General features: G+C 67.0%; 54 protein-coding genes, 1 tRNA gene and 1 pseudogene (2 of these 56 only partly in view). 29 read left to right on the top strand and 27 right to left on the bottom strand.

Annotated elements, in window-relative coordinates:
* Positions 1–846: the 3' portion of an adenosylmethionine--8-amino-7-oxononanoate transaminase gene (locus N0B51_RS10005; RefSeq protein WP_311201838.1), read on the top strand. It extends 510 nt beyond the left edge of the window; 846 of the gene's 1,356 nt are visible here — the last part of the coding sequence; the start codon falls outside the window, past its left edge; it ends in the stop codon at positions 844–846.
* On the opposite strand, the gene N0B51_RS14885 is transcribed toward N0B51_RS10005, so the two are convergent.
* A complete protein-coding gene (locus N0B51_RS14885) occupies positions 793–942 on the bottom strand; it encodes a transposase (protein WP_375545949.1) in 150 nt (49 codons plus the stop codon). The genes N0B51_RS10005 and N0B51_RS14885 overlap by 54 nt on opposite strands.
* Positions 943–1,194: 252 nt before the next feature.
* On the opposite strand from N0B51_RS14885, the pseudogene N0B51_RS09995 reads away from it, so the two are divergent.
* Positions 1,195–1,368: pseudogene (locus N0B51_RS09995) on the top strand (chromosome segregation ATPase); the annotation flags it as partial.
* A 41-nt stretch (positions 1,369–1,409) separates the two neighbouring features.
* Here the strand turns inward: N0B51_RS09995 and N0B51_RS09990 are convergent.
* From N0B51_RS09990 to N0B51_RS09965, 6 genes are read right to left on the bottom strand one after another with little or no spacing between them, the layout of a single operon-like run.
* Positions 1,410–2,261 carry an HpcH/HpaI aldolase/citrate lyase family protein gene (locus tag N0B51_RS09990; protein WP_259962184.1) on the bottom strand — a complete coding sequence of 284 codons (852 nt, stop codon included), beginning with the start codon at positions 2,259–2,261 and terminating at the stop codon, positions 1,410–1,412.
* Entirely contained in the window at positions 2,258–2,710 is a 453-nt protein-coding gene (locus tag N0B51_RS09985) for a MaoC family dehydratase (protein ID WP_259962183.1), read from the bottom strand. The genes N0B51_RS09990 and N0B51_RS09985 overlap by 4 nt, the downstream gene beginning before the upstream one ends.
* On the bottom strand, positions 2,710–4,617 hold the full coding sequence (locus tag N0B51_RS09980; protein WP_259962182.1) for an acetyl/propionyl/methylcrotonyl-CoA carboxylase subunit alpha: 1,908 nt from the start codon (positions 4,615–4,617) through the stop codon (positions 2,710–2,712). The genes N0B51_RS09985 and N0B51_RS09980 overlap by 1 nt, the downstream gene beginning before the upstream one ends.
* On the bottom strand, positions 4,614–4,760 hold the full coding sequence (locus N0B51_RS09975; protein WP_259962181.1) for a hypothetical protein: 147 nt from the start codon (positions 4,758–4,760) through the stop codon (positions 4,614–4,616). Before N0B51_RS09975 ends, N0B51_RS09980 begins: the two co-directional genes overlap by 4 nt.
* A 4-nt stretch (positions 4,761–4,764) precedes the next feature.
* The gene (locus N0B51_RS09970; RefSeq protein ID WP_259962180.1) at positions 4,765–6,366 is read right to left on the bottom strand and encodes a carboxyl transferase domain-containing protein; all 1,602 of its coding nucleotides are present in this window, start codon (positions 6,364–6,366) and stop codon (positions 4,765–4,767) included.
* Positions 6,363–7,541: an isovaleryl-CoA dehydrogenase gene (locus tag N0B51_RS09965; protein ID WP_259962179.1), complete on the bottom strand. Its 1,179-nt coding sequence runs from the start codon at positions 7,539–7,541 to the stop codon at positions 6,363–6,365. Before N0B51_RS09965 ends, N0B51_RS09970 begins: the two co-directional genes overlap by 4 nt.
* A gap of 90 nt (positions 7,542–7,631) precedes the next feature.
* Here N0B51_RS09965 and N0B51_RS09960 point away from each other — a divergent pair, with 90 nt between their 5' ends.
* The 4 genes from N0B51_RS09960 to N0B51_RS09945 all read left to right on the top strand — a co-directional run bounded on the left by N0B51_RS09960 (position 7,632) and on the right by N0B51_RS09945 (position 10,369).
* The gene (locus N0B51_RS09960; protein WP_259962178.1) at positions 7,632–8,510 is read left to right on the top strand and encodes a LysR family transcriptional regulator; all 879 of its coding nucleotides are present in this window, start codon (positions 7,632–7,634) and stop codon (positions 8,508–8,510) included.
* A gap of 424 nt (positions 8,511–8,934) precedes the next feature.
* Positions 8,935–9,114 carry a hypothetical protein gene (locus tag N0B51_RS09955; protein ID WP_259962177.1) on the top strand — a complete coding sequence of 60 codons (180 nt, stop codon included), beginning with the start codon at positions 8,935–8,937 and terminating at the stop codon, positions 9,112–9,114.
* Between the two features lie 83 nt (positions 9,115–9,197).
* Positions 9,198–9,350, top strand: a complete 153-nt coding sequence (locus N0B51_RS09950; protein ID WP_259962176.1) for a hypothetical protein — start codon at positions 9,198–9,200, stop codon at positions 9,348–9,350.
* Positions 9,351–9,976: 626 nt separating this feature from the next.
* On the top strand, positions 9,977–10,369 hold the full coding sequence (locus tag N0B51_RS09945) for a single-stranded DNA-binding protein (protein WP_066768330.1): 393 nt from the start codon (positions 9,977–9,979) through the stop codon (positions 10,367–10,369).
* A gap of 115 nt (positions 10,370–10,484) precedes the next feature.
* On the opposite strand, the gene N0B51_RS09940 is transcribed toward N0B51_RS09945, so the two are convergent.
* Complete coding sequence (locus N0B51_RS09940; protein WP_259962174.1) at positions 10,485–10,715, bottom strand: DUF6437 family protein; 231 nt, start codon at positions 10,713–10,715, stop codon at positions 10,485–10,487.
* 353 nt (positions 10,716–11,068) lie between these two features.
* Between N0B51_RS09940 and N0B51_RS09935 the strand changes: the two genes are divergently transcribed.
* From N0B51_RS09935 to mobF, 4 genes are all read left to right on the top strand, one after another.
* Complete coding sequence (locus tag N0B51_RS09935; RefSeq protein ID WP_259962173.1) at positions 11,069–11,524, top strand: hypothetical protein; 456 nt, start codon at positions 11,069–11,071, stop codon at positions 11,522–11,524.
* A 252-nt stretch (positions 11,525–11,776) separates the two neighbouring features.
* Entirely contained in the window at positions 11,777–12,067 is a 291-nt protein-coding gene (locus tag N0B51_RS09930) for a hypothetical protein (protein ID WP_259962172.1), read from the top strand.
* Positions 12,057–12,809: a hypothetical protein gene (locus tag N0B51_RS09925; protein ID WP_259962171.1), complete on the top strand. Its 753-nt coding sequence runs from the start codon at positions 12,057–12,059 to the stop codon at positions 12,807–12,809. The genes N0B51_RS09930 and N0B51_RS09925 overlap by 11 nt, the downstream gene beginning before the upstream one ends.
* Positions 12,810–15,653 carry a MobF family relaxase gene (gene mobF, locus N0B51_RS09920; RefSeq protein WP_259962170.1) on the top strand — a complete coding sequence of 948 codons (2,844 nt, stop codon included), beginning with the start codon at positions 12,810–12,812 and terminating at the stop codon, positions 15,651–15,653. It begins immediately after the preceding gene.
* Positions 15,654–15,674: 21 nt separating this feature from the next.
* Here the strand turns inward: mobF and N0B51_RS09915 are convergent, their stop codons facing one another.
* Together N0B51_RS09915 and N0B51_RS09910 are read right to left on the bottom strand one after the other, a co-directional pair.
* Positions 15,675–16,961, bottom strand: coding sequence for a tyrosine-type recombinase/integrase (locus tag N0B51_RS09915; protein ID WP_259962169.1), 1,287 nt, complete (start codon positions 16,959–16,961; stop codon positions 15,675–15,677).
* Positions 16,962–17,119: 158 nt separating this feature from the next.
* Positions 17,120–17,210: transfer RNA gene (locus tag N0B51_RS09910), tRNA-Ser, on the bottom strand.
* 187 nt (positions 17,211–17,397) lie between these two features.
* On the opposite strand from N0B51_RS09910, the gene N0B51_RS09905 reads away from it, so the two are divergent.
* The 3 genes from N0B51_RS09905 to N0B51_RS09895 all read left to right on the top strand — a co-directional run bounded on the left by N0B51_RS09905 (position 17,398) and on the right by N0B51_RS09895 (position 20,032).
* Positions 17,398–18,198 carry a DUF1134 domain-containing protein gene (locus tag N0B51_RS09905; protein ID WP_259962168.1) on the top strand — a complete coding sequence of 267 codons (801 nt, stop codon included), beginning with the start codon at positions 17,398–17,400 and terminating at the stop codon, positions 18,196–18,198.
* Between the two features lie 87 nt (positions 18,199–18,285).
* Entirely contained in the window at positions 18,286–19,464 is a 1,179-nt protein-coding gene (locus N0B51_RS09900; RefSeq protein WP_259962167.1) for an amino acid aminotransferase, read from the top strand.
* 16 nt (positions 19,465–19,480) lie between these two features.
* Positions 19,481–20,032, top strand: coding sequence for a GNAT family N-acetyltransferase (locus N0B51_RS09895; protein ID WP_259962242.1), 552 nt, complete (start codon positions 19,481–19,483; stop codon positions 20,030–20,032).
* A 36-nt stretch (positions 20,033–20,068) separates the two neighbouring features.
* Here N0B51_RS09895 and proB read toward each other — a convergent pair whose 3' ends face one another.
* A complete protein-coding gene (proB, locus tag N0B51_RS09890) occupies positions 20,069–21,232 on the bottom strand; it encodes a glutamate 5-kinase (RefSeq protein ID WP_259962166.1) in 1,164 nt (387 codons plus the stop codon).
* 355 nt (positions 21,233–21,587) lie between these two features.
* On the opposite strand from proB, the gene N0B51_RS09885 reads away from it, so the two are divergent.
* The gene (locus N0B51_RS09885) at positions 21,588–22,874 is read left to right on the top strand and encodes a glutamate-5-semialdehyde dehydrogenase (RefSeq protein WP_259962164.1); all 1,287 of its coding nucleotides are present in this window, start codon (positions 21,588–21,590) and stop codon (positions 22,872–22,874) included.
* A 115-nt stretch (positions 22,875–22,989) separates the two neighbouring features.
* Here the strand turns inward: N0B51_RS09885 and N0B51_RS09880 are convergent, their stop codons facing one another.
* The 4 genes from N0B51_RS09880 to secB form a co-directional block, all read right to left on the bottom strand.
* Positions 22,990–23,703, bottom strand: a complete 714-nt coding sequence (locus N0B51_RS09880) for a DUF4136 domain-containing protein (protein ID WP_259962163.1) — start codon at positions 23,701–23,703, stop codon at positions 22,990–22,992.
* A 151-nt stretch (positions 23,704–23,854) separates the two neighbouring features.
* On the bottom strand, positions 23,855–24,856 hold the full coding sequence (gene trpS / locus N0B51_RS09875) for a tryptophan--tRNA ligase (protein WP_259962162.1): 1,002 nt from the start codon (positions 24,854–24,856) through the stop codon (positions 23,855–23,857).
* A gap of 192 nt (positions 24,857–25,048) precedes the next feature.
* Positions 25,049–26,656 (bottom strand): murein biosynthesis integral membrane protein MurJ, encoded by a 1,608-nt coding sequence (gene murJ / locus N0B51_RS09870; RefSeq protein ID WP_259962161.1) that lies wholly within the window; start codon positions 26,654–26,656, stop codon positions 25,049–25,051.
* Positions 26,657–26,698: 42 nt separating this feature from the next.
* Complete coding sequence (secB, locus tag N0B51_RS09865) at positions 26,699–27,238, bottom strand: protein-export chaperone SecB (protein ID WP_259962160.1); 540 nt, start codon at positions 27,236–27,238, stop codon at positions 26,699–26,701.
* Between the two features lie 227 nt (positions 27,239–27,465).
* Between secB and N0B51_RS09860 the strand changes: the two genes are divergently transcribed.
* The 3 genes from N0B51_RS09860 to N0B51_RS09850 all read left to right on the top strand — a co-directional run bounded on the left by N0B51_RS09860 (position 27,466) and on the right by N0B51_RS09850 (position 29,971).
* Entirely contained in the window at positions 27,466–28,116 is a 651-nt protein-coding gene (locus N0B51_RS09860; RefSeq protein ID WP_259962241.1) for a Tim44/TimA family putative adaptor protein, read from the top strand.
* Positions 28,117–28,202: 86 nt separating this feature from the next.
* Positions 28,203–29,396, top strand: a complete 1,194-nt coding sequence (gene mltA / locus N0B51_RS09855; protein ID WP_259962159.1) for a murein transglycosylase A — start codon at positions 28,203–28,205, stop codon at positions 29,394–29,396.
* Positions 29,393–29,971, top strand: coding sequence for a Smr/MutS family protein (locus N0B51_RS09850; RefSeq protein WP_259962158.1), 579 nt, complete (start codon positions 29,393–29,395; stop codon positions 29,969–29,971). The genes mltA and N0B51_RS09850 overlap by 4 nt, the downstream gene beginning before the upstream one ends.
* Positions 29,972–29,998: 27 nt before the next feature.
* Here the strand turns inward: N0B51_RS09850 and N0B51_RS09845 are convergent, their stop codons facing one another.
* Positions 29,999–30,766 (bottom strand): transglutaminase-like cysteine peptidase, encoded by a 768-nt coding sequence (locus N0B51_RS09845; RefSeq protein ID WP_259962157.1) that lies wholly within the window; start codon positions 30,764–30,766, stop codon positions 29,999–30,001.
* A 200-nt stretch (positions 30,767–30,966) separates the two neighbouring features.
* Complete coding sequence (gene katG / locus N0B51_RS09840) at positions 30,967–33,180, bottom strand: catalase/peroxidase HPI (RefSeq protein ID WP_259962156.1); 2,214 nt, start codon at positions 33,178–33,180, stop codon at positions 30,967–30,969.
* Between the two features lie 269 nt (positions 33,181–33,449).
* Here katG and N0B51_RS09835 point away from each other — a divergent pair, with 269 nt between their 5' ends.
* From N0B51_RS09835 to N0B51_RS09825, 3 genes are all read left to right on the top strand, one after another.
* Positions 33,450–33,953 carry a RidA family protein gene (locus tag N0B51_RS09835; RefSeq protein ID WP_259962155.1) on the top strand — a complete coding sequence of 168 codons (504 nt, stop codon included), beginning with the start codon at positions 33,450–33,452 and terminating at the stop codon, positions 33,951–33,953.
* Positions 33,950–35,497, top strand: a complete 1,548-nt coding sequence (locus tag N0B51_RS09830; RefSeq protein ID WP_311201837.1) for an NAD(P)/FAD-dependent oxidoreductase — start codon at positions 33,950–33,952, stop codon at positions 35,495–35,497. The genes N0B51_RS09835 and N0B51_RS09830 overlap by 4 nt, the downstream gene beginning before the upstream one ends.
* A gap of 269 nt (positions 35,498–35,766) precedes the next feature.
* Entirely contained in the window at positions 35,767–36,075 is a 309-nt protein-coding gene (locus tag N0B51_RS09825; protein WP_259962154.1) for a hypothetical protein, read from the top strand.
* A gap of 77 nt (positions 36,076–36,152) precedes the next feature.
* On the opposite strand, the gene aroC is transcribed toward N0B51_RS09825, so the two are convergent.
* Positions 36,153–37,235 carry a chorismate synthase gene (aroC, locus tag N0B51_RS09820; protein ID WP_259962153.1) on the bottom strand — a complete coding sequence of 361 codons (1,083 nt, stop codon included), beginning with the start codon at positions 37,233–37,235 and terminating at the stop codon, positions 36,153–36,155.
* An 80-nt stretch (positions 37,236–37,315) separates the two neighbouring features.
* Between aroC and ruvA the strand changes: the two genes are divergently transcribed.
* The 3 genes from ruvA to ruvB all read left to right on the top strand — a co-directional run bounded on the left by ruvA (position 37,316) and on the right by ruvB (position 39,491).
* Positions 37,316–37,912 (top strand): Holliday junction branch migration protein RuvA, encoded by a 597-nt coding sequence (gene ruvA / locus N0B51_RS09815; protein WP_259962152.1) that lies wholly within the window; start codon positions 37,316–37,318, stop codon positions 37,910–37,912.
* Positions 37,913–38,031: 119 nt separating this feature from the next.
* Positions 38,032–38,457 (top strand): DsrE family protein, encoded by a 426-nt coding sequence (locus N0B51_RS09810; RefSeq protein WP_259962151.1) that lies wholly within the window; start codon positions 38,032–38,034, stop codon positions 38,455–38,457.
* Positions 38,457–39,491, top strand: a complete 1,035-nt coding sequence (gene ruvB / locus N0B51_RS09805; RefSeq protein ID WP_259962150.1) for a Holliday junction branch migration DNA helicase RuvB — start codon at positions 38,457–38,459, stop codon at positions 39,489–39,491. Before N0B51_RS09810 ends, ruvB begins: the two co-directional genes overlap by 1 nt.
* A 597-nt stretch (positions 39,492–40,088) precedes the next feature.
* On the opposite strand, the gene N0B51_RS09800 is transcribed toward ruvB, so the two are convergent.
* The 4 genes from N0B51_RS09800 to N0B51_RS09785 all read right to left on the bottom strand — a co-directional run bounded on the left by N0B51_RS09800 (position 40,089) and on the right by N0B51_RS09785 (position 45,249).
* Entirely contained in the window at positions 40,089–41,030 is a 942-nt protein-coding gene (locus N0B51_RS09800) for a hypothetical protein (RefSeq protein ID WP_259962149.1), read from the bottom strand.
* Between the two features lie 78 nt (positions 41,031–41,108).
* On the bottom strand, positions 41,109–41,537 hold the full coding sequence (locus N0B51_RS09795; protein WP_259962148.1) for a rhodanese-like domain-containing protein: 429 nt from the start codon (positions 41,535–41,537) through the stop codon (positions 41,109–41,111).
* Positions 41,534–44,206, bottom strand: a complete 2,673-nt coding sequence (acnA, locus tag N0B51_RS09790; protein WP_259962147.1) for an aconitate hydratase AcnA — start codon at positions 44,204–44,206, stop codon at positions 41,534–41,536. Before acnA ends, N0B51_RS09795 begins: the two co-directional genes overlap by 4 nt.
* A 110-nt stretch (positions 44,207–44,316) precedes the next feature.
* A complete protein-coding gene (locus N0B51_RS09785) occupies positions 44,317–45,249 on the bottom strand; it encodes a DMT family transporter (protein WP_259962146.1) in 933 nt (310 codons plus the stop codon).
* Positions 45,250–45,360: 111 nt separating this feature from the next.
* On the opposite strand from N0B51_RS09785, the gene N0B51_RS09780 reads away from it, so the two are divergent.
* Positions 45,361–46,776, top strand: a complete 1,416-nt coding sequence (locus tag N0B51_RS09780; RefSeq protein ID WP_511262102.1) for a L,D-transpeptidase family protein — start codon at positions 45,361–45,363, stop codon at positions 46,774–46,776.
* A 7-nt stretch (positions 46,777–46,783) separates the two neighbouring features.
* Here N0B51_RS09780 and N0B51_RS09775 read toward each other — a convergent pair whose 3' ends face one another.
* The 3 genes from N0B51_RS09775 to ispG are packed head-to-tail and all read right to left on the bottom strand — an operon-like array spanning position 46,784 to position 49,161.
* A complete protein-coding gene (locus tag N0B51_RS09775) occupies positions 46,784–47,497 on the bottom strand; it encodes a murein L,D-transpeptidase catalytic domain-containing protein (protein ID WP_259962145.1) in 714 nt (237 codons plus the stop codon).
* Positions 47,494–48,015 carry a thioredoxin family protein gene (locus N0B51_RS09770; protein ID WP_259962144.1) on the bottom strand — a complete coding sequence of 174 codons (522 nt, stop codon included), beginning with the start codon at positions 48,013–48,015 and terminating at the stop codon, positions 47,494–47,496. Before N0B51_RS09770 ends, N0B51_RS09775 begins: the two co-directional genes overlap by 4 nt.
* On the bottom strand, positions 48,016–49,161 hold the full coding sequence (gene ispG / locus N0B51_RS09765) for a flavodoxin-dependent (E)-4-hydroxy-3-methylbut-2-enyl-diphosphate synthase (RefSeq protein WP_259962143.1): 1,146 nt from the start codon (positions 49,159–49,161) through the stop codon (positions 48,016–48,018).
* A 71-nt stretch (positions 49,162–49,232) separates the two neighbouring features.
* Here ispG and N0B51_RS09760 point away from each other — a divergent pair, with 71 nt between their 5' ends.
* Positions 49,233–50,246 carry a zinc transporter ZntB gene (locus N0B51_RS09760; RefSeq protein WP_259962142.1) on the top strand — a complete coding sequence of 338 codons (1,014 nt, stop codon included), beginning with the start codon at positions 49,233–49,235 and terminating at the stop codon, positions 50,244–50,246.
* 143 nt (positions 50,247–50,389) lie between these two features.
* On the top strand, positions 50,390–51,148 hold the full coding sequence (locus tag N0B51_RS09755) for a hypothetical protein (protein ID WP_259962141.1): 759 nt from the start codon (positions 50,390–50,392) through the stop codon (positions 51,146–51,148).
* On the opposite strand, the gene N0B51_RS09750 is transcribed toward N0B51_RS09755, so the two are convergent.
* A complete protein-coding gene (locus N0B51_RS09750) occupies positions 51,145–51,663 on the bottom strand; it encodes a GNAT family N-acetyltransferase (RefSeq protein WP_259962140.1) in 519 nt (172 codons plus the stop codon). The two genes, N0B51_RS09755 and N0B51_RS09750, sit on opposite strands and share 4 nt — an antisense overlap.
* 40 nt (positions 51,664–51,703) lie before the next feature.
* Positions 51,704–52,897, bottom strand: coding sequence for a mechanosensitive ion channel (locus N0B51_RS09745; protein WP_259962139.1), 1,194 nt, complete (start codon positions 52,895–52,897; stop codon positions 51,704–51,706).
* 136 nt (positions 52,898–53,033) lie between these two features.
* Between N0B51_RS09745 and N0B51_RS09740 the strand changes: the two genes are divergently transcribed.
* The 3 genes in view from N0B51_RS09740 to N0B51_RS09730 are tightly spaced (at most 34 nt apart) and all read left to right on the top strand, a layout consistent with a single transcriptional unit that may run on beyond the window.
* Positions 53,034–53,573 carry a phosphatase PAP2 family protein gene (locus tag N0B51_RS09740; RefSeq protein ID WP_259962138.1) on the top strand — a complete coding sequence of 180 codons (540 nt, stop codon included), beginning with the start codon at positions 53,034–53,036 and terminating at the stop codon, positions 53,571–53,573.
* Positions 53,574–53,591: 18 nt separating this feature from the next.
* Positions 53,592–54,635, top strand: coding sequence for an isoaspartyl peptidase/L-asparaginase family protein (locus N0B51_RS09735; protein WP_259962137.1), 1,044 nt, complete (start codon positions 53,592–53,594; stop codon positions 54,633–54,635).
* Positions 54,636–54,669: 34 nt separating this feature from the next.
* Positions 54,670–55,656, top strand: partial view of an acyltransferase family protein gene (locus N0B51_RS09730; RefSeq protein ID WP_259962136.1) — the 5' portion only. The gene runs 141 nt beyond the window's last position; 987 of the gene's 1,128 nt are visible here — the first part of the coding sequence; it begins with the start codon at positions 54,670–54,672; the stop codon falls past the right edge of the window.

Genomic DNA, 55,656 nt, shown 5'->3' with positions numbered 1-55,656 from the left:
AAGGGCGCGGAGCAGGCCTGCTACGACGCGCTGGACAGCGCCTGCGCGAACGGGGCGGCGGCTTTCATTGTCGAGCCGCTGGTGCTCGGCGCGGGCGGGATGCTGATGTATTCGCCGGAGGTGCTGGCCGAAATGCGCGCCATCTGCGCGCGTCACGGCACGCTGTTCATTGCCGACGAGGTCATGACCGGCTGGGGCCGCACCGGCACGCTGCTGGCCTGCGAACAGGCGGGCGTCGTGCCCGACATCCTATGTCTGTCGAAGGGGCTGACCGGCGGGGCGATCCCGCTGGCCGTCACGATGGCGAGCGAACCGATCTGGGAAGCGCATTACAGCACCGACCGCGCCAAGATGTTCTTCCATTCATCCAGCTACACCGCCAACCCCATCGCCTGCGCGGCGGCGGCGGCGAACCTTGCGATCTGGCGCGACGGGCCGGTGCGCGATCAGGTGGCGACGCTGGCGGAGCGGCAGGCACAGCACCTTGCCGCTCTGGCTGCCCAGCACGAGATCGAGAACGTGCGCCAGTGCGGCACGATCGCGGCTTTCGATGTTCCGGGTGCGCAGGGCTATCTGGCCGACGTTCAGCCGCGCCTCTTGAAGTTCTTCCGCGAGAACGACCTGCTGCTGCGCCCGCTGGGCAACACCGTTTACGTGATGCCGCCCTACTGCATTTCAGAGGCGCAGCTCGCCCGCGTTTACGAAGTCATCGCCTCTGCGCTGTGCTCGCTGCGCGAACCGGCGCACGACAGGGCCTTAGCGTCACGAGGCCGTGCGCGCCGGCAAGGTGGTCTACTTCATCTCACTCGCCGATCTGATCGCCCAGCTTGCCAAGGCCGAACGTGAAGGCACGCTCATCCATGATAGCCGGTCCCGGATCATGAACTCCATGCGAGCATCGGAGAGGTTGTGCTGCGCCTGGACCACAAGAACCTTGAACATCGAGACCGGATCGAACCGTGGCCTACCGCCCTACGCCCCATCGCTGTATCCTAGCCCCTTTACCAGTAGGGTGCGGAAAAGCTCAAAATCCACGGCCTCGCCTAATACCTCAAGCGGATTGCCAACCCGGCTCAGCCGCTCCAAATGCTCCGATAGCGAAAACAGGGTCGATGGACGCATCAGCGATATCTCCTCGCGGATGCTGAATCACATCAGCATGCAAAATGCGAGCGGTTATTGCGGGCGTCCAGCTTGGGCGAGCGTGCCGGGTTCCAGCGCAACGAGCGCATACTGTCATTGGGTCCGCGCTACGTCGTGGCCTTTCCGGGCAATTGTATTCTCTAGAGGCTCGTCATCGAGGCCAAAGCACGGCGCATCACCGTTGTCGACCGGCGCGGCCCGCTGGGAACTAGGCCGCACCAGTAATTTTATGAGCCCACCACGCGCACGGCGCGGTGACGACAATGTCAGCTTTCAGAGATTGGGAGAGGTACTCTACTGAGTAGGATGCGGGCCTGTTTCAGATGCGGAAGGTCGATCATCTCGCCGTTCAGTTGAGCCACGCCACGTGTAGGATTGCTGTTAAATAGTTCAACAATTTCGCGCGCGCGTTTGAGTTCCACTTCGGTTGGCGTAAAGGCCTCATTGATCACAGCGACCTGCAATGGATGGATTGCCATCATGCCGGTAAAACCGTCCCGCCGTCCGCGCGCGGCATAGGCGGCAAGGCCTTCGACGTTCCTGATGTCGGGATAGACGGTCTCGATCGCGGCGACGCCTGCGGCATGCGCGCCGAAGAGGGTGAGGTTGCGGGCCATCTCGTACGGCTGGGTATAGCTTCCGTCATCATTGCGGGACGAAGCTGCGCCGATGGCGGCGGGCAGGTCTTCGGCGCCCCAAGTCAGGCCCATCAGAGGAGTCGTCACCTCGCGATAGGTGCCAAGCTCGAAGATCGCGATCGGGGTTTCGGTGACGATCGGCAGGATCGGGATCGCCTCACCCTGCATGAGTTCGACGAGCCGGTTAACGCTTTTGGCACCCTCGGCCTTGGGCAACATCACCCCGGCGGGCGGGTGCGGCAGGACGGCGGCAAGATCGCGTGCGGTTTCTTGCCCATCCAGCGGATTGACGCGGACGATCACCGGCAGGTCGACGTGCGATTTGAGGAATTCCGCCACGCACTCGCGGCCCTTGGACTTGTTTGTCGGCGTCACCGAATCTTCAAGGTCGAGGATGATCGCATCGGCGCCGCTGGCAGCTGCCTTAGCAAAGCGTTCAGGCCGGTCGGCAGGAACGAAGAGCAAGCTGCGCAGCCTCATGCGTCGGAACCCTTGATCAGCGCCATGCGAAGGCACTCGCAAGCCACCTCGTCACGCTGATTGAGCAGGCGATGCCGGAATGTCACAATACCCGAACCCGGACGTGACTTGCTTTCCCGCTTCTCCACGACTTCAGTCTGCGCACGCAGCGTATCGCCGATGAATGTCGGCTTGGGGTGGAGCAGCTTGTCATAACCAAGATTTGCCACCAGCGTGCCGAGCGTCGTGTCGCTCACGCTCAGTCCCACCATCAGCGCGAAGGTAAAAGTGCCGTTCACCAAGATCTGGCCGAATTCGCTTTCGCGGGCGGCCTCGGCATCGATATGGAGCGGTTGGGGATTGTGGGTCATGGTTGAGAACAGCAGATTGTCTGTCTCGGTCACCGTGCGGCAAATGTCGTGCACGATGGTGTCGCCCACCTGCCACTCATCGAAGAACTTGCCCGCCATCAGTCGTTCCCCGCCTCGACGCGCGCCAGAAGGGCCTCGACCTCGACCTGGCTGCCGACTTCGGCGGACAGTTCGGCCACCGTCCCGTCGAACGGCGCGGTCAGGGCATGCTCCATTTTCATGGCCTCCAGCACCATGAGGCGCTGGCCTTCCTTCACCTCGTCACCCTTGGCGACGTCGAGCGCGAGAACCTTGCCCGGCATCGGCGCGAGGATGTCGCCATCGTGCGCGGAACCATGGCCCGATCCGCGCATCACGGTGTCGAAACCGTATCCCATGCCATCGGCGAAGACGACGACATGATCGCCGTCGGCATAGCCGGTGACCAGCGTATCGTCGGTGGAAAAGAAGTCGGGCGTCACTTCGCCGACGGCCGTGCTGTCCGCCTCTGCCGCTGCCATGTCGACCACGCGCCCTTCCCCGCGATGGGAAAGCCATACGGTGCGGTGCACCGGCGCGTTCAGGCGGAAACCGGCAAGCTCTCCATCTGCATCGCCATAGGCAATGCGCGCCGCCACGTTCCAGACCATGTCGTCGGCAACACCGTCCGGCACCAGTTCGTCGCCGTGGCGCTCGATGAAGCCGGTGTCCAGCACGCCGTCACGGAAGTCTTCTGCGTCCAGCGCGCGGACAAGGAAGCCCGCGTTGGTGCGCACCGGCCAGACCTCTGTATCGGCAAGCGAGGCGACGAGATCGTCGATCGCGCTGTCGCGGTCTTCCGCATGGCAGACGACCTTGGCGATCATCGGGTCATAGAAGGGCGAGACCTGTCCGCCTTCCTCGACACCGGTTTCGATGCGGGTGGCAAGGCCGAACGACAGGTGATCGAGCCGCCCCGTGCTGGGCAGAAAGCCGCTGGCGGGGTCCTCTGCATAAAGGCGTGCCTCGATCGCGTGGCCATTGATCGACAGCTCGTCCTGACCCTTGGGGATGATCTCACCGCCGGCAACGCGGATCTGCCATTCGACCAGATCGACGCCGGTGATTTCCTCGGTCACGGGATGTTCGACCTGAAGGCGCGTGTTCATTTCCATGAACCACGTGCGGTCGGCGCGCAGACTCTCGCTGGCGTCGGCAATGAACTCGATCGTGCCTGCGCCTTCGTAATTCACGGCCTGCGCGGCCTTGACCGCTGCGGCGCAAATCGCCTCACGAGTTTCGGCGTCCATGCCGGGTGCTGGTGCTTCCTCGATCACTTTCTGGTGGCGGCGCTGCAGCGAACAGTCGCGTTCAAACAGGTGCACGACGTTGCCGTGGCTGTCGCCGAAGACCTGCACCTCGATATGGCGGGGCGATAGGATGAACTTCTCGATCAGGACGACATCGTTGCCGAAACTGGCCCGCGCCTCGCGGCGGCAGGATTCGAGGGACGCCATGAAGTCGCCCTCGGCATCAACCTTGCGCATCCCCTTGCCGCCGCCACCGGCAACGGCCTTGATCAGCACGGGATAGCCGATCGCGTCCGCCTCGGACTTCAGCCGCTCGTCCGACTGGTCGTCGCCCATGTAGCCTGGCGTGACCGGCACGCCCGCCTCGGCCATCAGTGCCTTGGCCGCGTCCTTCAGGCCCATGGCATTGATGCTGGCAGGCTTGGGCCCCACCCAGACGAGCCCTGCGTCGAGCACGGCCTGCGCGAAGGAGGCGTTCTCTGACAGGAAGCCGTAGCCGGGGTGAATCGCCTCTGCGCCGGTTTCCTTGGCGGCGGCGATGATGCGGTCACCGATCAGATAGCTTTCGGCAGCAGGCGACGGGCCGATATGCACCGCCTCGTCCGCCATGCGAACGTGGAGCGATTTTGCATCGGCATCGGAATAGACCGCAACCGTGCGGATACCCATTGCGCGCGCGGTGCGGATGACGCGGCAGGCGATCTCGCCGCGATTGGCGATGAGGATTGATTTGATCATGAATTCGCTATCCAGAAAACGACTGCGACGATGGCGACGACAAGGATCATCTTCCCGGCAAAGGCCCAGATCATCCAGCGCGGCATGCCCGCATTGGCAGGACGCTGGCTGGTAGGGTTCGGGGCGGATTGATCCTCGCTCATCGCGTTACATCCTGAATACGCCGAAGGGCGCACGGTCGGGGATCGGGGCTTCGAGTGCGGCGGCAAAGGCAAGGCCCAGCACGTCGCGGGTCTGCGCCGGGTCGATCACGCCGTCGTCCCACATGCGCGCGGTGGCGTAGTAGGGGTTGCCCTCGTCCTCGTACTTCTGGCGGATCGGGGCCTTGAACTCTTCGGCTTCCTCCGCGCTCCACTTTTCGGCGTCGCGGTGGACGGTGGCGAGCACGCTGGCCGCCTGTTCGCCGCCCATGACCGAGATGCGGCTGTTGGGCCACGAAAACAGGAAACGCGGCTGATAGGCGCGGCCCGCCATGCCGTAGTTGCCCGCCCCGAAGCTGCCGCCGATCAGCACCGTGATCTTCGGCACTTGCGCCGTGGCGACCGCGGTCACCAGCTTCGCGCCGTGCTTGGCAATGCCCTCGGCCTCGTATTTGCCGCCGACCATGAAGCCTGAAATGTTCTGCAGGAACAGCAGCGGAATGCGGCGCTGGCACGCCAGTTCGATGAAGTGCGCGCCCTTTTGCGCGCTTTCGGAAAACAGCACGCCGTTGTTGGCAAGGATCGCGACCGGCATCCCGTGGATGTGGGCAAAGCCGGTGACGAGCGTATTGCCGTAGAGCGGCTTGAACTCGTGAAATTCGCTGGCGTCGACAATGCGCGCGATGACTTCGTGAACGTCATAGGGCGCGCGCACGTCGTCGGGGATGATCGCGTAAAGCTCGTCCGCGTCGTAATTGGGCGGAACGGCAGCCTGAAGGTCGAGCTTCGCGCCTTCATTGCGGCCTAGGTGGCTCACGATATCGCGCACGATAGCCAGCGCGTGTTCGTCGTTTTCGGCCAGGTGATCGGCCACGCCCGACTTGCGCGTATGCAGGTCGCCGCCACCAAGGTCCTCAGCTGATATTTCCTCGCCCGTCGCGGCTTTCACCAGCGGCGGCCCTGCAAGGAAGATCGTGCCCTGTTCGCGCACGATCACGGTTTCATCGCTCATCGCCGGAACATAAGCGCCGCCCGCGGTGCAGCTGCCCATGACGCAGGCGATCTGGGGAATGCCCATCCCGCTCATCCGCGCCTGATTATAGAAGATGCGGCCGAAGTGGTCGCGGTCGGGGAAGACTTCCGCCTGATAGGGCAGGTTCGCGCCGCCGCTGTCGACGAGGTAGATGCACGGCAGGCGGTTTTCTTCCGCGATCTCCTGCGCACGCAGATGCTTCTTCACTGTCATCGGGTAGTACGATCCGCCCTTCACGGTGGGATCGTTGGCGATGATCATGCACTGGCGGCCCGACACGACGCCGATGCCTGCGATCATGCTCGCCCCGTGAACGTCGCCGCCATACATGCCGTTGGCGGCAAGCTGGCCGACCTCGAGGAACGGCGCGCCGGGATCGAGCAGACGTTCGACACGATCGCGCGCCAGCAGCTTGCCGCGCGCGACATGGCGTTCGCGATGGCGTTCGGCACCACCGAGCGAGGCCTCTGCCACCTTGGCGCGCAGTTCATCGGCCAGCGCTTGGTTGTGGCGGCTGCGGGCCTGCGCCTCGGGCGAGGACAGGTCCAGCTTCGTCGTCAGAACCGGCGCGCTCATCCCTTCATCAACTCCCGTCCGATCAGCATGCGCCTGATCTCGTTCGTGCCCGCCCCGATGTCGAGCAGCTTGGCATCGCGCAGGAAACGCTCAACCGGCCAGTCGGTGGTATAGCCCGCGCCGCCCAGCGCCTGCACTGCCTCGCCAGCGGCACGAAAAGCGTTCTCGCTGGCCAGAAGTATCGCTCCGGCGGCGTCGAAGCGCGTCGTCTGGCCCGCATCGCAGGCCTTTGCGACGGCATAGGAATAGGCCCGCGCCGATTGCAGCCCGACATACATGTCGGCGATCTTCGCCTGCATCAGCTGGAATTCGCCGATCGGACGGCCGAACTGCTTGCGTTCGCGGACGTATGGAATGACGACGTCGAGACAGGCCTGAATGATGCCGAGCTGCACACCGGAAAGCACGACACGCTCGTAATCGAGGCCGCTCATCAGGACTTTCACGCCCTCGCCGACACCGGCCATCACGTTTTCGTCCGGCACGAAGCAGTCGTCGAAGACCAGCTCTGCCGTGGGCGATCCGCGCATGCCCATCTTCTCGATCTTCTGACCGATGGAGAAACCTTCGAAGTCCTTCTCGATCAGGAAGGTCGTGATGACGCCCCCCCTCTTTCCTTCAGGCCCCGCATCGGGGTCGGTCTTGCCGTAAACGACCAGCGTGTCGGCATAAGGCGCGTTGGTGATCCAGAACTTGGTGCCATTGAGCACCCAGCCGCCATCGGCCTTGTCGGCGCGCATTTTCATCGACACGACATCGCTGCCCGCGCCCGCCTCGCTCATCGCGAGCGAGCCGACGTGTTCGCCGCTGACCAGCTTGGGCAGGTACTTCGCCTTCTGCGCGTCGCTGCCCCAGCGGTGGATCTGGTTGACGCACAGGTTCGAGTGCGCGCCATAGGAAAGGCCGAGCGAGGCGCTGGCGCGGCTCACTTCCTCGACCGCGATCAGGTGGTCGAGATAGCCGAGATCGAGCCCGCCGAACTCTTCCGACACGGTCACGCCGTGCAGGCCAAGCTCACCCATCTGCTGCCACAGCTCGGCGCGCGGAAACCAGTCGTCGCGGTCGATGCGGTCGGCTAGCGGCATGATCTGTTCGTCGGCGAAACGCGCGACGGTGTCACGGATCATCGTGGCGCTTTCGCCCAGTGCGAAATCAAAATCGGGGGTCGCGCGCATGTCTATCCTCTCCAAATCATCTCAGTCATACGAGGACAAAGTCGGCCTAGACAAATTGAAATGAGGTTCGCCATGTCATAGACACCGCCTATGATCGAGCGTTACCTGATCCGCTATTTCATCGCCGTCGTAGATAGAGGTAGCTTTTCCCGCGCTGCCGCAATGGCGCATGTGTCACAGCCAACCCTGTCTGCGGGAATAGCAAAGCTGGAACGGCTGCTCGGGACTCCACTTTTCAAACGAGACAATCGTCGAGTTGAACTCACCGCTGCAGGTGCCCGGTTTGTCGAACATGCCCGTGCTATCGAACGTGCCTTCACCGGTGCTGAAACAGTGGGAAGTGGCGAGGCGGCGGCGCAATTGCTCCGCATCGGGATTGCATCAACGCTGCCCCCCGTCATGGTCGGGGCTGCGGTGGCGACAGCGCGCAAGGCTGACACCAATACCCGGATCGAGATACTTGATGGCCGGATGCGTGACCTGTTACAACGGCTGGATCGCGGCAGGCTTGATGCGGTTATCGGGCCCGTGCCGGCCTCGCGCGAGATGGTGCGGGAAATTGGGCGCGAAGACTATGCGATGGCCTTTGCTGCTAGTCATCCGCTTGCCCGGCGCAGTGCTGTTGCCCCAGCCGAACTGGTCAACGAAACGATGCTGGTGCGTCGGCAGTGTGAAGCTTTACCCGAAACCAGCCGCTTCTTTACGACGCACGGTGTACGACCCTTCATGGCGTCCCGTACTGATGATGACGAGCGCGCCTTGGCGTTGGTTGCGTCGGGACTGGCAATAACTCTTGTGCCGCGGTGTTATGCTCGAAAAGGCATTATTTTGCTTCGTCTGGAACGATTCGACGTGGAACGGACCATCGGCCTCGTCAGTGACCCAGATGCAATGGTTCGGATAGGCACCTCAACGGTTTTGGCGGCGTTGTGCGATAGTTTCCAAGAGGCACTTCTACCTCCAACATAAACCGTCACTTTCTGGTGTTCTGATAGCAGATACCTCTCCCAACACCGGGGCGACTATCTCCGCAACATGCAGCCATCCCAGCAGTCCCACCGACCGGATGGGAGCTGAACTATAACCACATGGATCTCGAAGTGCTCCATTCCAACTGCAACGAGGTTCTCGATGCCGACATCGAAAGCCTCGATGCGATCTGACAGAATCTGCAGCGGCGCGTCGGTCGCCGTTCTGTCCGGGCCCGTTGAATTTAAACTTCAGCGCCGCAGCAGGCAGGTCGGAGCGGTACGCAGAGCGGGGATTAAGGATGTCGCTGGCATTGCTTGATATCGGTGGAGTCATTCCGCTCCCTCACTCGGCCTCGCCATCGGCGAGGCCTTTTCTTTGCCGCGACCGGCACTAGCTAGGCGGCGAGGAGAGGAAACCCGACATGCCGCTTCGGATCACCATGCATCGCAACAACAAGGAACCGATCGATTGCGTCTGCCTCGGCGATCTGGCCGAGGCGATCGCGGTCGCACGCGAGGCCAGGGAAGCCGAGGGCTGCATCGCCGTGCAGGTCTGGAGTGCCGACGGACAATTGCTTCACGAAGACGGCAAACTCGACTAAATCTTTGCACAGCCGCGCCGCGAGCGGTTGTGACGATGCCCCGGCATCGTTAGCCCGGATCGACGCATCAGGGGGTCAAGACCATGTCGAACTATTCCACGCATCAGGGCAAACCGGACCGGTGGTCGCACCCGGTGCAGAATCTCGACCCGTCGCTGCGACGCGCGCGATACGGGCGGCTGCAGCCGCTGGAAATCCCGTCGCTGTTCGAGCGCATTTTCCGTCGCCGGAGCTGACCCGGCGTCCAGTACGAGGCGCTGCCGGGATGGGCGACGGCGTGACCGTCGACGCCGGTAAGCAGTTGCGCGATTGGCGGACCTTTGCAAGATAATGCGGGCCATCTTCTGCCGATCCCTGCCTTGCCTGATTAATCGCAGACTGACCCGATCGAGGACCATGTCGGCGCGAATGTGCGGCCTAGCTGAAGGTGCATCTGCGTTTCATCCAGGTCCCGCGCTTGTCCCTGATCGCCGCTGCGTCCCGTAGGGCGAGTAGCCGAAGGGATGGTCTATCCGCCATGCATTTGCTGGCATGATGGCGAGCAGATGACGCACGTCGATCCACGAACAGGGCCAGTGGCAATCCTCCTGCCAGCACCGAATTCCATTCCGGCTTTGTCGCGAACATTCCTGAACCAGGTCAGCTGATCCCTGCAACCCGCAGCCCCGCCGGCCGTGTTGGCAGCGTCTCCCCCGCGCGATTGCGGTGCAATCTGCGGGGCGCTGCCTGCCCGCACCACCCGGCGTCTGCGGGTTCCCCTTGGGTCGGTGACCCTGCGGTGCAGATCTCCCATGCCCTGCTTCTGACCGGAGTTCGCAAGCCGGAAATGGTTTCCGGTTTGGGAGCAGAAGGAAATCTACCCATGACCAATATCGCAATCCTCGTCGGCCGTATCGCCCGCGATCCCGAAACCCGCACCACGCAAGGGGGAACCACCGTCACTACGATCTCGCTGGTCACCGACCGTCCGGCCCGCGACAAGGAAGGCAAGACCTACAAGGACGAGAACGGCTACACTGCCAAGGACAGCGAGTTCCACCGCGTCACCTGCTTCAACGGCCTCGGCCAGAACGTCGCGAAGTACTGCAGCAAGGGCCAGCTCGTCAGCCTCGAAGGTCGCATCCACTACACGCAGTGGAACGACCAGGACGGCAACAAGCGTTACGGCTGCGAGATCCTCGCCGACAAGGTCGACTTCCTGTCGCGCCCGAACCGCTCGGACAACCAGGATGCCCCGCCGATCGACGAGGACTGATCGGCACGGTACAACGACAAGGCCCCGCTGGCATGCGCCACCGGGGCCTTTTTCTTGCTTGTCCTGCTGATAAGGCAGGGCAGGCGAAGCGCAGATTGCAGCCTGCCTTACAGCATTACGACGATGTCCTGAGACGTTCGAGCGCGGCATCGAGACCCATGGCCGATGCCTGTTTGACGAGCCGCTTGAGCTTGCCGGCTTCGAGCGTTTCGGCGCCGCATTCGAGCAACATCGCTCCCAATTCCTGCGCTGCCTTCTGGCGCAATTCCGCTTCCCTGGCATTGAGCTCGGCGCGTTGTTCGCGGAGGCGAGTGAGCGCATCGCGCGCATTTCTGGACCTTGCCATTGTCGTTTCATCCTCTGGCTGAAGGTCCCCTCGCGGAGCATTCTGCCACAGGACAAATGTTCTGCAAAGGTTCTTGTTTGCGGTGAAGCGAGGGCATGTACTTCACCGAGAGGGGGGAGGTCTCTCTCGCAGTCCCTGTCATGGTGATGGCGGCTTGAGGGCCCGCGTCAAGGACGGACGGTTAGGTCACGTGGTAGAAATCTGTCCTGATTGTAACCAGCGTTGAGCAGGGAACAGGCCGGCCGCCGCGCTAACCCATAAAGCTGGCGGTGGTCGGACTGTTCCCGGGGCACGGCGCTTGCGATGTGACGCAAGCGCGACCGCAGGTCGCGCCCGGTCACGGGAGAGCAGACATGGTCACCATCGTGCGCGCGGTCGAAGGCTGCCCGAATATCCCGCCGAACTTTCCGATCCTGCTGACGAACAGCATGAAAATCATCGAGCCGGCCTTCGAGTACCTCATGGAAGTTGCCACCCTGCATGGCCGCACCCGCAGTCGGGAGACGCTGCGTACTTATGGCGAGCATCTCTACGACTGGTTCGACAGCCTCGAGCAATCCGGTATCGCCTGGCATGACGTGTGCGCCCAGACCATTGCCGCTAGGCAACGCGCTCAGGATCACGCTGGTCATTATCCCCACTCCTGTCCTGCATCAGGAACCGGCGCGAATCATACGCCGATCGATCGCCAGGAGCCATTCCTATCGGCCCCGGAAACCGAGCATCGTAGGGCCGCAGGCGCACCCACGGGAAGTAACGGCAAGTCCCTCCATCCGGATTACGCTCCTATCACTGAAACTCGCCGGTGAAGCTGGGAACAGAGAGCACACCCTACCCCTCACCGGGAGTCGATCTTTGGCGTAAGATATTGATCTGCAATACCTTTGTCCGCACGCCCCGAAATCCCGCAAAACTGACCATTGGTCACCGCGCTGACCACATGTGACCAACTGCTCCAACCCTCTGACAGCAAACGTATTTCCGCGCTTGAATTTGCAGCTTGTTCTATCTATGTTCTAAATCAAGGAGGCGGATCGTAAAGGGGCGTGGAGAATGCCCGAATGTCGCGACGCCATCACCTTGCCTGCTATGTAACGCAGGATATCTTCGACCAGTTCTGTGCATTGGCGACAAGCCGCCACATGACGGTGACGGGCCTGCTGCGCAAACTTGTCGTCGACGAACTCGACGCCGCTGCGCTGCTCGGTCCGGGCGATCTGGAGCGCAATGTCATGTTCACGGCAAGGGCGGTGGGCGCGCTGCTCGAACGCCATGATCCCAAACTCTATGCGCAGGTAATCGCAGCCTGGCGCAGCGACCTTTCCGGCGAGGACCGCGGCGATGTGGGATGACGCGCGCTCCACCTTTGACGAGCCGTTCTACCTCACCCGCTGGGTCGGTCCGAAGCTGGCCGTCGCTATCGTTTTTGCAGTCCTTTACCTGTCGATCCGGTACCAGCTGGAGGTCCATTCCAGCGTCACCACCAACACCTTCGGCCTGGCCCATGCCAAGGCGAATTTGTTCCTGTTTCTGGGCGCGAGCGGGGACGCACAGTGGTACTTCTCCGGTGGCGGCGAAAGCTTCGTTGTGCGGCAGGACGTGGTCGCCACGACGAACCCTTTCGTGGCGGCATGGGCCCATATGCTGGACCGGATCGTGCGCGGCACATGGATCGCGGCAGGTCTGTTATTTGCACCGCCAGCGCTCTGGCATTCGTTGCCGGTTCTGGAGGAGGCTTTGGCCCGGATCAGGGTGCAACGTGCTCGGCGGCGTGAACGGAGTACGCTGCTAGAAGACGTACCGGTTGAGCCCCCGGTACGGACCAAACCACGGCGGCGGCCCAAGTCCAAGGCGGTGCGTGGCGATCAGCTTTCCTTGCCCTTTGCCGAACCTGACGGGGGGCGGCCCCAGACGCCGAGCGATGCGATCGATCCGGTGCCAACACGCATTGTTCGACGGACGGAACAAGCACCAACGCGCCCACCCGATCCGGCCTCTGAACTGCCACCCGCCTTGCCGCCGCCGGTGACCTCCGAGGAACCCCGGTTCGTTCCCGGTCAGGCCCGCCGCAAGTCAAAGCGTGAGGACAAATAATTGCTCTCGGTCGCATCGGTTCGCTCGGCAGGTGGGGCAGCTTCGTACTTCGCTGCCGACAACTACTACACCCGCGAACAGGGCCAGGGCGAATGGTTCGGAAAGGGCGCCGAGGCATTGGGCCTGACGGGCAGGATCGATGCAAAGCAGTTCGAGGCCGTGCTGCGCGGCGAACTCCCGGACGGTTCGCGCGTGGGGCGCGAAGGCATCCACCGTGCCGGGATCGACCTCACATTTTCGATGCCCAAGAGCTGGTCGCTGATTGCGCTTGTGGGTGGAGACCGGCGGATTATCCAGGCCTATGGCGAGGCGGTGAAGGCAACGTTGACATGGGCGGAAAGGAACGCGGCACAGGCGCGGGTCGATGACGGGAAAGGGCAAAGACAAGTGTCGACAGACAACCTTGTCGTCGGCCTGTTCGAGCACGACACGAGCCGCGCGCAGGAGCCGCAAAGCCACTTCCATGCCGTCATCGCCAACATGACCCGGTTGCCGGGTGGCGAATGGCGGGCCCTGCGCAACGACAAGCTCTGGACCTACAATACGCTATTGAACTCGATGACCATGGCGCACTTCCGCCGCAGCGTCGAAGCGATGGGCTACAGGATCGGCGACCGTTCGAAACACGGCAACTTCGAAGCAGCCGGTATCGCGCGCAACATGGTGATGGCATTCAGCACCCGCCGTCAGCAGATTCTAGCCAAGGTCAGCGAGATGGCATCGCGTTCGCCGCAAGCTCTACAGGCTGCCACGCTGATGACCCGCGAGGACAAGGCGCCGATCGAGGATCGCGGCGCGCTCTATGCGGGATGGAAGGAGTCCGCCACCGAGATCGGGCTTGACCTGGCCGCCATCCGCGCCGAGGCCGATCACAGGTTCCAATTCGAACCGAGCATAACCCAGCGCATGGGCGAAGTGTGGAGCACGATTGCAGACAAGGCGCGGGATATTGCCGATCGCTTTGCCAGTGCAGTCGGCCTGCAAGCCACCGATCCCTATCTGCCGCAGAGGTTCCCCAGGCAGACACCGGGGGATATTGCCGCTGCCCATGCGGTGGCGTCTGCCATCCGGCACCTCGAACAACGCGAGGCAGGCTTTGCCGTCACGGACATCGCCAAGGCCGCGCTGGACTTCGGCCTGCCGACAACCATCGATGAGGTCGAAAGGGCGATTGACCGACAACTGCGCAATGGGAACCTGCAACGCGGGGCTGACGAGCCTGCCGGACTGGTCACGACCGCGCAGGCGCTCGCGACCGAACGGCGCATGCTGGACGCGATCGACAAGGGGCGCGGCGCTGTTGCGCCGATCCTGTCGTCCGATCTTGCCGGAGAAAGCCTCCAGCACTTTGCGCGAGATACCAACGGCTTTGCCCTCAATCCCGGACAGGAAGCGGCAGGACGCATGATGTTTGCGTCCTCCGACCGGACCATTGCCATCCAGGGTATAGCCGGGGCGGGCAAGTCGAGCCTGCTTGCACCCGCCGCGCGCCTGTTCGAAGCGCAGGGCCGCAAGGTCATGGGGCTGGCCATACAGAACACGCTGGTGCGCCAGCTGGAGCGCGATACCGGTGCCTCGATGACCGTAACCCGGTTCCTGAAGGCCTATGCCGGGGAGGTCGATAGAACGGTCAGGGCGGAAATGGCAGGCAGCGTGCTCGTGGTCGACGAAGCCTCGATGATGGCCAATGCCGATCAGCTGAAACTGGTCGAGGTCGCCAACCGGCTCGATGTCGCGCGCCTCGTGCTGATCGGCGATGCACGGCAGCTTGGGGCGGTCGATGCCGGTAAACCCTTTGCGCTTGCACAGGACGCCGGGATCGCGACCTCGCACATGGACCAGAATGTCCGAGCCCGCGACGATATGATCCGCGAAGTCGCGAAAGCCGCGCAGGCAGGCGACGTGAGTAAGGCCATGGCCCTGCTTGGCGGCAAGGTAGTCGAAGCCGATGGCAGCGTGGTCGAACAGGCCGCGCGACAATGGCTCGATCTGCCGAGGGAAGAGCGTGATCGAACCATGATCTTTGCATCGGGCCGGCGCCTTCGCGATGCGGTCAACCTGACCGTGCAGGCGGGCCTTCGCGACAAGGGCGAGCTTGGTGGGGGCAGCCTGACCGTCCGGGCGCTCGACCGGGTCAACCTCACCAACGAGGAACTGCGCTATGCCCACCACTACAAGCCGGGCCGGATTGTCGAGCTGGCCAAACCCGTCAAGGCGCAGCGGCTTGCCTCGGGGCTCTATGCGGTCACCGGCGTGAACGGGAATGGCCGCGTGGGACTGGTCGATGCCCAGGGCAAGGCGCATCGCTTCGATCCTGACCGCATCCGGCCCGGGCAGGACAATCGCATCGCGCTTCACGAAGAGAGGGAGCGGACCATCCATGGCGGCGATCGCATCCGCTGGACGACGAATGACCATCAGCGAGGACTGCTCAATGCCGATCGCGCCACGGTGACAGCAATCGGCAGGTCCCATGTCGACATCGAGACTTCGACCGGCATGAAGATGACCCTGGCAAAAACCGATCCGATGCTCTCCCGGATCGATCTGGCCTATGCCTACAACGCGCACATGGCGCAGGGCATGACGACCGACAAAGCGATCGTCGTCATGGAAGCACGCGATACGAAACTGCTGACCCGGCAGAACTTCCTCGTCTCGGTGACGCGCGTGCGCGATGATCTCACTGTCTATGTCGACAAGGCCGACCAGGCCCAGCGAAAGCTGGAACTGCAATCGGGCGAAAAGACTTCCGCGCTGGAAACCGTGGGCGAGAAGGAGCCCAAGGCGCCCGAACTCGAATTGCAGCGCGAGCGGGTCAAACCGTTCGAGATCGGCATTTGACGGCTTGTTCCGCGCGGTGTCCTAACGGCTTGGCCAGCCCAGCATCTTGTGCGGCGCGGGGAAAGCATCGAGCAGCGTGGCGCCCCAGACATCGAGCAACTCGCGCCGGCGTTCCATGTAGGCGGCGCGATTGTAGGCTCCTTCCGATCCCGACACCCCTTCGGGAACATGGGCAAGAATCAGGTCGATCACATGCCGGTCGCCCGGCGAGCCGTTGCGTTCGGCCCATTCGTTCATGATCGTCGAGAACGACGCTCGCCAGCCATGCGGGACATGCCGCCCCTGGTAGCCGCAGCGGTTGTAGAAGTAGGAGAGCGTGTTCTCGCTCATCGGACGGTGGGCATTGCGGTTCGATGGAAACACCAACGGCCCGCGCCCGGTCAGCACCCATGCCGCGCGCAGGACATCGACCGCTTGCGATGACAGCGGCACCAGATGCTCAAAGCCCTCGTCGGACTTCAGTTCCTTGTCGAGCTTCATGCGGTGAGCGGGCACCCGCCAAAGTGCATCAGGGCAAAGCTCATTGCTCTGCCAGTCCACGCCCTCGATCTCGTCCCACGGTAGCGCACGGATCATGCCGGGGCGCTGCGCGGTCAGCGCCAGAAACCGTGAGGCGAGCTTGGTCAGCGGGGATGCCGGTTCGGCTTCGGTCTTGCGCACCATGTCCTGCAATGCATCGAACGACAGGAAGGCCGGCCGCTTCTTCGAGCGCGGCACCGGCTTCAGCGCCTTGGTCACGATCGCCGCCGGATCGCGCGTACCAGCCCCTTCGGCAATGGCATGGACAAACACCGCCGACATGCGCTGGCGCACCCGGTGTGCCGTCTCGATCGTCCCGCGCTTCTCGATCTTGCGCAGCACGGACAGCACCATGGGTTCGTCGATCTCGGAAATCGGCAGCATGCCGACCCACGGGAAGACTTCCTTCTCCAGGCTCGTGATCACATCGCGGGAATGGATCGGCGTCCAGCGGTCCTTCTGCAGGTCGTACCAGCCCCGCGCCAGTGCCTCGAAGGTATTCGCCGCCGCAACCGCGCGTTCGACCTTTGCCTTGGCCGCCTCGATCCCCGGATCGCGGCCATCGGACAGGAGCCGCCGCGCATCGGCCTTGCGGTCCCGCGCTTCCTTCAGCCCCATCTCGGGATAGCGACCCAGAACCAGCCTTCGTTCCTTGCCGGCAAAGCGATACTTCAGCCGCCAGCTGCGCAAGCCTGCCTTCGAGACGAACAGGTACAGCCCTTCGGAATCGGCGAGCTTGTAGTCCTTGGGCCTGGGCTTAGCCTGTCTTACGGCCATGTCGGTCAGCATCAGTGCCCCCAAAGTCGCGTTCCGCTGCCCCCGTTCGTGCCCCCGGATCGGGGTGGATGCAGGCGGAAGATCGGAAACAAATAGAGAACAATGATGGCCGCAGAATGGCGGAAAAGCAAGGAATTTAGCGCTTTAAGGGATGTCCTCGGATCGCGAGGTGGCGGAGACGGAGGGATTCGAACCCTCGGTACCCTGATAGAGTACGGTTCCTTAGCAGGGAACTGGTTTCAGCCACTCACCCACGTCTCCGGGTCCCGTGCGGCAGGCGGGCGCTATAGCGGCGGGGTGGGGGGGTCGCAAGGGGCCGTTTCGACCGAATACGCGACTCGCTTCGTCGCAAATCGGATTCGCCTCGTCGCGCGTTCATTGCCGCTTCACCGCGGAAGGACTCTTCTTCGCTCTGGACGCATCCCGCTCACGGGAACGGAGGGAAATCATGGCCTTGTTCCAGGCTCTCGCGCGCCGCGGCTGGATCGCCGCGATCGGCGCCGCCGCATTCGTCGCCAGCCCGGCATTGGCCCAGATCCAGACGATCGACCCCAATTCGGGGATCGACGCCGATCTCGCCCAGCCGGCCGAGAACCCCGGCGAACCGGCGCCCTATGACAATGCGACGACATACCAGGCGACCCCGCCGGCGGGCGCCCCGGCCGAAGTCGCGCCGGAGTGGACCGACCCGGTCGTCGCCAGCGCCGACGCATCGACCGCGGCGACGCAGGCGGCGGCCGAGCCCGCGGTCGCGGCCGCCCAGGGCGACACCTACAAGAAGGACGACCTGATCGGCGCGGCCGAGGGCGTCTTCGGCAAGGGCGCCGAGGGGCTCGCGCGGATGATCGAGGACCTGCTGGCCAAGCAGGGCGAGCCCAATGCCTACATCGTCGGGCGCGAGGCGGGCGGCGCCTTCGTCGTCGGCGCGCGCTACGGTTCGGGCACGCTGCACCACAAGGTCGAGGGCGAGCGGCCGGTCTACTGGACCGGCCCCTCGGTCGGTCTCGACGTGGGCGCCAACGCGAGCAACACATTCGTCCTGGTCTACAACCTCTACGACAGCGAGGAACTCTACGAGCGTTACCCCGCGGGCGAGGGCAATGCCTATGCCATCGGCGGGCTGACGGCATCGTACCTGCGCAAGGGCGACGTCGTGCTGATCCCGATCCGCGTGGGCGCCGGGCTGCGGCTCGGGCTCAACGCGGGCTACATGAAGTTCTCGAAGAAGCAGCGCTGGCTCCCGTTTTGAGCCTGTAAGAAATTCTGCCCTTCGGATCGCGGGGGCCGCAACGGGAATGCCGTTGCGGCCCTTCGCGTATCGGCTAAAGCGGCGGCCATGCTAGACCGTCTCGCTCCCCAGGCACCCGACGCGCTTCTCGCGCTCATCAAGATGCACCGCGACGACCCGCGGACCGACAAGATCGATCTCGGCGTCGGCGTCTACCGGACGGGCCAGGGCGACACACCCGTCTTCGCGGCGATCAAGGCGGCCGAGCGCCGGCTGGTCGACGAGCAGGATTCCAAGTCCTACCTCGGTCCCGAGGGCGACATGGGCTTCGTCGAGGCGCTGATGCCCTATGTCTTCGGCGAGGCGAACCCGACGATGGGCGGCCGGATCGAGGGGATGCAGACCCCCGGCGGGACCGGGGCCGTCCGCCTCGCCACCGCGCTCGCCAAGGCGGCCGGCGTCACCCGCGTGCACATGGGCACGCCGAGCTGGCCCAATCATGCGCAGATCCTCGCCGACCTCGACCTCGAGGTCGCCGGCTTCAGCCATGCCTGCCCCGACGGGACCGCCGACCTCGACGCGGTGCTCTCTGCGATCCGCGGCGCGGGGGAGGGCGAAGCGGTCCTGCTCCACGGGTGCTGCCACAATCCCACCGGTATCGACTACACGCCCGAGCAGTGGGACGCGATCGCCGCGGCGCTTGCCGAAAGCAGGGCGCTGCCCATCGTCGACGTCGCCTACCAGGGCCTCGGCCACGGGATGGAGGAAGACGCCTACGGGCTGCGCGCGGTACTCGCCGCGGTGCCCGAGGCGCTGGTCGCGTACAGCTGCGACAAGAATTTCGGGCTCTACCGTGACCGCGTGGGCGCGTTCTACGTCATGGCGGCCGAGGGCGGACAGTTGCCCGCGATCCTCTCGAATGCGGCGGCGCTGGCGCGCGCCAACTGGTCGATGCCGCCCGATCACGGCGCGGCCGCGGTGCGTCTGATCCTGCGCGATCCCGACCTCACCGCGCAATGGCTCGACGAGCTCGACACGATGCGGACCCGGATGCGCCAGGTGCGCGACCGGCTGGCCGGTGCGGGCACCGCGGGCAGCGTCGACCTGACGCCGCTGGGAATCCAGAACGGGCTGTTTTCGGTCCTGCCGCTGTCGAAGGACCAGATCGCGGCCCTGCGCGAGGATCACGCCATCTACATGGCGGGATCGGGGCGGATCAACGTCGCCGGCCTGACCGAGGCCAACATCGACAAGTTCATCCGCGCCCTCGCCGAGGTGACCGCCTGAAGGTGCTCCCACGGTGCTGAACCGCCAGCCGGTCCTCGAGGGCGAGCGGCTGCGCCTTCGGCCCCTGCGCGCGGACGACTGGGATGCGCTGTTCGCGGTCGCCTCGGACCGTGAGCTGTGGGCCGGGCACCCCGCACACGATCGCTGGCAGGAACCGGTCTTTCGCGCCTATTTCGGCAACGCGCTGGCAAACGGCGGAGCGCTGGTCGCGATCGACAGGGCGAGCGGCGCGATCATCGGCGCCTCTCAATACTACGACTACCAGGACGACGAGGACGGCCGCGGCCCCTCGGTCGAGATCGGCTTCACCTTCCTCGCCCGCTCGCACTGGGGCGGCGCGTTCAATCGCGAGATGAAGCGGCTGATGCTGGCCCACGCACTGGCCTGTGTCGAATATGTCCGGTTCCGGATCGGCGAAACCAACCTGCGGTCGCGCAGGGCGATGGAGAAGATCGGCGGGCGGCTGACCGACCGGCGCCAGTCCGAGATCAAGGCAGGGCAGCCCAGCGTGAACGTGGTCTACGAGATCGACCGCGAGAGCTTCGCGCGCGGACCCCTGGCCGGGTAAGGGGCGGATGACGGCGGTTTGCCGGTCCGCAGGCCCTCACTCCGCCGCGATGGCGCCGGTCGGCTTGTTCTCGTGGTCGTCCCACGGCAGGTGCCGGTCGTCGATCCGGACCATGTTGTTGCTTTCGACCAGCACCGCGCGCGACTGGTAGCCGAGCAGCTGCTCGACCGGAATCTCGAGGTTGCGGACGAGAATCTCGGTTTCGTCGGACGAGAAATCGGTCATTCCGCGCGCGCGTTCGACGCCCTGCTGGTCGTAGATGTGGACGACATCGCCCTTCACGAACTTGCCGCGGACCTCGACCACGTCGCCGCGGTCGATCGGCCGGGTCCCGGTCGCGATCGCCTCGGCTCCGCTGTCGGTGACGACGATGCTGCCGGCCATCTGCAGCCGGTTGGTGAGCCAGGCCGCCCAGCTGTCGGTCGGCTCGCTGTGGGCGATGAAGGTCGTGCAGCGCCGCTTGCCCTTCAGGACCGAGGAAATCGGGTCCTCGGCCTCGCCGTTGGCGATCAGCGTGGTGCACCCGGCGTTCTGCGCCATGTTGGCGGCCTGGATCTTGGTCAGCATCCCGCCGCTGCCCAGCGTGCTGATCCCGGCGGTCGCCTCGATGTATTCGCTGGCGTCGTCGACCACCTCGACGAACTTCGCGCCCGGCTCATCGGGATTGCGATCGTAGAGGCCGTCGACCCCGGTCAGGATCACGAGGTGCCGCGCCTCGACCATCTGGGCCACCTTGGCCGCCAGCCGGTCGTTGTCGCCGACCCGGATTTCCTCAGTGGTGATCGTGTCGTTCTCGTTGATGATCGGCACGATCCCGGCCGCCAGCAGCCGGTGGAGCGTGTTCTTGGTGTTGAGGAAGCGTGCGTGATCCTCGAAATCGCCCAGCGTCACGAGGACCTGCGCGATGTCGAGGCCGTGCTCGTGACCGACCTGCTTGTAGGCGTTGAGCAGCAGCGGCATTCCGCAGGCGGCGGCCGCCTGCTTGTCCCTGAGGCCCGCGGTCGCCGGGGTCACGCCGATCATCCGCATCCCCAGCGCGACCGCGCCGGACGAACAGACGATGACCTCGTATCCCTCGTCACGCAGCAGCGCGATGTCCTCGACCACGCGCTGCATGAAGGCCCAGCGAACCATCAGTCTCTTTTCGTCGGTTAAAAGACTTGAACCGAGTTTAATGACTACTCTCTTGTCTGAAATCACAACTGAACTTCCGAATTGTCTGTATCTGGTCAAACATGCAGAATGGGTTCCGGTCGATCGCCGCCGAACTTGACACGCGCATCGCCATATGGGAGTTCCCGTAGCCCGATATGGGTCCTCGTTGCAACGAGACCAGGAAAGAATTCGTAATTCTCCCGAAATCTCTCGGAAACCTCTGGCCTTTTTTCTGGTTGGATGACCGGAAGGCCGGCAAAGACCCCCGCACGGGACCCATCCGGCGCGAGATCGCGGACCTTGCGATCGCGCCCTTGTCATTTGCTCCGCGCTCTTGCGCGACAGCGCCCGTCCGTCGGGCGCGCGAACCGAACCACGATACGGAAGCCAGACGACTCTCATGACACCCACTCAGGAACTCGACCCCCAGACCCGCGCTGCCAGCCCCGCCGAACAGGTGCGGACGCTGGGCGCCAGCGCGCGCGCCGCCGCCCGCAAGCTGATCACGGCCTCGACCACGGCGAAGAACGAGGCGCTTCTCGCCGCGGCGAGCGCGCTGCGCGCGGCCACGCCCCGGCTGGTCGAGGCGAACGAGGCCGACGTGGCCGATGTCGCCGATAGCCGTCCCGCCTCGTTCATCGACCGGCTGCGGCTCGACGCGGGACGGACCGAGGCGATGGCGCAGGCGGTGGAGGACATCGCCGGCCTGCCCGACCCGGTCGGCCGCGAGCTGGCTTGCTTCGAAAGGCCGAACGGCCTGCGCATCCGGCGCGTGGCGGTGCCACTCGGGGTCATCGCGATGATCTTCGAATCGCGTCCCAACGTCGCCGCCGATGCAAGCGCGCTGTGCCTCAAGTCGGGCAATGCGGTGATCCTGCGCGGCGGCTCGGAAAGCGCCCGCTCGACCGCCGCGATCATCGACTGCATGCGCAAGGGGCTGGCGGAAGCCGGCCTTCCCGTCGACGCGGTGCAGGCGGTCCCGACCAGCGACCGCGAGGTGGTCGGCGAGCTCCTGCGCGCGGTCGACACGATCGATCTCGTCATTCCGCGCGGGGGCCGGGGACTGGTCGAGCTGGTGCGCGACCAGGCGCGCGTGCCGACGCTGCTGCACCTCGACGGCAACTGCCACACCTACGTCCACGCCGACGCCGACGTGGACCAGGCGGTCGAGGTGATCCGCAACGCCAAGCTGCGCCGCACCGGCGTATGCGGCGCGACCGAGAGCATCGTGATCGACCGCGCGATCGCGGGTGACGTCCTGCCCAGGCTGGTCGATGCCATGCCCGATTGCGAGCTGCGCGGCGACGCGGCGGCCCGCGCGATCGACGGGCGCCTGGCGGCCGCCGGGCCGGAGGACTGGGATACCGAGTATCTCGATTCGATCGCCTCGGTGAAGATCGTCGACGACCTCGACGCGGCGCTCGACTTCGTCGCGGAGCATTCGTCGGGTCATACCGACGCCATCCTGACCCGCGACGACGCGGCCGCAAGGCGGTTCATGGCGACGATCGACAGCGCGGTGGTGATGCACAACGCCTCGACCCAGTTTTCGGATGGGGGAGAGTTCGGGATGGGCGCCGAGATCGGCATCGCCACCGGCAAGCTTCACGCGCGCGGGCCGGTCGGCCTCGAGCAGCTGACGAGCTTCAAATACCTAGTCGAGGGGCAGGGCCAGACGCGGCCCTGACACCCCGGTCCCGCACGCGCGCGGCGGGCCGCCAGACGCGAAAAGGGCGGGCCGCGGCTTCCCCGCGACCCGCCCCGCTCGATGTCCTCCCTGGGGGAATGACCCCGCCGGCGTTTCAGCGCGTGTTGCGCTGCACCGGCATGTTCTCCGGCGCGATCGAGATGCGCTTCACTTCGCCGGAGCGGCCCGGGAAGTCGGTGAACATCGCCTCGACCAGGTTCGGCACCAGGTATTGGAGGCGGTTCGAGGTCGACAGCGCCTCGGCCTTGCCTTCGAACAGGCGCTGGCCGGTCGCGCGGTTGTCGATCTTCATCTCGATCCCGCTGGTGTAGACGGTGTAGACGTCCAGCCCGTTGTCGAAGAACGGGTCGTAGAAGCCGTAGCTCCACGGGCCGCGACCATAGAACCCGCGACTGTAGAACCCGCGGCCGTAGTAGGGCCAGTAAGCCCGGCGGCCGAAGCCATAGCCGTACCACGGATCGTAGAACGGATCGTGGAAGCCCGTGCGGCGCACCCGCTCGCGGCCCTTGTCGACGCCGTAGTCGAAGCGGACCAGCAGGTCGGCGTTTTCGGGCGTGGCGGCCTGGGTGTAGCCAAGGCGGGTCATGTTGGCCTCGACGTAGTCGGCGTACTGCGCGAACTCGAGGCCACCGGCGAGTGCCGGGTCTTCGGCCACGACCGCGAAGGTCTGGCCCTGCGGTGCCGGCATCGCGCTCTGGAAGCGCTGGACGTCCGCCTTGAAGGGGGTCGCGCACGCGGCCAGCGCACCGAGCGCGAGCGGCACGGCGATCAGCTTCAGTGTGCGACCCCAGTTGGTCAGAATGGACATGTGCGAAACCCTTTGATGTTGCCTTCGCAGCGGCGCGGCTCCGGCAGTCCGGGAAGCGCGCAAGCTGTCATCGATGCGGCAGGGTGTAAAGTATCCGCGGTGAACCGAGTTTGAATGAACGGCTTAGCAATAGTTATGCCAAATCGCGGCGCTAGCGGATCAATCCCAGCGCCGCGTAGGCCGCGTCGAGCGTCGGCCGGCCGATCTCGCGCGCCCGTGCCGCCCCCTTCGCGAGGATCGCGTCGAGCGCCTCGCGGTCGTCGAGCAGTTCGGTGAACCGTGTCGAGATCGGTCGCAGCGTTTCGACGAGCAGTTCGCCCAGCGCGGGCTTGAACGCGCCGAAACCCTGTCCGCCGAACCGCGCGAGCACGGCGTCCGCGCTCTCGTTCGCCAGCGCGGCGTAGATCGTCACGAGGTTCAGCGCCTCGGCCCTGTCCGCGAGGCCGGCGACCTCCGAGGGCAGCGGCTCGGGATCGGTCTTCGCCTTCTTCACCTTCTGCATGACGAGGTCGGCGTCGTCGGCGAGGTTGATGCGCGCCATGTCGCTGGCGTCGGACTTGCTCATCTTGGCCGATCCGTCACGCAGGCTCATGATCCGCGCCGCCTGCGGGGGGACGATCGGTTCGGGCAGGGTGAACGTCTCGCCGAAGTCATTGTTGAACTTCTGCGCGATGTCGCGGGCCAGCTCGAGATGCTGCTTCTGGTCCTCGCCCACCGGAACGTGGGACGCCTGGTAGAGCAGCACGTCGGCGGCCTGGAGCACGGGATAGGTGAACAGCGCGACCGACTGGCCCTCGCGATTCTTGCCCGCCTTGTCCTTCCACTGCGTCATCCGGTTCAGCCAGCCCATGCGGGCGGTGCCTGCGAGCAGCCACTGGAGCTCGGCATGGGCGGGGACCTGCGCCTGGTTGAACAGGATCGACCGATTGGGATCGATTCCGCACGCGACCAGCGCGGCGGCCATCTCGAGCGTGCCGCGCTTCAGTTCGGCCGGATCGTGCGGCTGACTGATCGCGTGCAGGTCGGCGAGGAAGAACAGGCACTGCGCCCCGTCTTCCATTTCGTCCTGCATCCGCACCCAGTTGCGGATCGCGCCGAGATAGTTGCCGAGGTGGAGGTTGCCGGTCGGCTGGATGCCGGAGACCACCCTCATGGGAGCGGGGCGCATGGCGATGTCCTTAATGTCGATATGTCGTGAAGATGTCCGGTGATGCCGGACGCTGGCCGGGGATCTAGCGGCCGAGCCATCGCCAGGCCGCCCGGCCGCGCACCGCGAAGCGGAGCGGCGCTGACATCGGAGGTGCGGCGAGGGGCTTCATCGCGCGCCGGGCTATACCGAAACCGCCTATTCGGCAAGATCGACAGGCTTGGCCGCGCGCCGGCGGGTGACCTGCGCGACAAGGTCCTTGTCGAGCGCGCCGACTGCAAACGCGATCGCGAAGAACACCGCCATTCCGCCCAGCACCAGCACGCCCAGCGACCAGACCCGCTCGATGACGTTGCCGCCATAGCGGTCGGCCATCAGCGGCATCAGCCACCACAGGAATGCTCCCATCGCCGCGGTCGCGACCAATTGGCGCGCGATCCGCCCGGCGAGCCTGGCGGTAAAGTGGAACCAGCCGCGCGCCTGGAGGATGGTGTAGAGCGTCAGCACGTTGAGCGTCGCGGTGATCGCGGTCGCCGCGGCGAGGCCGACGATCCCGTAGCGCGGCACGACGTAGAAGTTGAGCGCCACGTTCACCGCCAGCGCGCCGGCGGCGACGAACACCGGCGTGCGGGTGTCCTCGCGACTGAAGAAGGCCGGCTGGAACACCTTGACCAGCACGTAGGCGGGCAGCCCGCAGACCAGCGCGAGGACGATGTCGGCCATGATCGCCCCGCTCTCGGGCGTCATCTTGCCGCCGACGAAGAACGCGGTGACGAACGCCGGCGCGCAGATGCCGAGCGCGACCGCGGCGGGCAGGGTCAGGAGCGTGCCGACCTCGACCGCGTTGCCCTGCAGCCGCTGCGCCTCGCGCTTGTCGCCCGACTGGATGTGCCGCGCGAGCATCGGCAGGATCGCGGTGCCCAGCGCGATGCCGAAGATGCCGAGCGGCATCTGGTTCAGCCGGTCGGCAAGCTTGAGCAGCGTCAGCGAGCCCTGCGGCAGGCTGGTCGCGAAGAAGGTGTCGACGAGCTGGCTGATCTGGTAGATTCCCGCCCCGAACGTGGCGGGCAGGATCAGCATGCCCAGCCGCTTCACTTCGGGCGTGAAGCGGGGGGCGGTGATCTTCAGCCGGACCCCCGCGCGGCGCGCCGCCCACCACATGAACGCCAGTTGCACCATGCCCGATACCGTCAGCGATATCGCCAGTGCCCAGGCGACCACCGTGTCGCTGCCGTCGGCGCCGCGCAGGTACCATCCGATCCCGATGCCGGCGATCATCACCAGGTTGAGAAATACCGGTACGAATGCGCCGGGCGCAAAGCGGCTGCGCGCGTTGAGCAGCCCCGACAGCATCGCCACCAGGCTGACCAGCCCGAGATAGGGAAACGTCATCCGGCTCAGCAGGACCGACAGCTCGAACTTGCCCGGCACGTCCTGGTACTCGCGTGCGAGCAGCCAGACGATCCACGGCATCGCGATCATGCAGATCGCGCTGAAGCCGAGCAGCACCCAGACGAAGACCGACAGCACGTCGCCCGCGAAGGCGTCGGCGCCCGCCTCGCCGCCGCCGTCTTCCTCGCTGCGGTGCAGCCGGCGGGTGTACATCGGCACGAATGCGACGCTGAACGCGCCCTCGGCGAACAGCCGGCGGAAGGTGTTGGGCAGGGTGAAGGCGAGCTGCCAGGCGTCCGCCGCGAGGCCCGCGCCGAGCACGCGGGCGAGCAGCATGTCGCGCACGAAACCGAAAACCCGCGAAAGCGCGGTCAGCGAGCCGATCGTCCCGACGTTGCGGACGAGGTTGCTCATCGCGGCTTATCCGGGCCGGCGGAGCCGCCGGGCTCTAGGCGATCAGGCCTCGCCCGACGGCGGCGGGGTCCGGCCGGCGGCCGCGGCCTCTTCCTCGGCCTTGCGCTGGAGCTGCTGCAGGTAGAGGCCGTTGAAGTCGATCGGGTCGATCATCATCGGCTGGAAGCCGAGGTCGCGGGTCGCGTCGGCGATCACCCGGCGGGCGAACGGGAACAGGATCCGCGGCGCCTCGGCATAGAGGAACGCGTGGGCGTGCTCGTCGGGCAGGTTGCGCATCCCGATGAGGCCGCAATAGGCCAGCTCGACCAGATAGAGGTCGCCCTCGTCGGCCTTGGCGGTCAGCTTGATCTTGAGTTCGACCTCGCTGACTTCCTCGCTCACCGGCTCGGCGGCGATGTTGAACTGCAGGTCGATATTCGGCGCGCTCTGCCACTGGAAGCAGGCCGGGGCATTCGGATTCTCGACCGACAGGTCCTTGACGTATTGCGAGATGATCCCCGCAACCGGCTGGTTGTCGGCGCCGTTGCCCAGTGCTTCGGGATCCATGTTGAGGTCGGTGAGAACGTCGGCTTCGTCGGCCATGATGATCGGGTGTCCTGCTGGTTGGAAGCGGGCCGCCAAGCGGGGTCCGCCGGGTAAATCGAGGGCGCGCCTAGCACCGTGCGCGACCTGCCGCAACGCCGCACCCGAATGCCCGCCTCGTGCGTTGTTCGTTTGTAATTCGTCCCTATCTAGGGCACCATCAGAAGATGGGTGACGGCAGGTGCCAAGGCCGGACCGCCCTCGAAACGCAGAAACGGACTGACCAGGTGATACTCCAGATCGTCATCCTCGCCATGATCGCGGCATTTCTCGGCCTGCGCCTCTATTCGGTGCTCGGCCGCCGCGCGGAGCACGAGGAGCAGCCCGAGCCGAGCCGGTTCGAGCGTCCCGATGCGGTGCCCCCGGCGGCGCTGCAGCCGCGGCCCGCGCATGTCGTGCGCCCGGCCGCCCTCGAAGGGGCGGTGCCCGCGGTCGAACGCGGCGTGCGCGAGATCGCCGCGGCCGATCGCCGGTTCGACGTGACCGCGTTCGTCGAGGGCGCCAAGGCCGCCTACGCGATGATCCTCGAGGCGTTCTGGCAGGGCGACCGCGAAACGCTGAAGGAACTGTGCGACGCGGACGTCTACGCCGGGTTCGATGCCGCGATCGCCGCGCGCGCGGAAGCGGGCGAGACGCTCGACAACCGCCTCGTGCGGATCGAGGACGCGACGATCGACATGGCCGAGCTCGTCGGCAGGACCGCGCGGGTGCGGGTGCGCTTCGTCGCCGACATCGCCGCGGTAACGCGCGACAGGGACGGCGCCGTTGTCGCCGGTTCGCTCGACGACGCGATCGAGGCGCGCGACCTGTGGACCTTCAAGCGCGACGTGCGCGAAGCCGATCCGCACTGGCTGCTCGACGAAACCGACGAAGGCTGAGCGGCGCGTTCGCCCTGACCCGTCTTTCGGGGCAGGAGGGGGCGGAATGAGTTGGATTTTCCCGCCGCCGCGGTAAGCATCGGGCGATGCAGTTGCGCTCCACCCTGGTCGCCATTTCCCTCGCAACCGCGCTGGCCGGGTGCCGGATGGTCCCCGAGAGCGGCCTGCCGACACCCGCCCCGGCGCCGGTCGCCGCCAACGCGCTCGGCGCTGGGCTGGTGGCCGGTCCGTCGGTCGCCTCGCTCGGCATTACCGCCGCCGATGCCGGCGCGGCGCTCGCCTCGTTCCGCGAATCGTGCCCCCGGCTGCTCGCGCGCAGCGATGCGAGCGGGCTGACCAGCGGCAGCCAGTGGGAAACCGCCTGCACCGCCGCGCGCGGATGGGGCGGCGGGGGCACCGCGGGCGACGCGCTCGCCTTCTTCGACCGGTATTTCGAAACCGCCCGCGTGGGCGACGGTTCGGCGTTCGCGACCGGCTACTACGAGCCCGAGATCGCCGGCAGCCGCACGCGGCGGGTGGGCTACGACGTGCCGGTCTACGGCCTGCCGCCCGAACTCGAACGAGGCTGGTGGGAGGAAACGCCCGAGCACGAGCGGACCGGCCGGCAGCAGCTCGGCCGGCGCGACGCGGCGGGCCGCCTCGTGCCTTATTACGAGCGCGGCGAGATCGAGGCCGGCGCGCTCGCGAACCGCGGGCTCGAGATCGCCTGGGCGGCCGACCCGGTCGAGTTCTTCTTCCTCCAGATCCAGGGCTCGGGGCGGCTGCGCGATCCGGAAGGGCGGGTGATGCGCATCGGCTATGCCGGGCAGAACGGCCGCGAATACGTCGGCATCGGCAAGCTGATGCGCGAACGCGGGCTGATCGGCGAGGGCACGCCCTATCCCACCTCGATGCAGGGGATCATGGCCTACCTGCGCGCCAATCCCGACGCGGGACGGGCGATCATGAACGAGAACAAGAGCTGGGTCTTCTTCAAGGAGCTGACCGGCGACGGCCCGCTGGGCGCGCTCGGCGTGCCGGTGCGGCGCGAAAGCTCGGTCGCGGCCGATCCCGCCTTCGTGCCGCTCGGCGCGCCGGTCTGGCTGCGGATGGACCGGAACGAGGCATCGGGCCTGTGGATCGCGCAGGATACCGGCGGCGCGATCAAGGGGCCCAACCGCTTCGACACCTTCTGGGGCGCGGGCGAAGACGCGCGCGCGATCGCAGGCGGGATGAGCGCGCGCGGGCAGGCGCTGCTGCTGCTGCCCAAGGGGACGGTCGCGCGCCTGAAGGCACAGTGAAACCGCCGCGGGGACTGAGCGCCGAAGAAGCGGACGCCTGGGCGCGGGTGGCCGCGACCGTCGCGCCGCTGCGCCCCGTGCGCGGGCCGACCGCGGCCATTGCCGCGCCGCCTCCGGCCGCTCCGAGCGCGTCTTCGAAGCCGCCGGCAGCGCCCTGGCCGCAGCCGCGAAAGGCGAGCGCGGCGGCTCCGCGGACCGCGCCGCCCAAGAGCCAGCCCGAGCGTGCGCCCGCCACGCTGGATTCGCACTGGGACCGCCGCTTTCGCGCCGGGGCGATCGAGCCCGACCTCACGCTCGACCTGCACGGGCACACGCTCGACACCGCGTACACCCGATTGATGGACGGGATCGCGCAGGCGCGCGCGATGGACGCCCGCGTCGTGCTGCTGATCGCCGGCAGGTCCCGCCCGGTCGAACACGCCGACCGCGCGGGTCGCCGCGGCGCGATCCGCGCCAAGGTCCTCGACTGGCTCGCCGCGTCGCGCCACGCCCCCGCGATCGCCGCGATCCGCAAGGCGCATCCCCGGCACGGGGGCGACGGGGCGCTCTACATCGTGCTCAGGCGCGCGCGCTGATCGCGCGGGCCAGGGCGGAACGGCGGGTCAGCCGCCCCGCGCGCCGTAGGTCCACGCGAACGATCCCGAGAAGCTGAGGATCGGCGTGTAGTCGGCGATCGCCTCGGCCGGCAGGACCCGGTCGGTACGGTCGTCGAGCACGAACAGCCGGCCCTGGCGGTTGACCGCGAGGACCGCGTGCTGCGCCTGGCGCCCGTCGCGCAGGAGGACGAGGTACATGTCGTCTGACGGCACGCCGAGGGCCTGCAACAACGCCATCTTGGCGAGCGCGTAGTCCTCGCAGTCGCCGAAGCCCCGGCGGAGCGTGACCGCGGCCGGCGCCCACTCGTCGCCCGCCGGATCGTCGCGGTAACGGACGTGCCAGTTGACCCACCGATTGACCATGCGCACGGGATCCGCCGCGGGCAGCCGCATGACTTCGGCGACCAGTTCGTCCCACGGCCCCGCCTGTCCGGCCAGGCTGCCCAGGCGGACGGCGTCCCACTTGCGCGCAGGCGCGCTGGTCCCGATCGGCATCGCGACCATGTCGAACAGGCTCGGCGCAGGCGGTCTTTGCGGCGGGGGCGGGAGCGAGGGTGCGCAGCCCTCCGCCGCTACCGGGTCGGGCGGCAGGGTGAAAACGGCGCCGGTGGTCGGCATGACGAATGGGACCGGTGGGGCCGCGCAATCCGCAGCGACCGACGCATCGGCTGACGGACGGGTGGCCGCGAGCGGGTCGCTCGCTATTTGCGCCACCGCCGGCGGCGCGGCGGCCAGCGCGGCGATCGCGATCGTCCAATTCGTTCTGGAAGCCACGTCGTCCCGACCCGTCGCCTGCGATCCCGTATCCCGCTGCACCATGAACACGCCGGCGCCGCAGGGCAACCCGCCAGGCATCGCTTCGACTCGGCCAGGCCACCGCGCGTCGCAATCGCCCGGTTCGCCCGTCGGCGAGCGAAACGAAAAGAGCCCCCGACAGCCATGCTGCCGGGAGCCCCTGCTCGAAGGCTCGCGCCTTACTTGTGGTACTTGGCGTAGGTCAGGTCGAAGCGGTCGGCGTCCATCACCTTGGTCCAGGCCTTGACGAAGTCCTTCACGAACTTCTCCTCGTTGCCGTTTTCGGCATAGACCTCGCCCACCGCGCGCAGTTCGGAGTTCGATCCGAAGATCAGGTCGGCGCGGGTGGCGTGCCACTTGGTGCTGCCGTCCTTGCGGTCGGTCGCGACGTATTCCTGGTCGCTGTCGTCGGTCGCCTTCCACACGTTCGTCATGTCGTAGAGATTGACGAAGAAGTCGTTGGTCAGCTGGCCCGAGCGCCTGGTGAAGTGGCCGTGGCCGCGTTCGCCGTGGTTGGCGCCGAGCACGCGCAGGCCGCCGACCAGCACGACCATCTCGGGCACCGAGAGGCCGAGCAGGCTGGCCCGGTCGAGCATCATCTCCTCGACCTTCACTGCGAGCTTCTTCTTGCCGACGTAGTTGCGGAATGCGTCGGCCTCGGGCTCCATCACCGCGAAGCTGTCGACGTCGGTCTGGTCCTGCGTCGCGTCGCCGCGGCCGCCGGTGAACGGCACATCGACCGAGAAGCCGGCGTCCCTGATCGCCTTTTCAAGGCCGACCACGCCGCCTAGCACGATCGCATCGGCCAGGCTCATGTCGCCGCGCAGGCCATCGAGCGTGTCGATCACCTTGGCGAGCATCGCGGGCTCGTTGACCTCCCAGTTCTTCTGCGGTTCGAGCGCCACGCGCGCGCCGTTGGCGCCGCCGCGGTGATCGGACTTGCGGTAGGTCGAGGCAGACGCCCACGCGGTCTTGATCAGCTGGCTGACCGTCAGCCCGCTGTCGGCGATCTTCGCCTTCACTTCGGCGACGAGCGCGTCCGACGGCATCGTGCCGGCGGGCACCGGGTCCTGCCAGATCAGGTCTTCTTCCGGGACCTCGGGGCCGAGGTAGCGGATCTTGGGGCCCATGTCGCGGTGGGTCAGCTTGAACCAGGCGCGGGCGAAAGCGTCCTTGAACGCCTCGTGATCGTTGCGGAACTTCTCGCTGATCTTGCGGAATTCGGGATCGCGCTTCAGCGCCATGTCGGCGGTGGTCATCATCGTCGGGACCTTCTTGGTCGGGTCCCAGGCCGCCGGGGCCATGTCCTCTTCCTTCTGGTCGATCGGCTGCCACTGGAAGGCGCCGGCGGGCGACTTCACCAGCTCGTAGTCGTAGTCGAGCAGGAGGCGGAAGTAGTTCTCGCTCCATTCCTTGGGGGTGTTGGTCCACGCGCCCTCGATGCCGCTGGTCACGGTGTGCTCACCGATGCCGCCGTGCTCTTCGCCCGAGACCCAGCCGAAGCCCTGGGCGACGAGGTCGCCGCCCGCCGGCGCTGCGCCGAGCGTGCTCGGATCGCCGTTGCCGTGTGCCTTGCCGAAAGTGTGCCCGCCGGCGGTCAGCGCGACGGTTTCCTCGGCGTCCATCGCCATCCGGGCGAAGGTTTCCTTCATGTCGCGCGCCATGCCCTCGTCGTCGTGCGGGTTGCCGCCGGGACCTTCGGGATTGACGTAGATGAGGCCCATCTGGATCGCGGCGAGCGGTCCCTCGAGCTCGTGCATCCCGTGGTCGGGAGCGATGCGGGTCTGCACGCCCTCGTTCACCCACTTGTCTTCCGAACCCCAGTAGATGTCGCGCTCGGGCTCGTAGACATCGGCGCGGCCGCCGCCGAAGCCGAAGGTCGGTCCGCCCATGCTCTCGATCGCGACGTTGCCGGCGAGGATGAACAGGTCGGCCCAGGAGATGTTGCGGCCGTACTTCTGCTTGATCGGCCACAGCAGGCGGCGCGCCTTGTCGAGGTTGCCGTTGTCGGGCCAGCTGTCGAGCGGAGCGAAACGCTGCTGCCCGCTGTTCGCGCCGCCGCGGCCGTCGGCCGTGCGGTAGGTGCCCGCCGCGTGCCACGCCATGCGGATGAAGAACGGGCCGTAATGGCCGTAGTCCGCCGGCCACCACGGCTGGCTGTCGGTCATCAGGTCGGTGAGATCCTGCTTGAGCGCCTTGTAGTCGATCGCGTTAAACGCCTCGGCGTAGTCGAAGTCATCGCCGTAGGGGTTGGTCGATCCGTTGGGGTTGAGGATCTCGGTGGCGAGCATCTCGGGCCACCAGTCCTTGTTGGTGCGGCCGAGCAGCGCGCGCACGCCTCCGTCGTGGGGAACCGGGCAGCCTCCGTCGATCGATCCTGTCTTGGCGTCCATGTCGTGCTCTCCTGTTTTCGTAATGCGTGAATGCGGTTGCCCGCGCGCGACTCACATGGCGCGCGAAGATGACCGCGCAACCCTAGCAATCGGGCGCGCGTGCGGGAAACGCGATCACTCGATAAGGTTGAGCGATTAAATCAATCAGAGCGGTTTGAGCGAGTGAGGCGATCAGCGGCAATAGCCGGGGCCGCGCCGGGATGGATGGTCTGTTGTGCTTTGCAGCAATCCATGAGAGCCTTCGTCCCGCGGGGACTCGGGGGGCGTTCATGCAGCAGGCAATTCGTGGTTTCATTCTGGTCGTCGGCGCGGCAGCGGCGCTGTGGTCGCTCCCGGCCATGGCCCAGGTCACGCGGGCCGGACCGGAAGGGTCGCCGATCGCGGCGAGCGTGACGATCCCCCCAGGCGCGACGGTCGTCAACCTGAGCGGCGCGCTGGCGTCGGAAGCCGATCCCTCCGCGCCGGAAGGCAGCGTCGAACGCTATGGCGATACCGAGGTGCAGACCCGCTCGGTCCTCCGGAAGCTCGCCGCCGGTCTCGCCGCGCAGGGTATGGGGCCGGAGGACGTGGTGATGATGCGGGTCTATCTCGTCGCGCCGCCGGGTTCCGACAGGATGGACTTCGGCGGAATGATGAAGGCCTACCGCGAGATGTTCGGCACCGCCGGGCAACCCAACAAGCCGGCCCGGGTCACCGTGCAGGTCGCGGCGCTCGCCGCGCCGCAGTTTCTCGTCGAAATCGAGGTGCAGGCCGCGAAGGTGATGGACCGGTGACCTCGCGGCGCGCGTTCCTCCACGCGATGGGGAGGGCGGGCGGCTACAGCGCGGCGTACATCGGAATGCGGGCGCTGGGCCTGCTCTCGGCGACGCCCGCGTTCGCCGCCGTGCCGGAGCTGCCGCCTGGGTCCGGCACGGGCAAGTCGGTGGTCATCCTCGGCGCGGGCATCGCCGGCCTCACCGCCGGTCACGAGCTTCTCAAGGCCGGCTACGGCGTGACCATCCTCGAAGCGCGCGACCGGATCGGCGGGCGCGTGTGGTCGATCCGCGGCGGGACGCGCGTCGAACAGGAAGGGCGAGCAGACCAGCTCTGCACCTTCGATCAGGGGCTCTACATGAACGCCGGCGCGGCGCGCCTTCCGACCGAACACCGCGGCATTTTCCATTACGCGCGGGAGTTCAAGGTCCCGCTCGAGGTGATGGTCAACGTCAATCGCTCGGCCGCGGTCGACGCCGGCCGCGAGATCGTACCGCAACGGCGCGCGGTGAACGACATGCGCGGGCACATCGCCGAACTGCTCGCCAAGTCGATCGACCGCGGCGCGCTCGATGCCGAACTGACGGCGACCGATAAGGAGCGGTTGCGTTCCTACCTCACCGACTGGGGCGCGCTGCGCGGCGACGGCAGCTATCGCGGTTCGGACCGGTCCGGCTTTGCCCGCGTGCCGGGCGGCTACGCCGACGCAGGCCAGGAACTCGACCCGCTCACGCTCGAGGAACTGATGGACCACGGCACCTGGGGCGTGCCCGCGCTGTTCGAGGAAACCTTCGACCAGCAGGCGCCGATGTTCCAGCCGGTCGGCGGCATGGACCGGATCGCGTACGCGATCTACGAATCGCTCAGCGACCACGTCCGGCTGAACACCCCGGTCACCGGCGTGCGCAATGCGAGCGACGGGGTCACCGTGATGCTGGAGTCGGGCGCGCCGGTGACCGCCGACTATTGCCTGTGCACCCTGCCGGGGAATTACGTTGCCAGGCTCGATACCGATTTCAGCACGACGAAGAAGGCTGCGCTCGGAAACCTGTTCTACGCCCCCTCGGCCAAGGTTGCATGGCAGGCGCCGCGCTTCTGGGAAGAGCAAGGCATCTACGGCGGCCTTGCCTGGACCGAGGAGCCCAATACGCTCGTCTGGTATCCGAGCGGCGACTGGAACAGCCCGACCGGCATCCTGATGGGAGCCTATTCCTACGACGACCGACCCGCCGCGGTCGCGTTCACGCACATGACCCATGCCGAGCGGTTCGCGATCTCCCGGGACGTCATCGAGCGGATTCACCCCGGCAAGGGCGCGTTGCTGGCCAGGCCGCTCACGGTGGCTTGGAACGAAACGAGGTTCAGCGGCGGGGTCGGTTGCGTGTGGACCGACGAACAGCGCCAGACCGCCTACCCGGAGCTTTGCAGGCCCGAGGGGCGCACGTTCTTCGCCGGCGAGCACCTCAGCTACGTGCCGTTCTGGCAGGAAGGGGCGATCCTCTCGGGCTTCGAGGCGCTCAAGCTGCTGCGCGCACGGACTGCGGCGGACCGGCTGGCGGCCTGATCGGCCGACCTGCCTGGTCCATTTCGCGTGAAGTCACGCCCCCGCGAAGGCCCTGCGATCGCTGTGATCCTCGATCGCAGACAGAACCGGTTTGGAGACAAGACGTTTCCATGCTATCCCGCAAAAGATCGGTAAGAATTAAGAAACAGCGTGCCGTTCAGAACATAAGAATCGGATGGAAACGTGTTCCGTAATCGATTCACGGCAGGCGTTTTGTGCCGATCAAGTGGCTCGGGCCGCGTCAATCCTCATTGCAAGGAGCGCCGAGCATGAAGAAAATTCTGACATACGCAGCTGTTATTGGTCTGGCCATCCCGGCAAGTTTTGCAGTTCCTGCACCCGCCAGGGCGGGTCATATCCCCGAGCTCTGCAAATATATCGTCTATCAGAGCGGCGGCGATTTCTCGGCCGAGGGCTTCGACTTCCATTTCGACTCGTTCGGCCAGTGCGTGTCGTGGGCGAACACCGAGGAGGCGCGGTCCTTTGCGTTCATCTGCAAGTCCATCGTGGCATCGGGCGGACTCGATTACTTCGGCTTCAAGAACTTTGGAGAATGCGTGGCGAAGCTCGGGACCTAGCAAGGCGGCGCACGCCGGTTCGACCGCCGCGCGTCGCGACAGGGTGACGCGCGGCGGCGGAACTGATCTTCGCTAGATCAGCCACATTGCGCGCGGTCGAGCAGCTTGTGGTCGGCCAGCACCAGCGCCATCATCGCCGCGACCACCGGCGTGCCGCGAATGCCCACGCACGGGTCGTGGCGTCCCTTCGTCCGGATTTCCGTCGCATTGCCGTCCTTGTCGATCGTCTCGACCGCGGAGAGGATCGAGCTGGTGGGCTTGAACGCCACGCGGCAGACGACCGGCTGGCCGGTGCTGATCCCGCCGGCGATGCCGCCGGCGTGGTTGGCTTCGAAGCGCGGGCCGTCGTCGCCTGGCCGCATCGGGTCGGCGTTCTGCTCGCCTGTCAGCCGCGCGGCCTCGAACCCGTCGCCGATCTCGACCGCCTTGACCGCGTTGATGCCCATCATCGCGCCTGCGAGGTCGGCGTCGAGCTTGGCATAGACCGGCGCGCCCCAGCCGGCGGGCACCCCGTGCGCGACGCACTCGACCACCGCGCCGAGCGAGGAGCCGGCCTTGCGCGCCTCGTCGACCAGCGTGGCCCAGCGCTTCGCGGCCTCGGCATCGGGGCACCAGAACGGGTTGTTGCCGATCTCCGCCAAGTCGGCGTTCGCGCGGTCGATCGCGTCGCCGCCGATCTCGACGACATAGGCGTCGATCCGCACCTCGGGGATGACCAGCCGCGCGACCGCGCCCGCCGCGACCCGCGCCGCCGTCTCGCGCGCCGAGGAGCGGCCGCCGCCACGATAGTCGCGAAAACCGTACTTGGCGTCGTAGGCGTAGTCGGCGTGGCCGGGACGGTAGGCCTTGGCGACTTCGGAATAATCCTTCGATCGCTGGTCGACGTTCTCGATCATCAGGCTGATCGGGGTTCCGGTCGTGCGTTGTATTCCGTCTTGGCCCTCGAAAGTGCCCGAGAGCACGCGCACCGCGTCGGGTTCCCGTCGCTGGGTGGTGAACCTGCTGGTCCCCGGCCGCCGCGCGTCGAGCCACGGCTGGATCTCGGCTTCCGACAGGGCGAGGCCCGGCGGGCACCCGTCGACCACGGCGCCGAGCGCCGGCCCGTGGCTTTCGCCCCAGGTCGTCATCCGCAGCACGCGTCCGAAGGTATTCCAGCTCATCGGGCCGAAGCGATGCCGCAACTGTGGGGCCAAGTCCATCGGCGCTTCCCAAAACCTTTCTTGCGCGCCAAGAACAAAGCATGATTGCAAAGCTGCGCGGCATCCTCGACGAAACCGGCGCCGACTGGGCGGTGATCGACGTCGCGGGTGTGGGCTACCTCGTCCATTGCTCGTCGAAGACGCTTGGCCAGCTCGGTGAGACGGGCGCGGCGTGCACGGTGTTCACCGACCTGCAGGTCAGCGAGAACGACATGCGCCTGCTGGGCTTTGCCTCGGGCACCGAGCGCGACTGGTTCCGGCTGCTGACGCAGGTGCAGGGCGTGGGCAGCAAGGTCGCGCTCGCGATCCTCTCGGTGCTGTCGCCGGAGGAACTGCAACGCGCCTGCGCCGCGCTGGACGCCGCCAGCGTGGCGCGCGCGCAGGGCGTGGGGCCGAAACTGGCGGGCCGCATCGTCAACGAACTGAAGGACAAGGCCGGGGCGCTGCCCTCCGCGCCCGGGATGGCGGTGCCACTACCGCGCGGCGGGGCGAGCGCCGACGCGGTCAGCGCGCTCCAGAACCTCGGCTTCAAGCCCGCCATCGCCGCGCAGGCCGTCGCCCGCGCGATCGACGAACTGGGCGAGGGTGCGGCGGAAGGCGATCTCATCCGCGTGGCGCTGAAGAGGGCGGCGGGGTGATGGAGGGAGCAATGCGATACGGTCTGGCCCTGGCGGCGATGCTGGCGAGCCCAGCCGCGGCGCAGGACGCAACTCGACACGCGAGCGGGCCCGTGTTCGATGCATTCGGGTCCTACGCGATGGTCGAGGATATCGGCAGGGCGCCCGCCGACGCCCGGTTTGCGGTCGCCTTCGACGTTCCCGGTGCGGCCGAGCTAGGCGAACTCAACCCCGCGATCGAACGCGCGGCGAAGTTCGTCAACATGCACGTCGCCCACGGGGTGCCGGAAGACGATATTCGCATCGCGATCGTGATCCATAACGTGGCCGTCTTCGACACACTGACCGAAGATGCCCGTTCCGCGCACGGCCTTGGCGAGAACGCGTCGGCCGCCATGATCCGCGCGATGCTCGGCCAGGGCGTGCGCTTCATCGTCTGCGGACAAAGCGCGGCGGGGCTGGGGGTGCGCCGCGACGAATTGATCCCGGGCGTCGAGATTGCGCTGTCAGCGATGACGGCGCACGCATTGCTGCAGCAGCACGGCTATACGCTCAATCCGTTCTGATGACCGACCCCGTCCCCCTCCACGCCCCCCAGCGCCAACCGGAAGATCCCGACGCTGCGCTGCGCCCCAAGTCGCTCGGCGAGTTCGTCGGGCAGGAAGCGGCGCGCGAGAACCTGCGGGTGTTCGTCGATGCCGCCAGGGCGCGGGGCGAGGCGATGGACCACGTGCTGTTCTTCGGGCCGCCGGGCCTCGGCAAGACGACGCTCGCGCAGATCGTCGCGCGCGAACTCGGCGTGGGGTTCCGTGCCACCAGCGGGCCGGTGATCGGCAAGGCGGGCGACCTTGCCGCGCTGCTCACCAACCTCGAGGCGAACGACGTCCTGTTCATCGACGAGATCCACCGGCTCAATCCGGTGGTCGAGGAAGTGCTCTACCCGGCGATGGAGGACCGCGCGCTCGACCTCATCATCGGCGAGGGGCCATCGGCACGCTCGGTGCGGATCGACCTGCCGCCGTTCACGCTGATCGGCGCGACGACGCGGCAGGGGCTGCTGACGACGCCGCTGCGCGACCGCTTCGGCATCCCGGTGCGGCTCAACTTCTACACCGTCGAGGAACTCGAGCGGGTGGTGACGCGCGGCGCGGGCCTGCTCGGCCTGCCGCTGGGACCGGGCGGGGCGCGCGAGATCGCCCGCCGCAGCCGCGGTACGCCGCGCGTCGCGGGGCGGCTGCTGCGCCGGGTGCGGGATTTTGCCCACGTGCAGGGCGACGGCGCGGTGACCGCTTCGGTCGCCGATGCGGCGCTGACCCGGCTGGAGATCGACAACCTCGGCCTCGACGCGATGGACCGGCGCTACCTGCGCATGATCGCAGGCACCTACAAGGGCGGCCCGGTGGGGGTCGAGACGCTCGCGGCAGGTCTGTCCGAACCGCGCGACACCATCGAGGAAGTGGTCGAACCCTACCTGATCCAGCTCGGCCTCGTCGCGCGCACCGCGCGCGGGCGCTGCCTCAACGACGCGGGCTGGCAGCATCTCGAGATGCAGCCCCCTGCGGGAAGCCAGGGCGGGCTGTTCGAACCGGGGGCGAAGTGATTCGCGGTTAACCCGGCGCTGACCACGTTGCGCCGGTGCGCGGGGTGAAACCATTAAGCGTCGTTAACTAAGCGGTTCCGTTCTGGGACACACCCGCGCCGCCGGCGCAGCGCCGGGCAAGAAAACGACCCGCGCGGGCGATAATCTTGGTTAACCCGATTGTCGGTAACGAATGGCTGCCGTTTGCTGGTTCATCACAGGGGCAAGTCACGACCGGACCCGCCGGCCGAGGCCCCCCGAAAGGCAAACGAAGGTACAGCCCATGTCGGTCAAGATGGCCCTGGCGAAACTGTCCGCTACCGCTGCCGGTACCGCGCTGCTGGCGGGCGGCGCGGTGCACGTCGCCGAAACGCAGGCCGCGCAGACCAAGTCGGTCAAGTCGGTCAAGTCGGTCAAGGCGCAGCCGGTCAAGCGCGCCGCGCATCGTCCGGTCGCCAAGCGGCACATTCCCAAGACCGTCCAGCGCCAGCGGCGCATCGTGCGGCGCGAGGTCGAATGCGTGCCCGCCGGACCAGGCGTTCCGGTGGGACCGGGGATGCACGGCGCCCCGCTCGGCGGCCCGGTGGCCGGGGCGGAGGAATGCCCGCCGACCTACCACTACGCGATGGCGCCCGTGCCGCTCCCGCCCCCGCCCCAGGCGCCGATCGGCGGCGGCAGCGGCGGCGGCGTGACGGTGATCGGCGGCAGCGGCGGCTTCGGCGGTTTTGGCGGCGGTTTCTTCGGCGGCTTCTTCGGCGGCGGATCGAGTGGCGGGAGTGTCGTCGTCAGCTCCACCACGACCGGCTCGAGCTCGGGCAGCTCGAGCTCGTCGGGCGGGATCAACATCGACATCGACAACTCGAATAACGGCGGTTCGACCTCGAGCTCGACCGGCGGCTTCACGTCTACCTCGACGGGCGGGTCGACCTCGACATCGACAGGCGGATTCACCTCGACCGGCGGCTCGTCGTCGACCTCGACAGGGGGGCTGACCAGCACCACCTCGTCAAGTTCGGGGAACGTCAGCTCGACCAGCAGTTCGGGCAACGTGTCGTCGACCTCGGGCAACGTTTCCTCCAGTTCGGGCAACGTCTCCTCGAGCTCCGGAACCGTCTCCTCGAGCTCGGGCAGCGTGTCCTCCAGTTCGGGGGCGGTGACGAGTTCCACGTCGACCTCGACCTCGTCGGGCAGCGTCACCAGTTCCTCGGGCAACTTCTCGAGCTCGTCGAGCTCGGGCAACGTCTCGTCCTCGAGCTCGGGCAACGTGTCCTCGTCCACCTCGAGTTCGGGCAACGTGTCGACCTCGACCAGTTCGTCGACCTCGGGCAACGTGTCGACCAGCACGTCGACCTCGGGGAACATAACCAGCAGCACGTCGAGCTCGTCCTCGACCTCGTCGTCCTCCTCCTCGAGCAGCAGTTCCTCGTCGAGTTCGTCGACCAGCTCGTCATCGAGCACGAGCGGATCGAGCGGCGGGACCCCGATCCCGGCACCGCCGATGATGGTGCTGTTCGGCGCGGCGGCCGTGGCGGCGCTGAGCCGGCGGCGCAGAAAGGTCAAGCTGGCGGACTGAGCCTCGAAGCAGGACCGTCAAGCGAAGGGGCGGCTTCCGCGAGGAAGTCGCCCCTTTTTGCGCGGTCAGCCGCCGGAAGTGACCGGCTCTCCGGCCTCTTGCCAGGCGGTGATGCCGCCGCCGAGGTGAGTCGCCGCCTCGCCGGCGGCGACCATCTTCTCCGCGCCCGCTTCCGATCGCCGGCCCGAGCGGCAGTAGAGTATCGTCTGCTTGCCCGCTTCGTGCGGGACGCTGCCGGGATCGAAGCCCTGCAGCGGCAGGTTGACCGCCCCGGCGATGTGGCCCTCGGCGAATTCCCCGGGCGTTCGCACGTCGACGAGCACGACCTTGTCCCGCGCGACGAGGTCGGTCAGCGCCGCCACGTCGATCGTCGAGATCGTCGCGGTCGGTGCCGCCGCTTCGGCGGCCGCATCGGTCGCGGGGCGAGCGCTGCAGGCGCTTGTCGCAAGCGCCAGCGCCGCTGCCCCGGCAACGAGGCTGGCGCGCGCGCTCACGCCGCCAGCTTGCGCAGGACGTAATGCAGGATGCCGCCGTTGAAGTAGTATTCGAGCTCGTTGGCGGTATCGATCCGGCACTTGGCGATGAAGCTCGACTGCGAACCGTCGGCCTTCGTCACTTCGACCTCGACGTCCTGCCCCGGCTTGATGTCGGCAAGGCCGCGGATCGTGAAGCTGTCCTCGCCGGTGAGACCGAGCGAAGTCCGCGTGTCGCCTTCCTGGAACTGCAGCGGCAGCACGCCCATGCCGACGAGGTTCGAGCGGTGGATGCGCTCGAAGCTCTCGACGATCACCGCGCGCACGCCGAGCAGGTTGGTGCCCTTGGCGGCCCAGTCGCGCGACGAGCCGGTGCCGTATTCCTTGCCCGCGATGACGACCAGCGGGGTGCCGTCCGCCTTGTGCTTCATCGCCGCGTCGTAGATCGGCATGATCTCGCCGTCGTACCTGGTCATGCCCCCCTCGATGCCGGGGACCATCTCGTTCCGGATGCGGATGTTGGCGAAGGTGCCGCGCATCATCACCTCGTGGTTGCCGCGGCGGCTGCCGTACGAGTTGAAGTCGGCGCGGGCGACCTGGTGGTCCTGCAGGTACTCGCCGGCCGGGCTGTCGGTCTTGATCGACCCGGCGGGGCTGATGTGGTCGGTGGTCACGCTGTCGCCGAGGATCGCGAGCGGCCTTGCATCGACGATGTCGGTGACCGGCGCCGGGGTCATCTCCATGCCGTCGAAATAGGGCGGGTTGGCGATGTAGGTCGATCCCGCGCGCCACGAATAGGTGTCGGACCCGGTGACGTCGATCGCCTGCCAGTGCGCGTCGCCCTTGTAGACGTCGGCATAGCGCGCCTCGAACATCGAGCGGTCGATCGCGCCGTTGCGCACCTGGGCGACCTCGTCGTTGGTCGGCCAGATGTCCTTGAGGTAGACGTCGCTGCCGTCGGTGGCCTGGCCGATCGGGCTATCGACCATGTCCTCGGTCACCGTGCCCTTGAGCGCGTAGGCAACCACGAGCGGCGGCGAGGCGAGGAAGTTGGCGCGCACGTCGGGCGACACGCGGCCTTCGAAGTTGCGGTTGCCCGACAGGACCGAAGCGGCGACGATGTCGTTGCCGTTGATCGCCTTCGAGATCGGCTCTGCCAGCGGGCCGGAATTGCCGATGCAGGTCGTGCAGCCGTAGCCGACGAGATCGAAGCCGATTGCGTCGAGGTGCTCCTGCAGGCCGGCCTTGACGAGGTAGTCGGTGACCACCTGCGATCCCGGAGCGAGGCTGGTCTTGACCCACGGCTTGGGCGACAGGCCCTTTTCGTGGGCTTTCTTGGCGACGAGGCCGGCGGCGATGAGGACATCGGGGTTCGATGTATTGGTGCAGCTGGTGATCGCGGCGATCACCACGTCGCCGTCGCCGATGTCGTGAGCCTTGCCCTCGACCGCGGTCCGCTCTGGGGCCGACTTGCCGTAGATCTCCTTGAGCTGGCCGTTGAACAGGTCGTCGACCTCGGGCAGCACGACCTTGTCCTGCGGGCGCTTGGGACCCGCGAGGCTGGGGACCACCGTCGACAGGTCGAGTTCGAGCGTGTCGGTGAAGATCGGCTCGCTGGACGGGTCGATCCACAGGCCCTGCTCCTTGGCATAGGCCTCGACCAGCGCGATCTGGGCCTCGTCGCGCCCGGTGAGCTTGAGGTATTCGAGCGTCTTGTCGTCGATCCCGAAGAAGCCGCAGGTCGCGCCGTATTCGGGCGCCATGTTGGCCAGCGTCGCGCGGTCGGCGAGGCTGAGGGCGGCGAGACCGTCGCCGAAGTACTCGACGAAGCGGCCCACCACGCCGCGCGCGCGCAGCATCTGGGTCGCGGTGAGCACGAGGTCGGTCGCGGTGACGCCCTCGGCGAGCTTGCCGGTCATGCGGAAGCCGACGACCTCGGGAATGAGCATCGAGACCGGCTGGCCGAGCATCGCCGCCTCGGCCTCGATCCCGCCGACGCCCCAGCCGAGCACGCCGAGGCCGTTGACCATCGTCGTGTGGCTGTCGGTGCCGACGCAGGTGTCGGGATAGGCCACCGTCGTGCCGCTGTCGTCCTTCGAGGTCCACACGCACTGTGCGATATGCTCGAGGTTGACCTGGTGGCAGATGCCGGTGCCCGGGGGCACGGCCTTGAAGTTGTCGAGGCTCTTCGATCCCCACTTGAGGAAGTCGTAGCGTTCGGCGTTGCGGGCGTATTCGAGTTCGACGTTCTTCTCGAACGCCCTGGGGGTGCCGAACTCGTCGACCATCACCGAGTGGTCGATCACGAGGTGGACCGGAACCAGCGGGTTGATCTTCTGGGTGTCCCCGCCAAGCCTGGCGATGGCGTCGCGCATCGCGGCCAGGTCGACAACGCAGGGCACGCCGGTGAAGTCCTGCATCAGCACGCGCGCGGGGCGGTACTGGATCTCGTTGCCGGTGACCGGGTTCTTCTGCCAGTCGGCAAGCGCCTGGATGTGGCCGACCGAGACGGTGAACCCGGCGTCCTCGAAGCGCAGCAGGTTTTCCAGCAGGACCTTCATGCTGAACGGCAGGCGGCTGACGTCGCCGATCGTCTCGGATGCCTTCTTCAGCGAGTAGTAGGCGTAGTCCTGTCCTCCCACCGTCAGCGTGCTGCGGGTTCCGAGCGAGTCCTTGCCGACCTGGGTCATGCGTGCATCAATCCTTGGCTGAGTGGGCGTGTTTTTCGTTCGCGCTCCTGCGCGCAGCGCCCGTCGAGGTCAAGGGGAGCGGAAGCGAGGAATCCTTGCCCGCCCGCTAGTCAGACGACGGTCTGCTCCGGCGCGGGCGGGGCGCCGCGGGTGGCGATGAAGCATCCCGCGACGATCAGCAGCGCCCCCGCGGTGGTCGCGCCGGTGACCTTTTCGCCGAAGAACATCCAGCCGAACAGCGCCGCCCACAGGAAACCGGTATATTCGAGCGGTGCGAGCCGCTGGGTTTCGGCGCGGGCGTAGGCCCAGCTGAGCAGCCCCGCGCCGAAGTAGGAAAGCGCCGTGCTCACCCCGATGTCGCGCCATGCCGGTTCGTCGGGCCATTGCAGGAAGGCGGGGGCGAACCACACCAGCACCAGGAACGACATCGCCGCCTGGAAGGTCACCACCTCGAGCGGCCTGGCGACGAGCGCCTGCTGACGCTGGAGAACGAGGTTCCAGGCATAGAGCACGGCCGATGCCAGCACCGCGGCGATACCCAGCGGGGCGCCGCCGTCCATCGTTTCGCGCCAGATCTTGCCGGCAAGGATCACAAGCACCCCGGCCAGGCCCATGAGCGCCCCGATCACCACGCGCTGCCCGATCCGTTCGCCGAGGATGAAATGCGCGAGGAACAGCGCGATCAAGGGCGCGATGAAGCTGATCGCGATCGCCTGTGCCAGCGGCAGCAGCGTCAGCGCGAAGAAGAACATGAAACCCATCACCGCAACCACGCCCCCGCGGATCACGTGGATGCGCACGGTCGCGGGCGGCGGCCAGCGCCCGCCGGCGATCCGCCACGCGGGGAGGGTGACCGAAAGCCCTATCACGGACCGCAGCAGAAGCGCGCTGTACGCGCCCACCGCCAGCGCGGCGTTCTTCATGAACGCGTCCATCAGGCTCAGCATCCCGATCGCCGCGATCGTGACGAACAGGGGAAGGAAGGGATGGTCGCGGCCGGGCATGGTCAGCCGGCGGTTCGTGGTATTCGCGCCACCGGTCAAGGTGGATTCAGCCCCGCTTCAGCCACGCGCGTTGAAGGTCCGCTTTCAATGGCGCTATGGGGCGCATCGACGCCGGCACGTGGCCGGTGCGGGATTCGAGGGATTTACGCGGTGATCGAAGGAAGCAAGCGGTACTGGCTGGCGGGTGCGGCGTTGGTGGCATTGCCTTCGGCGGCATTCGCCCAGGCCAAGGCGCCGGTGGACCTGCTTCCCCCGCCAGCGCCGACCGTCACGCCCGAAAAGGTCGCCAGCCCCGACGACGTCACCGCGTCGATCGACGCAATGGGCCAGCGGGCCGCAGCGGCGGCGACGGTCCAGCCGATCGCGCCGATGGTGCAGGTGTGGACCGTGGCCGACGCCAGGGCGCTCGCCGGGGTCATCGCTTCGATCGGTGCGGAAGGCCTCGATCCGAAGGATTACCAGCCGGCCGAACTGAATGCGGCGATCGCCGCGGGGCAGGGCGACGCGCTCAACGAAGCGGCCAGTCGCAGCTTCGCCTGGCTGGTCGAGGACCTGCGCGATGGGCGCACCCCGATGGAGGCCCGCAAGCAGTGGTTCGTGGTCGATCCCGATCCCGATCGCTATCGCACCGCCGACATCATGGCCGAGGCGCTGGCCAGCCACACGATCGCCGCCAGCCTGATGGCGCTCGCGCCCGAGCATCCCGACTACGCTGCGCTCAAGGCCGAGCTCGCGAATACGACCGACCCGGCGAAGCGCAAGCTGATCCGCGCCAACATGGACCGCTGGCGCTGGCTGGCGAAGGACCTTGGCCAGCAGTACCTCATCACCAACGTGCCCGAGTACCAGCTGCGCCTGACGGTCAACGACAAGATCATCTCGACCTACAAGACGATCGTCGGCAAGCCCGGCCGTACCGCGACCCCGCAGCTCGCCGAAACGGTCGAAGGGGTGATCTTCAACCCGACCTGGACCGTGCCGCAGTCGATCGTGAAGGGCGAAGGGCTGGGCGCGAAAGTTCTGGGCAATCCTGCCTGGGCGAAGGCCGCGGGCTACAAGGGCTGGAAGGACCCCGAGACGGGGTTCGTCACCGTCGTCCAGCAGCCGGGCGCGAACAACTCGCTCGGCCTGATGAAGCTCGACATGCCCAACCCGCACGCGATCTTCCTGCACGATACCCCGGCGCGGGGCCTGTTCAACCAGGAGAACCGCGCGCTGTCGCACGGCTGCATCCGGACCGAGCGCGCGCAGGAACTGGCGATCACGCTCGCCATCCTCGGCAACCTCGCCAACACGCCCGAGGCGCGCAAGGCGGCGGCCGACGAGGCGGTCGCGATCAGTACCAGCGGCAAGTACACGCGCGTGCCGATCCAGAAATCGATGCCGGTCTACATCACCTATTTCACGATGGGCCGCGACATTTCCGGCAAGCTGCGGGCGTTCTCCGACATCTACGGCCGCGACGCGCCGGTGCTGGCAAGTTTCGACCAGCCGCGGCAATCGAACCGGGCGCGGGCGACGAGCGAGGAAGCGGTCGAGATCGTCGACGACCTCAAGACGACCTAGGTCGGGGTCAGTACACCCCGGGATCGCGCGGCGGTTGCGGGGCACCCTCGGGCACGAGCAGCTTGAGGTCCTTCGGCGGTTCGCCGACGGTCCCGCCGTCCGCGCCGATCCCGAGCTTGTCGGCATAGAGCAGGCGTCCGCCCGCCAGCCGCAGCAGCGCGATCTTGAAATCGGCGTCGCTCATCGCGAAGCAGCCGTTCGAGCGGCCCAGCTTGCCCCACCGGGTAATATGCGCGGGCTCGCAGTAGCTTGCCCGGTGCATCACGATCGCGCGGTCGAGCGCGTTGGAGTTGCTGTGTTCCAGCCCCTCCAGCCGGATCGAGGTCCCGTAGCGGCCGGTGTACCAGCCGAAGGTCATGTAGGCGCCATTGCTCGAGCAGAGCGATTCGGGGACGTTGGAGAACCAGTTGAGCCAGCCGTCGTGTTCCGGGTCCGACCCCATGCCGTGCGCCACGCGGAAACTGTCGACCGTGCCACGGTCGAAATCGACCATATGCAGCCGCGGTTCGCTCGAATGGAGGCCGTAGTCGGCGATTCCGACCACGTCGCGCCGCCACAGGCCGCTGCCGTGCTGCAGCAACTGTTCCTGGGCGATGGCGAACAGCCGGCGGTCGCGCACGGTCAGCGCGGTCGGCATCGCGGGAACCTGCGCGCGCGCGGCGGGGGCCGCCAGCGTCGCGCCGGCGGCGAGCGTTCCGGCAAGGAGGTCGCGCCGTTTCATGGGGTGTTTTCTATCACGCCGGTCCTATCCCGCTCGTGAACGCGCGCGTACCGGGCGATTTCGGCGTAGATCGCGTCCCCGCTGCGGCTGGCGGCGTTGCCCCATCCGGTCGCGCTTGCGCGGTTGAGCAGCGTGCCGTCGGGGGCGATCACGAGCAGCGCGGGCGTCGACTGGAGCCCGTCGATGCCGAACTGCCGCGGAATCTCCAGGTTGCGCCCTTCGCCGGCCTGCGGGTGGTCGACGTCGACGAACACGAGTTCGAAATCGGCGGCGACCAGTTGCCGGAATCGCGGCGTCTCGAGCCAGCCGGCTAGCGCTCGGCTGTCATGACACCAGTTCGCCCCCAGCACCGCCAGCAGCGGCCGGCCCGATTCGACCGAGCGCGCACGCGCCGCGGCGTATGCGGCCTGCGCGTCGGCGGCAGGGTCGAACAGCGCGGCCTCGGGCCGCGCCGAAGGCGTCGCGACGCAGGATGCAAGCGGTGTCGCCAGGAGAAGCAGGATCGGGGCGAAGCGCACTTACTCCGCCGCCTCGACCACCTCGTCGGCCTGGCCCGCGTCGCTCATGCCCGCCTCGATCTCGGCCGCCTTTGCCTCGACCAGTTCGACGATATGGTCGATCATCGCCTCGGACTGGACGTGGTGGTCGGTCACGCCCGACAGGTACACCATGTGCTTGCCGGCGCCGCCGCCGGTGAGGCCGATGTCGGTTTCGCGCGCTTCGCCCGGGCCGTTGACCACGCACCCGAGCACCGAGAGGCTCATCGGGGTCTTGATGTGCTCGAGCCGCTTTTCGAGCGCCTCGACCGTCCGGATCACGTCGAAGCCCTGGCGGCTGCACGAGGGGCACGAGACGATGCGCACGCCGCGCGTGCGCAAGCCGAGCGCCTTCAGTATCTCGAACCCGACCTTCACTTCCTGCTCCGGCTCGGCGCTGAGCGAGACGCGGATCGTGTCGCCGATCCCGGCCCACAGCAGGTTGCCGATGCCGATGCTCGACTTGACCGTCCCGCCGATCAGGCCGCCGGCCTCGGTGATGCCGAGATGCAGCGGGCAGTCGACCGCTTCGGCCAGGCCCATGTAGGCGGCGACCGCGAGGAACACGTCGCTCGCCTTTACCGCGACCTTGAACTCGTGGAAATCGTGGTCCTGCAGCAGCTTGATGTGGTCGAGCGCGCTTTCGACCAGCGCCTCGGGGCAGGGTTCGCCGTATTTCTCCAGCAGGTCCTTCTCGAGGCTGCCGGCGTTGACCCCGATGCGGATCGCGCAGCCGTTGGCCTTCGCGGCGCGGACGACCTCGGCCACTCGCTCGGAAGAGCCGATGTTGCCCGGGTTGATCCGCAGGCACGCCGCGCCCTTGTCGGCCGCCTCGAGCGCGCGCTTGTAGTGGAAGTGGATGTCGGCGACGACCGGAACGTTCGCGGCGCGGGTGATCTCGTCGAAACGCGCGGTGCTTTCGGGCGTGGGACACGAAACCCGGATGATGTCGACGCCGGCGTCCTCGCAGCGGCGAATCTGGTCGATCGTCGCGCCGACGTCCTCGGTCGGGGTGTTGGTCATGGTCTGCACGCTGATCGGCGCGTCGCCGCCGACGGGGACCTTGCCGACCATGATCTGGCGGGACCGGCGGCGCGCGATGTCGCGCCAGGGGCGTATCGAAGACATGGGGCGCGATATAGGCGCGCGGGCAAGACGGGGCAATGACATCGGCTGCGCGATGCGGCATGAACGCGGGCATGGCGGCGCCGCGCGATCCCACCGACACCTTTCCCGAAGACGGGCCGCTGCTGTTTGGCCGGGTGCTCGACGGGCAGGGAGGAGGCCACGCGGTCAGCTGGCAACATGCGCAGGGGTGGGAACCGTCGCTCCCCGGCGAAGTGCTCTGGCTTCATCTCGACCGGCGGGCGCCGGGCGTCCAGGAATGGCTCGAGAGCGAAGTCGGGATTCCCGAGCCGACCGCCGAACTCCTTACCGGCGATGCAACGCGCCCGCGGGCGTTCCGGGACGGGGATACCCTCGTGGCGACCCTGCGCGGGATCAATTTCAATCCCGGCGCCGAACCGGAAGACATGGTCTCGATGCAGCTGTGGAGCGACGGGCACCGGCTGATCACGCTGCGCCGCCTGCCCCTGCAGACCCCGCGCGAGACGCTGGCCGACATCGACGCGGGCAAGGGACCGGTGGATGCCGGGGCGCTGGTCACCCAGCTCACCGAACGCCTCGTCCACCGCATGAACGCCGCGATCGTCGACATGAACGACGAGATCGACCGGCTCGAGGACCTCGACTTCGCCGAGGACGACAACGAGGCGATCCTGGCCAAGATCACCACCATCCGGCGCAACTGCCTCGCGCTGCAGCGGCACATGGGGCCCCAGCACGTCGCGCTCGAAGCGATCAGTCGCGACGCCCCCGCCTGGTTCGAACCCCACGACCGGCGCGAGATCGGCGAGACGATCGCGCTCTTGAGGCGCTTTCTCGACGACATCGACGTGAGCAAGGAAAGCGCGGTCGTGCTGATGGACGAGCTGCGCACCCGCGCGCTCGCGCGGTCCGAACGGACCAACTACGTCCTCACCCTGGTCGCGGCGATCTTCCTGCCGCTGGGGTTCATCACCGGGCTGCTGGGAATCAACGTCGGCGGAATGCCCGGGGTGGACGACGGGGACGCGTTCTGGATCGTCGTCGGCATCTGCGTGGCGATCTTTGCAGTGCAGATGATGCTGTTCCGCAGGTGGAAGTGGATCTGAATTAACCCGGCGCCCGCCGCCTGTCCCGCGCGGGGACCGAAGGCAACTTCGCTGGCCATTCACCATTCGGCTTAACCGACACGAGCCCTGCGAACGGGTATGTCCGCCCGGAACCCCGAACGCCGCAAGAAGGCCATCGTCCCATGCGCAGCACCATCATCGACTGGATCGCCTCGCTCGTCTCCGAAGCCCGCAGCCAGGCGGGCGAGATGCTGGCCAGCGTGGCCGTGCGCCGCGCGATGTTGTGGATCTGGCCCTACGCCGGGGTGATCGTCGGCATGGACGCGGCGGCGCACTATGGCGAGGCGACCGGGGCGGCGCTGCCGGTGCAACTGTTCATCTCGCAGGACCACGGTTTCGGCGAATATCTGGAGTATTCGCTCACCACCGCCTGCGCGGTCATGCTGTTCGTCATGTGGCGGCGCCTTGGCCCCATGGCCTACCTGGCCAACGCGATCATGATGGTCTGGCTCACGCTCGACAACGCGTTCGAGTTCCACGAGCAGTTCGGCCACTGGATCGCCCCGGCGATCCCGCTTCCGGCCGGTTCGCCGGTCCACGCCAACGACGTGGGCGAGATGATGTTCTTCGCGGGGGTGGGCGGATTCTGGCTTCTCGGCCTCGCCAGCGCGCTGCTCGGCGCGCAACCCCGCGCGGCGGTGCGCAGCCTGTTCATCGCCGCCGGGATCGGCTGCGCGGCGATCTTCGGGGTGCTGGTCGACATGATGGTCACCTGGGGGCCGCATACGGTGGCGCAGACCCAGTTCGAAGCCTGGATCGAGGATGGCGGCGAATTCGCCTTCCTCAACTTCACCTTCCTGATGGTCGTGGCCTTCTTCCACGCGGAGCGGCTGGCCTGGCGGCGCCCGCGGCGCGCCGCACCCGTGTCCGCGGTGGCCTAGAGCGCCAGCTCGTAGAGGAACTCGTCGTCGCGGTGCGTGCCTACCCAGAAATCGATGTCGGCCACCTTTGCGAACCCGTAGCGGGCATAGAACCGCTGGGCGCCGAAATTCTCCGCATAGACCGATAGCTGGACCGCGTCGCAGCCGCGCGCGTGCGCCTGGGCGAGGGCATCGTCCATCAGCGCCGTGCCGACGCCGCGACCGGTAGCCGCGCTGGTGCAGTAGAGCTGGCTCAGCAGCGCCGGGCGCGCAGGCCGCGGCTCGGGCCGCTCGTCGAAACCCGCCCCGAAGAACATCGCGCAATAACCGAGCAGTTCGCCCCCATCCTCCGCCAGCGTCAGCGCGGCGTCGGACCGCTCGACGATCTCGGCCATCCGCCTCGGCGAGCGCCAGTCGTCGAGGAACGCGGCGAGGTCGGACGGCGCATAAAGGTGCCCGAACGCGTCGGTGAAGCTCCGCCGGCTCATCGCGACGAGGGCATCGACATCGGAGATGGAAGCGGGGCGCAGGATCATCACCCTGCGCCCCGTAGGCTGTTTCGGTTTCCGGTTGAAGTCAGATCGTCGGCGGGCCGTCGGTGCCGCCGCGGGCGCGCGCGTCCCATTCCTCCAGCTTGCGGCCGGCCCAGTCGCGCCCGCCGAGCCCGAAGGCGAGCGCCGCCGCGACCGCGCCGCCGACGACCAGCGCGCTGAAGAAGATCCGCACGATCTCGTCGCCGACCTGCATGAAGCTGAGGCCCATGAAGGTGAACACCAGGATCGTCGCCCACTTCACGATCGTTCCGGCCAGGCTTTCCTCTCCGGCGCCCGAGATCATCCGCACCAGCAGCCGCGCGATCAGGAAGCCCACCGCGATGACGACCGCGCCGAACACCACTCGTCCGGCGAGTTCGAGCACTTCGTCGAGGATCGCGGTCAGTTCCGGGAAGCCGAGCAGCCGGGTCGCGGCGATCGCGAAGAACAGCACGATCGCGATCTGCGCCACGCGGGCGATGACGTCGGTGGCGGTGGTCCCGTCGGGCAGCAGCTCGGTCGCGCCGATCGCCCGGTCGACACCCAGGCCGCCCAGCACTTCCTTGAGCAGCTGCACCACGAACTTGCTGATCAGGTAGCCCACACCGAGCAGCAGCGCGGCGCCGATGATCCGCGGGATCGCGTCGAAGATCAGCCGCAGCATGTCGCTGGCCGGCTGCGAAACGCTTTCGAGCTGCAGCACGTCGAGCGCGAAGATCGATACCAGGATGACGATCAGCGCATAGACGATCGTCCCGATCGTGGTGCTGATCGCGGTGTTGCCGGTCATCGTGTCGACCCCGCCGCGATTGGCCCACTTGTCGAAGTCGACCGTCTGGAGCGAGGTGACCACGAGGTCGCGGACGATCTTGGCGACCATCAGGCCGATGAAGAATATCAGGCCCGCCCCGATCAGGTTCGGGATGAATTCCATCACGTTGTTGAGCAGGGTCTGGACCGGGCTCATCACCCCGCCGAGCTGGAACACCTGCAGGATCGCGAGCAGGCCGAACAGCCAGATCAGCAGCGCGACGATCCGCCCGAGCGATTCGCCAAGGCTCGCCCCGGTGCCGGTCCCCCGGCGAAAGAACGAGACGTTGTCGACCAGCTTGGCGAAGGCCCATTTGGCCGCTTTCGCCAGCGCCCAGGTGACGACGAGTATCAGCAGCGCCCAAAGCAGCTTTTCGCCGATCTCCATCGCAAGCTCTTCGTCGAAGCGATAATTCCCGATTTGCATCACACCGATCTCCCCTTCAGTGCAGAGGGCGCAAGCCTATCATGTCGTAGGGTAAATCGCGAAATCCGGGCGGTGGATAACCCTCTCGTGCACATTCCCGCTGCCGGTCGCGGTGATCCGTGATAGACTGCGGTTCATGCGCACCCTTCGACTGGCAGCCGCCGCGGCAGCCCTGGCCCTTTCCGCTCCCGCTGCCGCCTCGGACAAGGACTGGGATACCGCCAGCACGATCGGCGCGGTCGCGCTCGGCGCGTGGGCGGTGGGGGTGCCGGCGGCCACCGGCGATGCCCGGGGGGCGCTGCAGTCGGGGCTGTCGGTGGGCGCGGCCTATGCCGTATCGACCGGCCTCAAGGAGGCATTCCCCGAAACCCGGCCCGACGGCAGCGACAACCGCAGCTTTCCTTCCGGGCACACCGCCGCCTCGTTCGCGGCCGCGGCGAGCATCTACGAGCGGCGCGGGCCGGGCGACGGCATTCCCGCCTTCGCGCTGGCGAGCTTCGTCGGGCTCGCCCGGGTCGAGGCGCACAAGCATCACTGGTACGACGTGGTCGCCGGTGCGGGCATCGGCACGGCTTCCGGATTGCTGCTCACCCACCCGCTCGCCGAGAAGCGGGTGGCGCTGGTCCCGTGGGTCGACAGCACCGGCGGCGGCGCAACCGTCGACTTCGCGTTCTGATCGTCCTATCGGGCTGAAATGCGGCTGCAACTTCTCGCCCTGCTGGGTCTCGCCTTGACGTTCACCACTCCTTCCAGTGCGCACGAGCCTCCCGGAGAGCCGGGCTGGAGCTTCGCCATCCACGGCGGCGCCGGCGTGCTCGAGCGCGCCCGGATGACGCCCGAGCAGCAGGCCGACTACAAGGCCGCGCTCCAGCGCGCGCTCGACGCCGGCAGCAAGGTGCTGAAGGACGGCGGCGCCGCGCTCGACGCGGTGACCGCCGCGATCACCCTGCTCGAGGACGATCCCCGCTTCAACGCCGGGCGCGGGGCGGTGTTCACCTGGGACGGGATCAACGAGCTCGACGCCTCGATCATGGACGGCAACGGCCGGGCGGCGGGCGCGGTCGCGGGGGTCCACGTCGTGCGCCACCCGATCCTCCTCGCCCGCGCGGTGATGGAAGACGGGCGCCACGTCATGCTGTCGGGCAAGGGGGCGGAGGAATTCGCGCGCGACCACGATCTCGAGATCGTCTCGCCGGACTGGTTCGCAACCGATGAACGCAGGCGGCAGCTCGAGACGCTCAAGGCGCAGAACCTTTCGGCGCTGGATGTCGAGTTCAAGTACGGCACCGTGGGCGCGGTCGCGCGCGACGCGGCGGGCCACCTTGCGGCCGGAACCTCGACCGGCGGGATGACCGGCAAGCGGTGGGGCCGCATCGGCGACAGCCCGGTGATCGGCGCGGGCACCTATGCCGACGACGCCGCGTGCGCGGTGAGCGCCACCGGGTCGGGCGAATACTTCATCCGTGCGGCGGTCGCGCACGCGATCTGCGAGCGGGTCAAGGCCGCGCGCAAGCTGACGCTGAACGGCGAGACCGAGGAGGTGCCGCTGACCACCGAGGTCCTCCAGCGTATCGTCGACGGCGTGATGGCCGAAGTGGGCGAGCTGGGCGGGGACGGCGGGGTGATCGTGGTGAGCCCGACGGGCAAGCCGGTGTTCTCGATGAACACGCCGGGCATGTATCGCGGCCGGGCCACCGCCGAGGGCCTGAACGAGGTCGCCATCTTTGCCGACGAGTGACGCGGCGCCGCCGCCAGGCGGGCGCCACTACGGCATGGACTGGCTCAGGATCGGCGCCTTCGCGCTGCTGATCCTCTATCACATCGGGATGTTCTTCGTGCCCTGGGGGTGGCACGTGAAGACGGCCGAGCCGCTGCAGTGGGCGACCGTGCCGATGCTGGCGACCAATTCGTGGCGCATTCCGCTGCTGTTCGTGGTGTCGGGCTATGCCTCGGCCGCGCTGTTCGCGAAATCGCGGGCGCCCGGCGCGTTCGTCCGCAACCGCAGCGCGCGGCTGCTGGTTCCGCTGGTCGCCGGGATGGCGCTGTTCGTCCCGCCGCAGCCGTGGGTCGAGCTGACCTTCAGGCACGGCTACGCGGCGGACTTCGGGTGGTTCTGGTTCCACGACTACTTCCGCTTCGGCAAGCTCGACGGGATCCAGCTGCCGACGTGGAACCACCTGTGGTTCGTCGCCTACCTGTGGCTCTACACGATCGGCCTTGTCCTGATCCTGCTCCTGCCGCGCGGCGTGCGGGAGCGCGGGCGGCGCGGATTCGACAGCCTGCTCGGCGGCGGGCGCGTGCTCTGGGTGCCGCTCGCTCTGCTGGTGGTGCGGCTCTGGCTCGGCTGGCCGGCGCCCGAGGACACGCACGACGTCGTCGGCGACCTATACGCGCACACGCTCCAGTTGCCGCTGTTCCTGTTCGGCTTCCTGCTGCGCGATGCGCCGGCGGTGTGGCGCGGGGTGCAGCGGTGGTGGCGCCTGGCGGGGGCACTCGCCATTGCCGCCTATGGCCTCGTCGTGTGGGTCGAGTTCACCTGGCCGGGAGATACCCCGGCCCCGGCCTGGGCCTACCCCGCCTTCGGTGCGGCGCGGACGGTGCAGATGTGGTGCGCGATCGTCGCGCTGATTGGGGTGGCGGACCGCTTCTGGAACCACGACCACCCGCGGCGCGCGATGCTGACCGAGGCCGTCTTTCCCTTCTACATCATCCACCAGACGATCATCGTCGTCCTCGGCTGGTACCTGCTGCGCTTTGCC

Source organism: Tsuneonella litorea (assembly GCF_025154015.1).
GTDB classification, from domain to species: domain Bacteria; phylum Pseudomonadota; class Alphaproteobacteria; order Sphingomonadales; family Sphingomonadaceae; genus Tsuneonella; species Tsuneonella litorea.
This window is presented reverse-complemented; position numbering and strand designations above follow the sequence as displayed.

What these genes read in the sequence shown, in the direction of transcription:
- N0B51_RS09975 (WP_259962181.1), bottom strand. Translation starts at nt 4,760, where the DNA reads ATGAGCGAGGATCAATCCGCCCCGAACCCTACCAGCCAGCGTCCTGCC.
- N0B51_RS09990 (WP_259962184.1), bottom strand. Translation starts at nt 2,261, where the DNA reads ATGAGGCTGCGCAGCTTGCTCTTCGTTCCTGCCGACCGGCCTGAACGC.
- N0B51_RS09880 (WP_259962163.1), bottom strand. Translation starts at nt 23,703, where the DNA reads ATGTCCATTCTGACCAACTGGGGTCGCACACTGAAGCTGATCGCCGTG.
- N0B51_RS09980 (WP_259962182.1), bottom strand. Translation starts at nt 4,617, where the DNA reads ATGATCAAATCAATCCTCATCGCCAATCGCGGCGAGATCGCCTGCCGC.
- N0B51_RS09965 (WP_259962179.1), bottom strand. Translation starts at nt 7,541, where the DNA reads ATGCGCGCGACCCCCGATTTTGATTTCGCACTGGGCGAAAGCGCCACG.
- acnA (WP_259962147.1), bottom strand. Translation starts at nt 44,206, where the DNA reads ATGACCCAGGTCGGCAAGGACTCGCTCGGAACCCGCAGCACGCTGACG.
- N0B51_RS09925 (WP_259962171.1), top strand. Translation starts at nt 12,057, where the DNA reads ATGTGGGATGACGCGCGCTCCACCTTTGACGAGCCGTTCTACCTCACC.
- N0B51_RS09825 (WP_259962154.1), top strand. Translation starts at nt 35,767, where the DNA reads ATGAAGAAAATTCTGACATACGCAGCTGTTATTGGTCTGGCCATCCCG.
- trpS (WP_259962162.1), bottom strand. Translation starts at nt 24,856, where the DNA reads ATGAGGGTGGTCTCCGGCATCCAGCCGACCGGCAACCTCCACCTCGGC.
- N0B51_RS09775 (WP_259962145.1), bottom strand. Translation starts at nt 47,497, where the DNA reads ATGAAACGGCGCGACCTCCTTGCCGGAACGCTCGCCGCCGGCGCGACG.
- aroC (WP_259962153.1), bottom strand. Translation starts at nt 37,235, where the DNA reads ATGAGCTGGAATACCTTCGGACGCGTGCTGCGGATGACGACCTGGGGC.
- N0B51_RS09755 (WP_259962141.1), top strand. Translation starts at nt 50,390, where the DNA reads ATGCGCAGCACCATCATCGACTGGATCGCCTCGCTCGTCTCCGAAGCC.
- N0B51_RS09935 (WP_259962173.1), top strand. Translation starts at nt 11,069, where the DNA reads ATGGTCACCATCGTGCGCGCGGTCGAAGGCTGCCCGAATATCCCGCCG.
- N0B51_RS09970 (WP_259962180.1), bottom strand. Translation starts at nt 6,366, where the DNA reads ATGAGCGCGCCGGTTCTGACGACGAAGCTGGACCTGTCCTCGCCCGAG.
- N0B51_RS09985 (WP_259962183.1), bottom strand. Translation starts at nt 2,710, where the DNA reads ATGGCGGGCAAGTTCTTCGATGAGTGGCAGGTGGGCGACACCATCGTG.
- ruvB (WP_259962150.1), top strand. Translation starts at nt 38,457, where the DNA reads ATGACCGACCCCGTCCCCCTCCACGCCCCCCAGCGCCAACCGGAAGAT.
- secB (WP_259962160.1), bottom strand. Translation starts at nt 27,238, where the DNA reads ATGGCCGACGAAGCCGACGTTCTCACCGACCTCAACATGGATCCCGAA.
- N0B51_RS09960 (WP_259962178.1), top strand. Translation starts at nt 7,632, where the DNA reads ATGATCGAGCGTTACCTGATCCGCTATTTCATCGCCGTCGTAGATAGA.
- N0B51_RS09750 (WP_259962140.1), bottom strand. Translation starts at nt 51,663, where the DNA reads ATGATCCTGCGCCCCGCTTCCATCTCCGATGTCGATGCCCTCGTCGCG.
- N0B51_RS09735 (WP_259962137.1), top strand. Translation starts at nt 53,592, where the DNA reads ATGCGGCTGCAACTTCTCGCCCTGCTGGGTCTCGCCTTGACGTTCACC.
- ispG (WP_259962143.1), bottom strand. Translation starts at nt 49,161, where the DNA reads ATGTCTTCGATACGCCCCTGGCGCGACATCGCGCGCCGCCGGTCCCGC.
- N0B51_RS09810 (WP_259962151.1), top strand. Translation starts at nt 38,032, where the DNA reads ATGGTCGAGGATATCGGCAGGGCGCCCGCCGACGCCCGGTTTGCGGTC.
- N0B51_RS09945 (WP_066768330.1), top strand. Translation starts at nt 9,977, where the DNA reads ATGACCAATATCGCAATCCTCGTCGGCCGTATCGCCCGCGATCCCGAA.
- N0B51_RS14885 (WP_375545949.1), bottom strand. Translation starts at nt 942, where the DNA reads ATGTTCAAGGTTCTTGTGGTCCAGGCGCAGCACAACCTCTCCGATGCT.
- N0B51_RS09915 (WP_259962169.1), bottom strand. Translation starts at nt 16,961, where the DNA reads ATGCTGACCGACATGGCCGTAAGACAGGCTAAGCCCAGGCCCAAGGAC.
- N0B51_RS09745 (WP_259962139.1), bottom strand. Translation starts at nt 52,897, where the DNA reads ATGCAAATCGGGAATTATCGCTTCGACGAAGAGCTTGCGATGGAGATC.
- N0B51_RS09740 (WP_259962138.1), top strand. Translation starts at nt 53,034, where the DNA reads ATGCGCACCCTTCGACTGGCAGCCGCCGCGGCAGCCCTGGCCCTTTCC.
- N0B51_RS09930 (WP_259962172.1), top strand. Translation starts at nt 11,777, where the DNA reads ATGTCGCGACGCCATCACCTTGCCTGCTATGTAACGCAGGATATCTTC.
- katG (WP_259962156.1), bottom strand. Translation starts at nt 33,180, where the DNA reads ATGGACGCCAAGACAGGATCGATCGACGGAGGCTGCCCGGTTCCCCAC.
- N0B51_RS09835 (WP_259962155.1), top strand. Translation starts at nt 33,450, where the DNA reads ATGCAGCAGGCAATTCGTGGTTTCATTCTGGTCGTCGGCGCGGCAGCG.
- mltA (WP_259962159.1), top strand. Translation starts at nt 28,203, where the DNA reads ATGCAGTTGCGCTCCACCCTGGTCGCCATTTCCCTCGCAACCGCGCTG.
- N0B51_RS09940 (WP_259962174.1), bottom strand. Translation starts at nt 10,715, where the DNA reads ATGGCAAGGTCCAGAAATGCGCGCGATGCGCTCACTCGCCTCCGCGAA.
- murJ (WP_259962161.1), bottom strand. Translation starts at nt 26,656, where the DNA reads ATGAGCAACCTCGTCCGCAACGTCGGGACGATCGGCTCGCTGACCGCG.
- N0B51_RS09950 (WP_259962176.1), top strand. Translation starts at nt 9,198, where the DNA reads ATGTCGAACTATTCCACGCATCAGGGCAAACCGGACCGGTGGTCGCAC.
- N0B51_RS09905 (WP_259962168.1), top strand. Translation starts at nt 17,398, where the DNA reads ATGGCCTTGTTCCAGGCTCTCGCGCGCCGCGGCTGGATCGCCGCGATC.
- N0B51_RS09885 (WP_259962164.1), top strand. Translation starts at nt 21,588, where the DNA reads ATGACACCCACTCAGGAACTCGACCCCCAGACCCGCGCTGCCAGCCCC.
- ruvA (WP_259962152.1), top strand. Translation starts at nt 37,316, where the DNA reads ATGATTGCAAAGCTGCGCGGCATCCTCGACGAAACCGGCGCCGACTGG.
- N0B51_RS09760 (WP_259962142.1), top strand. Translation starts at nt 49,233, where the DNA reads ATGGCGGCGCCGCGCGATCCCACCGACACCTTTCCCGAAGACGGGCCG.
- N0B51_RS09900 (WP_259962167.1), top strand. Translation starts at nt 18,286, where the DNA reads ATGCTAGACCGTCTCGCTCCCCAGGCACCCGACGCGCTTCTCGCGCTC.
- N0B51_RS09955 (WP_259962177.1), top strand. Translation starts at nt 8,935, where the DNA reads ATGCCGCTTCGGATCACCATGCATCGCAACAACAAGGAACCGATCGAT.